Source organism: Actinopolyspora sp. BKK2, from assembly GCF_011291845.1.
Lineage (GTDB): Bacteria > Actinomycetota > Actinomycetes > Mycobacteriales > Pseudonocardiaceae > Actinopolyspora > Actinopolyspora saharensis.
In genome coordinates this window covers 57,497-113,839 of sequence record NZ_JAANTE010000008.1, presented here as the reverse complement: position 1 = coordinate 113,839, position 56,343 = coordinate 57,497, and the positions used below count along the sequence as shown (strand labels likewise).

General features: G+C 69.9%; 51 protein-coding genes and 2 riboswitches (1 of these 53 running past the window's edge). Of the genes, 24 read left to right on the top strand and 27 right to left on the bottom strand.

Translation table 11 applies throughout. The features are described 5' to 3' along the window. Positions 1-44 precede the first annotated feature (44 nt). Positions 45-1,712, bottom strand: coding sequence for a sodium:solute symporter family protein (locus tag G9Q41_RS16785; protein ID WP_092523728.1), 1,668 nt, complete (start codon positions 1,710-1,712; stop codon positions 45-47). A gap of 281 nt (positions 1,713-1,993) precedes the next feature. Between G9Q41_RS16785 and G9Q41_RS16780 the strand changes: the two genes are divergently transcribed. Next, complete coding sequence (locus G9Q41_RS16780; protein ID WP_092523730.1) at positions 1,994-2,401, top strand: VOC family protein; 408 nt, start codon at positions 1,994-1,996, stop codon at positions 2,399-2,401. A gap of 134 nt (positions 2,402-2,535) precedes the next feature. On the opposite strand, the gene G9Q41_RS16775 is transcribed toward G9Q41_RS16780, so the two are convergent. Beyond that, positions 2,536-3,885, bottom strand: a complete 1,350-nt coding sequence (locus G9Q41_RS16775) for a serine hydrolase domain-containing protein (RefSeq protein WP_092523732.1) — start codon at positions 3,883-3,885, stop codon at positions 2,536-2,538. A gap of 241 nt (positions 3,886-4,126) precedes the next feature. Next, positions 4,127-4,386, top strand: a riboswitch (cobalamin riboswitch). A 131-nt stretch (positions 4,387-4,517) separates the two neighbouring features. Here G9Q41_RS16775 and metE point away from each other — a divergent pair. Further along, positions 4,518-6,809: a 5-methyltetrahydropteroyltriglutamate--homocysteine S-methyltransferase gene (gene metE, locus G9Q41_RS16770; RefSeq protein ID WP_165633495.1), complete on the top strand. Its 2,292-nt coding sequence runs from the start codon at positions 4,518-4,520 to the stop codon at positions 6,807-6,809. Positions 6,810-6,904: 95 nt separating this feature from the next. After that, positions 6,905-7,879: a CPBP family intramembrane glutamic endopeptidase gene (locus G9Q41_RS16765; RefSeq protein ID WP_242687564.1), complete on the top strand. Its 975-nt coding sequence runs from the start codon at positions 6,905-6,907 to the stop codon at positions 7,877-7,879. 213 nt (positions 7,880-8,092) lie between these two features. Here G9Q41_RS16765 and G9Q41_RS16760 read toward each other — a convergent pair whose 3' ends face one another. Then, positions 8,093-10,165, bottom strand: a complete 2,073-nt coding sequence (locus tag G9Q41_RS16760) for a transglycosylase domain-containing protein (RefSeq protein WP_347567599.1) — start codon at positions 10,163-10,165, stop codon at positions 8,093-8,095. 427 nt (positions 10,166-10,592) lie between these two features. On the opposite strand from G9Q41_RS16760, the gene G9Q41_RS16755 reads away from it, so the two are divergent. Then, on the top strand, positions 10,593-10,976 hold the full coding sequence (locus tag G9Q41_RS16755; protein WP_165633497.1) for a hypothetical protein: 384 nt from the start codon (positions 10,593-10,595) through the stop codon (positions 10,974-10,976). Positions 10,977-11,295: 319 nt separating this feature from the next. On the opposite strand, the gene G9Q41_RS16750 is transcribed toward G9Q41_RS16755, so the two are convergent. The 3 genes from G9Q41_RS16750 to G9Q41_RS16740 all read right to left on the bottom strand — a co-directional run bounded on the left by G9Q41_RS16750 (position 11,296) and on the right by G9Q41_RS16740 (position 13,649). Next, positions 11,296-11,706: a hypothetical protein gene (locus G9Q41_RS16750; protein WP_165633498.1), complete on the bottom strand. Its 411-nt coding sequence runs from the start codon at positions 11,704-11,706 to the stop codon at positions 11,296-11,298. A gap of 63 nt (positions 11,707-11,769) precedes the next feature. Then, positions 11,770-12,942, bottom strand: a complete 1,173-nt coding sequence (locus G9Q41_RS16745; protein WP_165633499.1) for an MFS transporter — start codon at positions 12,940-12,942, stop codon at positions 11,770-11,772. Then, complete coding sequence (locus G9Q41_RS16740) at positions 12,939-13,649, bottom strand: GntR family transcriptional regulator (RefSeq protein WP_165633500.1); 711 nt, start codon at positions 13,647-13,649, stop codon at positions 12,939-12,941. The genes G9Q41_RS16745 and G9Q41_RS16740 overlap by 4 nt, the downstream gene beginning before the upstream one ends. Before the next feature lie 177 nt (positions 13,650-13,826). On the opposite strand from G9Q41_RS16740, the gene G9Q41_RS16735 reads away from it, so the two are divergent. The 4 genes from G9Q41_RS16735 to G9Q41_RS16720 all read left to right on the top strand — a co-directional run bounded on the left by G9Q41_RS16735 (position 13,827) and on the right by G9Q41_RS16720 (position 17,471). Next, a complete protein-coding gene (locus G9Q41_RS16735; protein ID WP_165633501.1) occupies positions 13,827-15,044 on the top strand; it encodes an NRAMP family divalent metal transporter in 1,218 nt (405 codons plus the stop codon). Positions 15,045-15,242: 198 nt separating this feature from the next. After that, positions 15,243-15,998 (top strand): 5-oxoprolinase subunit PxpA, encoded by a 756-nt coding sequence (locus G9Q41_RS16730; protein WP_165633502.1) that lies wholly within the window; start codon positions 15,243-15,245, stop codon positions 15,996-15,998. A gap of 4 nt (positions 15,999-16,002) precedes the next feature. Next, the gene (locus tag G9Q41_RS16725; protein ID WP_165633503.1) at positions 16,003-16,614 is read left to right on the top strand and encodes an allophanate hydrolase subunit 1; all 612 of its coding nucleotides are present in this window, start codon (positions 16,003-16,005) and stop codon (positions 16,612-16,614) included. Beyond that, the gene (locus G9Q41_RS16720) at positions 16,611-17,471 is read left to right on the top strand and encodes a biotin-dependent carboxyltransferase family protein (protein WP_207631356.1); all 861 of its coding nucleotides are present in this window, start codon (positions 16,611-16,613) and stop codon (positions 17,469-17,471) included. Before G9Q41_RS16725 ends, G9Q41_RS16720 begins: the two co-directional genes overlap by 4 nt. Before the next feature lie 166 nt (positions 17,472-17,637). Here G9Q41_RS16720 and G9Q41_RS16715 read toward each other — a convergent pair whose 3' ends face one another. Both G9Q41_RS16715 and G9Q41_RS16710 read right to left on the bottom strand, forming a co-directional pair. Further along, positions 17,638-18,564, bottom strand: coding sequence for a DUF6319 family protein (locus tag G9Q41_RS16715; RefSeq protein ID WP_165633505.1), 927 nt, complete (start codon positions 18,562-18,564; stop codon positions 17,638-17,640). A 181-nt stretch (positions 18,565-18,745) separates the two neighbouring features. Beyond that, complete coding sequence (locus G9Q41_RS16710) at positions 18,746-20,242, bottom strand: NAD(P)/FAD-dependent oxidoreductase (RefSeq protein ID WP_165633506.1); 1,497 nt, start codon at positions 20,240-20,242, stop codon at positions 18,746-18,748. A gap of 125 nt (positions 20,243-20,367) precedes the next feature. Here G9Q41_RS16710 and G9Q41_RS16705 point away from each other — a divergent pair, with 125 nt between their 5' ends. Together G9Q41_RS16705 and G9Q41_RS16700 are read left to right on the top strand one after the other, a co-directional pair. Further along, positions 20,368-20,982, top strand: coding sequence for a TetR/AcrR family transcriptional regulator (locus G9Q41_RS16705; protein WP_092527395.1), 615 nt, complete (start codon positions 20,368-20,370; stop codon positions 20,980-20,982). 148 nt (positions 20,983-21,130) lie between these two features. After that, on the top strand, positions 21,131-21,997 hold the full coding sequence (locus tag G9Q41_RS16700; RefSeq protein WP_165633507.1) for a hypothetical protein: 867 nt from the start codon (positions 21,131-21,133) through the stop codon (positions 21,995-21,997). Positions 21,998-22,327: 330 nt separating this feature from the next. On the opposite strand, the gene G9Q41_RS16695 is transcribed toward G9Q41_RS16700, so the two are convergent. From G9Q41_RS16695 to G9Q41_RS16650, 10 genes are all read right to left on the bottom strand, one after another. Next, positions 22,328-24,550 carry a 3-hydroxyacyl-CoA dehydrogenase NAD-binding domain-containing protein gene (locus tag G9Q41_RS16695; protein WP_165633508.1) on the bottom strand — a complete coding sequence of 741 codons (2,223 nt, stop codon included), beginning with the start codon at positions 24,548-24,550 and terminating at the stop codon, positions 22,328-22,330. 216 nt (positions 24,551-24,766) lie between these two features. Continuing rightward, complete coding sequence (locus tag G9Q41_RS16690) at positions 24,767-25,984, bottom strand: acetyl-CoA C-acetyltransferase (protein WP_165633509.1); 1,218 nt, start codon at positions 25,982-25,984, stop codon at positions 24,767-24,769. Between the two features lie 185 nt (positions 25,985-26,169). Continuing rightward, positions 26,170-27,783, bottom strand: coding sequence for an L-lactate permease (locus G9Q41_RS16685; RefSeq protein WP_092527398.1), 1,614 nt, complete (start codon positions 27,781-27,783; stop codon positions 26,170-26,172). A gap of 260 nt (positions 27,784-28,043) precedes the next feature. Further along, positions 28,044-29,420 carry a heterodisulfide reductase-related iron-sulfur binding cluster gene (locus G9Q41_RS16680; protein WP_175455077.1) on the bottom strand — a complete coding sequence of 459 codons (1,377 nt, stop codon included), beginning with the start codon at positions 29,418-29,420 and terminating at the stop codon, positions 28,044-28,046. After that, positions 29,420-30,706 carry an FAD-binding oxidoreductase gene (locus G9Q41_RS16675; RefSeq protein ID WP_092523760.1) on the bottom strand — a complete coding sequence of 429 codons (1,287 nt, stop codon included), beginning with the start codon at positions 30,704-30,706 and terminating at the stop codon, positions 29,420-29,422. Before G9Q41_RS16675 ends, G9Q41_RS16680 begins: the two co-directional genes overlap by 1 nt. Then, positions 30,706-32,208 carry an FAD-linked oxidase C-terminal domain-containing protein gene (locus G9Q41_RS16670; RefSeq protein ID WP_165633510.1) on the bottom strand — a complete coding sequence of 501 codons (1,503 nt, stop codon included), beginning with the start codon at positions 32,206-32,208 and terminating at the stop codon, positions 30,706-30,708. Before G9Q41_RS16670 ends, G9Q41_RS16675 begins: the two co-directional genes overlap by 1 nt. 392 nt (positions 32,209-32,600) lie before the next feature. After that, the gene (locus G9Q41_RS16665; protein WP_165633511.1) at positions 32,601-33,488 is read right to left on the bottom strand and encodes an oxygenase MpaB family protein; all 888 of its coding nucleotides are present in this window, start codon (positions 33,486-33,488) and stop codon (positions 32,601-32,603) included. After that, positions 33,485-34,636 (bottom strand): alkaline phosphatase family protein, encoded by a 1,152-nt coding sequence (locus G9Q41_RS16660; RefSeq protein WP_165633512.1) that lies wholly within the window; start codon positions 34,634-34,636, stop codon positions 33,485-33,487. Before G9Q41_RS16660 ends, G9Q41_RS16665 begins: the two co-directional genes overlap by 4 nt. Positions 34,637-34,743: 107 nt before the next feature. Beyond that, positions 34,744-35,892, bottom strand: a complete 1,149-nt coding sequence (locus tag G9Q41_RS16655) for an acyl-CoA dehydrogenase family protein (RefSeq protein WP_165633513.1) — start codon at positions 35,890-35,892, stop codon at positions 34,744-34,746. Positions 35,893-35,897: 5 nt separating this feature from the next. Beyond that, complete coding sequence (locus tag G9Q41_RS16650; RefSeq protein ID WP_165633514.1) at positions 35,898-37,094, bottom strand: CaiB/BaiF CoA-transferase family protein; 1,197 nt, start codon at positions 37,092-37,094, stop codon at positions 35,898-35,900. Between the two features lie 98 nt (positions 37,095-37,192). Between G9Q41_RS16650 and G9Q41_RS16645 the strand changes: the two genes are divergently transcribed. Further along, positions 37,193-37,918: a MerR family transcriptional regulator gene (locus G9Q41_RS16645; protein WP_165633515.1), complete on the top strand. Its 726-nt coding sequence runs from the start codon at positions 37,193-37,195 to the stop codon at positions 37,916-37,918. Between the two features lie 207 nt (positions 37,919-38,125). Further along, positions 38,126-38,587 carry an SSI family serine proteinase inhibitor gene (locus G9Q41_RS16640; protein ID WP_165633516.1) on the top strand — a complete coding sequence of 154 codons (462 nt, stop codon included), beginning with the start codon at positions 38,126-38,128 and terminating at the stop codon, positions 38,585-38,587. A gap of 135 nt (positions 38,588-38,722) precedes the next feature. Here G9Q41_RS16640 and G9Q41_RS16635 read toward each other — a convergent pair whose 3' ends face one another. Continuing rightward, complete coding sequence (locus G9Q41_RS16635) at positions 38,723-40,078, bottom strand: L-serine ammonia-lyase (protein WP_165633517.1); 1,356 nt, start codon at positions 40,076-40,078, stop codon at positions 38,723-38,725. 94 nt (positions 40,079-40,172) lie between these two features. Beyond that, positions 40,173-40,544 carry a glycine cleavage system protein GcvH gene (gene gcvH / locus G9Q41_RS16630; RefSeq protein ID WP_092523778.1) on the bottom strand — a complete coding sequence of 124 codons (372 nt, stop codon included), beginning with the start codon at positions 40,542-40,544 and terminating at the stop codon, positions 40,173-40,175. A gap of 229 nt (positions 40,545-40,773) precedes the next feature. Further along, positions 40,774-40,887, bottom strand: a riboswitch (glycine riboswitch). A 185-nt stretch (positions 40,888-41,072) separates the two neighbouring features. Here gcvH and G9Q41_RS16625 point away from each other — a divergent pair. The 5 genes from G9Q41_RS16625 (at position 41,073) to G9Q41_RS16605 (ending at position 47,568) form a co-directional block, all read left to right on the top strand. Continuing rightward, positions 41,073-42,653, top strand: a complete 1,581-nt coding sequence (locus tag G9Q41_RS16625; RefSeq protein WP_165633518.1) for a helix-turn-helix domain-containing protein — start codon at positions 41,073-41,075, stop codon at positions 42,651-42,653. A gap of 299 nt (positions 42,654-42,952) precedes the next feature. Continuing rightward, positions 42,953-44,068: an alanine dehydrogenase gene (gene ald / locus G9Q41_RS16620; RefSeq protein ID WP_165633519.1), complete on the top strand. Its 1,116-nt coding sequence runs from the start codon at positions 42,953-42,955 to the stop codon at positions 44,066-44,068. Between the two features lie 426 nt (positions 44,069-44,494). Continuing rightward, complete coding sequence (locus G9Q41_RS21600) at positions 44,495-45,343, top strand: hypothetical protein (protein WP_175455078.1); 849 nt, start codon at positions 44,495-44,497, stop codon at positions 45,341-45,343. Between the two features lie 207 nt (positions 45,344-45,550). Continuing rightward, complete coding sequence (locus G9Q41_RS16610) at positions 45,551-46,717, top strand: ATP-binding cassette domain-containing protein (protein ID WP_165633520.1); 1,167 nt, start codon at positions 45,551-45,553, stop codon at positions 46,715-46,717. Further along, the gene (locus G9Q41_RS16605) at positions 46,717-47,568 is read left to right on the top strand and encodes an ABC transporter permease (protein WP_165633521.1); all 852 of its coding nucleotides are present in this window, start codon (positions 46,717-46,719) and stop codon (positions 47,566-47,568) included. Before G9Q41_RS16610 ends, G9Q41_RS16605 begins: the two co-directional genes overlap by 1 nt. Positions 47,569-47,647: 79 nt before the next feature. Here G9Q41_RS16605 and G9Q41_RS16600 read toward each other — a convergent pair whose 3' ends face one another. Genes G9Q41_RS16600 through G9Q41_RS16590 form a run of 3 tightly spaced genes read right to left on the bottom strand, consistent with a single transcriptional unit; the run spans position 47,648 to position 48,350 of the window. After that, positions 47,648-47,824: a hypothetical protein gene (locus tag G9Q41_RS16600; protein ID WP_165633522.1), complete on the bottom strand. Its 177-nt coding sequence runs from the start codon at positions 47,822-47,824 to the stop codon at positions 47,648-47,650. Continuing rightward, positions 47,821-48,093: a zinc finger protein gene (locus G9Q41_RS16595; RefSeq protein WP_165633570.1), complete on the bottom strand. Its 273-nt coding sequence runs from the start codon at positions 48,091-48,093 to the stop codon at positions 47,821-47,823. Before G9Q41_RS16595 ends, G9Q41_RS16600 begins: the two co-directional genes overlap by 4 nt. Positions 48,094-48,098: 5 nt before the next feature. Beyond that, positions 48,099-48,350 (bottom strand): hypothetical protein, encoded by a 252-nt coding sequence (locus G9Q41_RS16590; protein WP_165633523.1) that lies wholly within the window; start codon positions 48,348-48,350, stop codon positions 48,099-48,101. A gap of 111 nt (positions 48,351-48,461) precedes the next feature. Here G9Q41_RS16590 and G9Q41_RS16585 point away from each other — a divergent pair, with 111 nt between their 5' ends. The 7 genes from G9Q41_RS16585 to G9Q41_RS16555 all read left to right on the top strand — a co-directional run bounded on the left by G9Q41_RS16585 (position 48,462) and on the right by G9Q41_RS16555 (position 53,812). Then, positions 48,462-49,319: a helix-turn-helix transcriptional regulator gene (locus G9Q41_RS16585; protein WP_165633524.1), complete on the top strand. Its 858-nt coding sequence runs from the start codon at positions 48,462-48,464 to the stop codon at positions 49,317-49,319. Next, positions 49,316-49,531, top strand: coding sequence for a DUF397 domain-containing protein (locus G9Q41_RS16580; RefSeq protein ID WP_165633525.1), 216 nt, complete (start codon positions 49,316-49,318; stop codon positions 49,529-49,531). The genes G9Q41_RS16585 and G9Q41_RS16580 overlap by 4 nt, the downstream gene beginning before the upstream one ends. Before the next feature lie 166 nt (positions 49,532-49,697). Further along, on the top strand, positions 49,698-50,093 hold the full coding sequence (locus G9Q41_RS16575; RefSeq protein WP_165633526.1) for a hypothetical protein: 396 nt from the start codon (positions 49,698-49,700) through the stop codon (positions 50,091-50,093). Then, positions 50,090-50,629 (top strand): DUF3558 family protein, encoded by a 540-nt coding sequence (locus G9Q41_RS16570; protein WP_165633527.1) that lies wholly within the window; start codon positions 50,090-50,092, stop codon positions 50,627-50,629. Before G9Q41_RS16575 ends, G9Q41_RS16570 begins: the two co-directional genes overlap by 4 nt. 118 nt (positions 50,630-50,747) lie before the next feature. Then, positions 50,748-51,275, top strand: a complete 528-nt coding sequence (locus G9Q41_RS16565) for a DUF3558 family protein (protein WP_165633528.1) — start codon at positions 50,748-50,750, stop codon at positions 51,273-51,275. A gap of 18 nt (positions 51,276-51,293) precedes the next feature. Next, complete coding sequence (locus G9Q41_RS16560) at positions 51,294-53,015, top strand: hypothetical protein (protein ID WP_165633529.1); 1,722 nt, start codon at positions 51,294-51,296, stop codon at positions 53,013-53,015. Beyond that, complete coding sequence (locus G9Q41_RS16555; protein ID WP_165633530.1) at positions 53,015-53,812, top strand: ESX secretion-associated protein EspG; 798 nt, start codon at positions 53,015-53,017, stop codon at positions 53,810-53,812. The genes G9Q41_RS16560 and G9Q41_RS16555 overlap by 1 nt, the downstream gene beginning before the upstream one ends. A 201-nt stretch (positions 53,813-54,013) precedes the next feature. On the opposite strand, the gene hxlB is transcribed toward G9Q41_RS16555, so the two are convergent. The 4 genes in view from hxlB to G9Q41_RS16535 are tightly spaced (at most 60 nt apart) and all read right to left on the bottom strand, a layout consistent with a single transcriptional unit that may run on beyond the window. Beyond that, positions 54,014-54,565, bottom strand: coding sequence for a 6-phospho-3-hexuloisomerase (hxlB, locus tag G9Q41_RS16550; RefSeq protein WP_165633531.1), 552 nt, complete (start codon positions 54,563-54,565; stop codon positions 54,014-54,016). Positions 54,566-54,625: 60 nt separating this feature from the next. Continuing rightward, positions 54,626-55,258, bottom strand: coding sequence for an orotidine 5'-phosphate decarboxylase / HUMPS family protein (locus G9Q41_RS16545; protein WP_165633532.1), 633 nt, complete (start codon positions 55,256-55,258; stop codon positions 54,626-54,628). A gap of 17 nt (positions 55,259-55,275) precedes the next feature. Next, positions 55,276-56,196 (bottom strand): sugar kinase, encoded by a 921-nt coding sequence (locus tag G9Q41_RS16540; RefSeq protein ID WP_347567600.1) that lies wholly within the window; start codon positions 56,194-56,196, stop codon positions 55,276-55,278. Between the two features lie 23 nt (positions 56,197-56,219). Beyond that, on the bottom strand, positions 56,220-56,343 hold the final stretch of the coding sequence (locus G9Q41_RS16535) for a fumarylacetoacetate hydrolase family protein (RefSeq protein ID WP_165633534.1). 665 nt of this gene lie beyond the right edge of the window; the window shows 124 of its 789 coding nt (coding positions 666-789); its start codon lies beyond the right edge, outside the window; its stop codon occupies positions 56,220-56,222.

The window sequence follows — 56,343 nt, the reverse complement described above, 5'->3', positions numbered from 1 at the left end:
GCCGGGTGAGCAGCACCCGGCCGCGCCGAACTCGCGACGAAACCTCACAGGGAGAACGGGATGTAGCACAACACCGCGAGCACGATCGCTCCCCAACCGAGCAGGGCCGGTTTGCGATACCAGGCGTCGTCGCCCTTCTGCAGTTCGCCCCGCGTGTTGGCATCGGCCTTCGTGTAGACCAGTCCGACCAGTTCCTCGGCCGGCTTCGGCCGGGTCGCCAGGGCGATGGGCACGCTCACCGCGACGTCGACCGCGAAGGCGATGATCGAGGAGGTCATGTTGACCGCCTGATCACTGCCCATCTCCACGATTCCCGCGCGGTAGAGGCTGTAGAAACCGACCGGAGCCAGCGTTCCGAGCAGCAGACCCCAGAAACCGGCCTGGGCGGTCATCCGCTTCCAGAACAGGGCGAGGATGAAGGTGGCGAACAGCGGGACGTTGAAGAAGGAGAACAACGTCTGCATGTAGTTCATGATGTTGCTGAACGAGGCCGCGATGAACGCCGTCCCGATCCCGATCAGCACGCCCACCGCGGTGACGACGCGGCCTATCATCAGATAGTGCGCGTCCGACATCGCCGGCTTGATGTAGGCCTGCCAGATGTCGGTGGTGAAAACCGTGTTGAAACTGGACACGTTGGCCGCCATCCCCGCCATGAAGGAGGCCATCAGCCCGGTCACGGCCAATCCGAGAACACCGTTCGGCAACAGCTCCGCCATGAGCAGCGGTATCGCTGAATTGTAGTCGTACCCACTTCCGGGCTGACCGATGTTCGGCTGCACGAGCAGCGCGATCACGCCGGGAAGCACCACGATCAGCGGGATGAACATCTTGGGGAAGGCCGCGATCAACGGGGTGCGCCGCGCGGCGGAGAGGTTCTTCGCCGAGAGGGACCGCTGGACCTCGGCGAAATTCGTCGTCCAGTAGCCGAACGAGATGGCGAAACCGAGTCCCAGGGTGATGGTCAGCCAGTTGGCCCCCAGGGGATTGTCCTGGCCGAATCCGGTGCCGCCCCAGGCGCTCAGGAACTGCGCCCCTTCCGAGGCGGTCACCTTGTCCAGCAGACCTCCGACACCGCCGACGCGGACCAGCCCGAGCACGGTGAGCGGCACCAGTGCCGCGACGATGACGAAGAACTGCAGCACCTCGTTGTAAATGGCCGAGGTGAGCCCTCCGATGACGATGTAGGCGAGCACGAAGAGCCCCGCCACCATGATCGAGAGCGGAATCGGCCAGCCGAGCAGGGCCTGCAGCACGATGGCCAGGGCGTAGAGGTTCACACCCGCTATGAGCACCGAGGCCACCGCGAAGAGTATCGCGCTCAGCAGGTGCGAGGAACGACTGAACCGCAGTAGCAGGAATTCGGGAACACTGCGCACCTTGGAGTTGTAGTAGAACGGCATCATCACCAGGCCGAGGAAGACCATGGCGGGGATGGCGCCGATCAGGTACCAGTGAATGGTGTAGGCACCGTACTGTGCCCCGTTCGCGGCCATTCCGAGTATCTCGGTCGCCCCCAGATTCGCCGAAACGAACGCGAGTCCGGTGACCCACGCGGGCAACGAGCGCCCGGACAGGAAAAAGTCCAGCGTGGAGTGCACGCTTCGTTTTGCGGCAAACGCGATCCCGATAACGACCGCGAAATAGATGACAAGAATGAGGCTGTCCATCCAGTTCAACGACAGCCGTAGCCCATCGGCCAGAGTGTGCATCGTCGTCCGATCCTGTCGCCGTCCGCGAGTTGGCTCTCCAATCGCATGTTCGGTATGCCGAACGTTGTTCGAACAACCTACGACACGATCGGGTGACGGTCAACACATGATCGGTGCTCGACTTCCCGAGTGACACCCCGTGTTCCGCTCGCCGGAAATCGGAGGTCACTCGGCATTCGAGAGGCAAAGCACGGGCGACACGGTCAACTACTCAACGAATTCACCACGTCCCGACCGACTCGTTCAACTCGGGGAGCCCCTCGACCGGCTAGTTTGCCGTCATGTCCATCGAATTCAGCGCCGTCGGCATGGTCGCCGACGACATGGCGCAAACGCTGGCCTTCTACCGGCGGCTCGGTTTGGACCTGCCCGCCTCCGCCGACGCGGAGGCCCACGTGGAGGCCGCCCTGCCCACGGGAGTTCGACTCATGTGGGACAGGGCGGACGCGGTGTGGACGACCGAGCCCGATCAGGAACCGTCCTCCGACAGGCACCGCATCGCCCTGGCCTTCGACTGCGGTTCGCCGGAGGGCGTCGACAGCACGTACGCGGAGCTCACCGCGGCGGGCCACCGGGGACACCACGCTCCCTGGGACGCACCGTGGGGACAGCGCTACTCGACCGTGCTCGACCCCGATGGCAACCACGTCGACCTGTTCGCCAACCTGCCGGACCGAACGGACGGCTGAAACTCACCCGGCGGTTCGACGGGGCGGACCGGACGAGCCCTGCCCGTCCGGTGAGACGTTCCCGACGGCCCCGCGTGGGGACGGCCGTGAACCGAGGGGCGGAGCGGTTCCGCCCCTCCGGCGGGATCAACCGGTCACTTCCACGGAAGCGTTCCGCCGGGGACGGGAGCGTTCGGATCGTACGGAGCCCTGGTGAACACGAAGGTGTTCAGATCGATGTGGGCGGGGGTCCCGTCCGCGGAACGGACGACGCGCAGCGGCTCCCCGCGGTGGTAACCGTCCAGGCCGATCCAGGTCTCCTCCCCCGCGTAGCGGAACCTCGAGGTCCTGCCCGGCCCCTTCCAGGCCGACAGCTGGAGCAGCCCGTCCGGCAGCACCCGCATCAGGTGCGGAATCGGTCCCCAGTACCACAGCCCGGTCAGCGCCAGCGTCTCCTCCGAGACCTCTGTGCTCGGATGCCACTCCGGTGGGATGCGCGGTTCGTGCTCGGCGAGCACGTCCAGCAGATCGGTGGCCAACGCCCCAACCCCGGAGGTGGTGTTGGCCAGGAAGACCACCCCGGTCGCCTCCTCCGGATCGGCCAGTACGTTCGCGAGGAACCCCGGCATCGACCCGCCGTGCCCGACAAGCCTGCGCCCCCGGTGGCGCGCCAGCTGCAGACCGAGTCCGAACCCCCGGCTCCACTCGGCACCGTCGTCCACGCTGGCCGGTTGGCGCATCTCGGCCAGCGTGTCGGGGTGCAGCACCTCACCGGTCTCGCCCATGAGGAAGCGCAGCCAGCGGACCATGTCATCCACAGTGGACCAAAGTTGTCCGGCGGGGGCCATCGCCGCCGCGTCCTCGGCCGGCTCCGGCTGAAGCACGTCGGCCCACGGGTGCACGGCCAGTCCTGGAGCGTAGGGCTCCACCGGCTCCATCGTCGTGCGCCGCATGCCGAGCGGATCGAGGATCTCCCCGCGAAGCGCGGTGGCGAAGTCCTCACCGCGCAGCCGCGCGACGAGCTCGCCCAACAGCCCGAACGCCGTGTTGGAGTAGTGCAGGACGTGCCTGGGTTCCTCGCGCAGCTGCGCATCGTCCACCGAGGCGACGAACCTCTCCGGGGTGTCGCCGGGAACGCGCTCCCACCACTGCCCCGCCGGTTCGGAGCTCAACCCGCTGTTGTGCGCCAGCAGCTGCCAGATCGGGCGATCGTCCACAACGGTTCCCGGGACGTGGTCGCCGAAGCGATCGGACAGCTCCAACCGCCCCTCGTCGCGCAGGCGCAGCACCAGCACGGCCACGAACGTCTTGGTGATGGAACCGATGCGGTACTGCGTGTTCGCCGTGGGCGGTTCGGTGCGCACCGATCCCCGGCCGTCCACCCAGAGGGTCTCACCGTCGCGGACCAGCCCGGCGATCAACGAGGGAACACGGTTCTGGGACTGCTCGACGGCCAGTCGCCGCAACAGGGCGCGTCGAGTCGTGGGCAGCAGTTCGCTCGGCATGAGGACATGCTTCCGCGCGGGAGCTCCCGTTCGCAAGTTCACCCGCGGCACCGACCCGTAAAGTGTGCCACTCGACTCCCCGAAGCGCGACGCCTTTCCGCTCCGCTCGGCGAAACTCGGACGGACCGCGCTGTGACCGAGAATACACCGGAAGCCGAAATCGCTGCCGAAACGCCTCGCCCGCCCCCTCCACCGGCCTGGACCGAACCACTGGGGACTTGCCAAACCGGGCCGAGCACGCAACCATGCGTGCATCGGTGGTTCACCGGCGGTGACGAGAACGTCCCGCCCGGTGAGGCAAGAGGGAACCCGGTGCGAATCCGGGACTGCCCCGCAGCGGTGAGTGGGAACGAACGCCGTCCCCACGCGGTCGACGAGGATCGCGTTCGGAGCACGGCACTGGACGGGAGAACCGCCCGGGAAGCCGACGGCGAGTAGGAGAACCGGCCGGGCCGGTAGTGCCCACGAGTCCGAAGACCTGCCATCGATGCGCACTCCGGTGCGCGAGTCCGGGGCCTCGCGGGAAGGCCGGCAGGACGGCGGGTCGTACGCTCCCACGCGACCACGACACCTGTGCCACTTTCCTCGAGGCCTCCGGCCAACCATGCCGTCGAGCTCGCGAGGAGAGAGCTTTGACCAGCCAAATCGGATCCACCGTACTCGGCTATCCCCGCATCGGGCCGCGCCGTGAGCTCAAACGGGCGCTGGAGAACTACTGGTCCGGTGAGACCGACCGGGCCCGGCTGCGCGAAACGGCCGGGCAGTTGCGCGCGCGAACCTGGCGGAGGCTGCACGAGGCCGGACTCGGATCCGTCCCGAGCAACACGTTCTCCTACTACGACCAGGTGCTGGACACCGCCGTGACGCTCGGGGCGGTTCCCGAGCGCTACCGCGATCTCGGTCGCGACCCGCTGGACACCTACTTCGCGATGGCCCGCGGAGCGGAGTCCACACCTCCGCTGGAGATGACGAAGTGGTTCGACACCAACTACCACTACCTCGTACCCGAGATCGGCCCGGACACCCGGTTCGGCCTCTCCGACCGCACCCCGGTCGAGCGGTTCCGGGAGGCCCGTGAACTGGGAATCACCACCCGGCCGGTGCTCATCGGGCCGTTGACGTTCCTGCTGCTGGCCAAGAGCACCGCGGAGGCCCCCGCCTCCTTCTCCCCCGCGGATCGGCTGGACGACCTGCTGCCGGTCTACGCCGAACTGCTGGAGGAGCTGCACCGGGCGGGCGCCGAATGGGTGCAGCTGGATGAGCCCGCCTTCGCCGCGGACCGCAGTTCGGCCGAACTGGACAGGCTGCGCACCGCCTACGCGCGGCTGGGCGGACTGTCCACCAGGCCGAAGCTGTTCGTGCCGACCTACTTCGGCGACCCCGGCGAGTCCCTCGGAGTGCTCGCCTCCGCTCCGATCGAGGCCGTCGGGGTGGACCTCGTCGCGGGTTCGACCACGCCCGACGTGCTTTCCGGCCTGACCGGACTGCGGAACAAGACGCTGGTCGCCGGGCTCGTCGACGGTCGCAACATCTGGCGCTGCGACCTCGACGAGGCCCTCTCCACCGCGGCCACCCTGCTCGGCGTCGCCGGTGAGGTCTCGATCGGGACCTCCTGCTCGCTGCTGCACGTCCCCCACGACGTCTCGGCCGAACGCGAGATCGACCCGCAGGTCAAGTCGTGGTTGGCCTTCGCCGAGCAGAAGGTCGAGGAGGTCGTGCTGCTCGACCGCGCGCTGCACGAGGGCCGTCACGTCGTTCGCGAGCAGCTCGACAGGGGGCGTGCCGCGGTCGAGGACCGCCGGGCCGCGGCCAGGTCGCGCGACGAGCGGGTGCGCTCGCGCACCTCGGAGCTGCGTCCCGAGCACGCGCGGCGTGGCGACCCCGCGAAGCGGCGTGCGGAGCAGCAGCGGGCGCTCGACCTGCCGCCGCTGCCGACCACCACGATCGGTTCCTTCCCGCAGACCTCCGAGGTGCGCGGGGCACGCGCGCGGTTCCACAACGGCCGGATCGACCGGGCCACCTACGAGTCCGCGATGACCGGCGAGATCCGCCGTGTGATCGACCTGCAGGAGGAGCTCGGGCTCGACGTGCTCGTGCACGGCGAACCCGAGCGCAACGACATGGTTCAGTACTTCGCCGAGCACTTGGAGGGCTTCGTCAGCACCGAGAACGGCTGGGTGCAGTCCTACGGTTCGCGGTGCGTGCGGCCGCCGATCCTGTTCGGCGACGTCTCGCGCCCCGAGCCGATCACCGTCGGGTGGACGGAGACGGCCCGCAGCATGACCGACAAACCGGTGAAGGGCATGCTCACCGGTCCTGTCACCATCCTCGCCTGGTCCTTCGTCCGGAACGACCAGCCGCTGGCCGAGACCGCGAACCAGGTGGCCATGGCCATCCGCGACGAGGTGGTCGACCTCGAGTCGGCTGGTGTCGGCGTGGTGCAGGTGGACGAACCCGCGCTGCGCGAGCTGCTGCCGTTGCGCTCCGAGCAGCACGCGCAGTACCTGGACTGGGCGGTGCGCTCCTTCCGGCTGGCCACCTCGGGGGTCAGCGACTCCACCCAGATCCACACCCACCTGTGCTACTCGGAGTTCGGTGAGGTCATCAACGCGATCGTGGACCTGGACGCGGACGTGACCAGCCTGGAGGCGGCGCGCTCCAGGATGGAGGTGCTGGACGACCTCAACTCGGTCGGTTTCGCCAACGGGGTGGGGCCGGGTGTCCACGACATCCACTCCCCGCGGGTCCCCGAGGTGGACGAGATCGAGAAGCTGCTGCACGCGGCGCTGGAGGCCGTCCCGGCCGAACGCCTCTGGGTCAACCCGGACTGCGGGCTCAAGACCCGCGGCTACGAGGAGGTGAAAGCGGCGCTGGGCAACGTGCGCACCGCTGCGCGGCGGGTGCGTGACTCGCTGAGCACCTGACTCCGCGCTCGACCGACCCCGTGCCCGCTCGGGCTCACGAGCGGGCACGGGGATCGAGCGGAGGGTTGTGCTGATCACGTCGTCGGGGAGTTGGCATGATTGAGCGGATGAACTCCGAGTACGACCGAGTGGACGTTCGCGGTGCGGTCGGCTTCGTTCTGATCGCCTACATCCCGGCGTGGTTGCTGACCCTGCCGCTGTGGCTTTCCGGCGAGGGGCTGAACTCGACCTGGTACCCGCCCCTGTTGATCGCCATGATGTTCATGCCCAGCGTCGCCGCCCTGGTGACGAGCAGGTGGATCAGCCCGAGCAGGCGCGTGCTGCGCGAGATCGGCATCACCCACCCGCGCGGAGTGCGCGGGTGGTGGAAGTACGGCCTGCTCGGTTGGTTCGGCGCGCCGCTGGCGATGATGCTGACGCTGGTCGTCGGATGGGCGTTGACCGTCTACGACGCGCGCTGGCTGGACTTCACGGACCTGCCGGGACAGCTGCAGTTCGCCCTGACCGAGCAGACCCCGGACTCCGCGATCACCAGCCTGCTGCTCCTGCTGGTGAACGTGTTCGTGTTCGGGTGGCTCAACGTCGTTCCCGCCGCAGGCGAGGAACTGGGGTGGCGCGGTTACCTGAACAGGGCGCTGCTTCCGCTGGGACAGCCGGGGGCGTTCCTGGTCACCGGAGTGCTGTGGGGACTGTGGCACGCCCCGCTGCTGCTGCTCGGCTACAACTACCCCGCCGTGCCCAGCGTGGCCGCCTTCCTGCTGATGACCGTCTTCTGCGTGCTGGTCGGCACGCTGCTGGGCTGGCTGCGGCTGGCCTCCGGCAGCGTCTGGCCCGCCGCGATCGCGCACGGCTTCCTCAACGCCGCGGCGCTGCTGCCCACGGTGTTCAACGCACCGGGCGAGCCGGTCTCCAACGTCTCGGTGGGGCTGCTCGGCTGGACCGGCTGGATCGTGCTGGGACTGCTGATCCTGCTGCTGATCGCGCTGCAGAAGCTCCCGGTGCGACTTCCCGCGCGCGAGGTGGACGAGCCGGGGATCAGCCGTGGCGTTCCCCGCTTCCACCACCGCTGATCGAAGCGTTCCGCTCGCCCTTGCCGCAGGTGCTCGCTGGGCGGAACCTTCTCGCGGGCTCTCGCTGCGGCGCGGCCCGACATCGTGTAGGTGGCTACCCGATGTCGGGCCTTCCTCGCGAGAGCACCACGGGAGAGCCCGCGACGGTGCCGACTGCCGGGGTGGCGAGCCGCGGCCGCGCGAGCTTGCTCGGGTGGCGCGTCGAGGGGACCGTCAGTCGCCGCGCACCTTCGGCAGCTGCTTGACCGGCTTGCCCTCGTGGATCTTCTTCATCGCGGGGTAGAAGGTCCGGGCCGGGATCGTCCCGCCGTAGAGGTTGCCCGCCAAGTCCCCGCACTGGTACGGCGGGGCGCTGCCGTTGACGCAGATCCCCTCCGGACTACCGCCGGTGGAGTAGGTCATCACGGCCCCGGCCATCTGCGGGGTGGCCCCGACCAGCACCGCCGAGCGGTAGTTCTGGGTGGTTCCCGTCTTGGCCATCAGCGGGCGGTTCCACCCCGCTTCCTTGGCGGCCGCGTGCGAGGTGCCTCCCGGCTTGTGGTCGTCGCCCAGTCCCTGCGCCAGCCCGTGCGCGGTGTGCGGTGAGACCACCTGCTCGCAGGACTGCCCCTTGAGCCCGACCGGGTCACCGTTGCGATCGGTCATCGAGGTCACCGGAGTGGGCGGACACCACTTTCCGTCGCTGGCGATGGTGGCCATCACGTTGGACAGCTCCAGCACGCTCACCGAGTCCACGCCCAGCGTGAACGAGCCCTTGTCGTGCTGCTTGATCGCCTCCGCGTGGGTCGGCTCGCCTTCCTCCAGCGAGTAGCCGTTCTCGTCCACCTCGGTCATGCTGCGGCGCAGCCCGAGCTTGGTCGCCATGTCCACGGCGTTGTCCAGCCCGACCTTTTCCAGCAGCATCACGAACCCGGTGTTGGGCGAGGTCGCCAGCGCCTCCTGCAGGGTTCTGGAACCCGGACTCACGCCCTCGGCGTTGTGCACCGTCCACGCCTTCCCACCGCCGAACGCGTGGGTGGTGTACTCGGCGGGCACGGGGATCTCGTCGTACGGGCTCATGCCCTGCTGGATGGCGGCGGCCGCGGTGAAGATCTTGAACACCGATCCCGCACCCCAGGGTTGAACCTTGCTGACGATGTCGTAGGCCGTCTGCCCCTCGCTGGCGTCGTTGCCGAAGTCCTTGTTGGCCACCAGCGCGCGAACCTCGTGCTTGTCCTGGCCGGGCTCGACGATCGCCATCGGATTTGCCGCCTCGTCGGAGCGCTTCGGAATCTGCGCCTCTGCCGCCTTCTTGGCCGCCTTGGTCGCCTTCGGGTCCAGCGTGCTGCGGATGGTGTAGCCGCCCTGGTCCAGTTCCTTGTCGCTGAATCCCGCGCGGTTCAGGTAGTCGCGCAGGTAGGTGCAGAAGAAGCCGTTGGTGGCACTGCCCCCGGCGCCGATGCAGCTGCTCGGCGGACGGCCGAGCGGATCCAGCACCCCGAGCGGTTTCTTCTTGGCCCGCTCGGCGTCCTCCTCGGTGATGCGGATCCCGTTGTCGGGGCTGGCCATCCGGTCGATCACCATGTTGCGCCGGTTCTTGGCGTCCTCGGGGTTCACGTTCGGGTTGAGCGCTCCCGGGGCGTTGACCAGCGCGGCCAGCAGCGCCGACTGCGAAACGGTCAGCTTGTCCGGCGTGGTGCCGAAGTAGGTCTGCGCGGCGGCTCCCACCCCGAAGGTCTGGTTGCCGAAGGGCACCACGTTGAGGTAGGAGGTCAGGATCTCCTCCTTGGACATGGTGCGTTCCAGTTCCACCGCGAGTCGCGCCTCGCGCAGCTTGCGCGCGACGGTGGTCTCCTTCGCGTCGTGCCGCTCCATCTTGCTGTCCGCGGCCACGTGCACCAGGTAGTTCTTCACGTACTGCTGGGTCAGGGTGGAGGCGCCCTCCTCCACCGAGCCGCTGCTGACGTTGGTGGCGAGCGCGCGCATGGTGCCCTGCCAGTCGACACCGTTGTGCTCCCAGAACCGCTTGTCCTCGATCGCGGTGATCGCGGACTTCATGGTCTTCGAGATCTTGCCCGGGGGAGTGGGAATCCGGTAGTCGTCGTAGAAGTAGGCGATCGGATCGCCGTTCCTGTCCAACACCTTGGTGGTCAACGGCATTCGCGCCTTTTGGAGCGATTTGGACATTCGCGACATGGCCGAGGTGGTCTCGTTCACCGCCGCCCCGGCGCCGAGAGCCGCGGGCAGCATGAGGCTGGCCACCAGCACCCCGGCGAGTACGCAAAGTCCGAACAGTTTCAACAGCACGCCACCGCGCCGCACGCCAGCCCCAATCACACTCGTGTACACGGAGCAGAGCATCGACATCGGGTTCCGGAACAAACCGCGCCCTCGAAACCGGCGAGGGCCGTGGAACCCACGAGGGATCGTGGCGCCGGGTCGCATCGGGCACCGTCCCGATTCCCCGTCGTCGCTCAGCCACTTTGATATCACATCCCCGCCCGCCACAACTCCGCTGTGCACCCGTTCACGAGCCCGTACGCCGGAGGAACCACCGGCGCGGTGACGCGGCGGTGACCGAAATCACCTCGCAGCGGCGTGGAGCGGGGACGCGGAAAGATCGATTCGCGGAACACGGTGGACGCACGCGCGGATACACTGAGCGAGTCAACACCGTCCGCAGCGGACCGGTTGGGCGGTCAACGACCGGTGCGCGCATCCAGTCGGAGGCAGCATGACCGACCCGTTCCTCGAATCCGTCGCAGCCGCGCTCGCCGGACAGGCGGCCGCGGCACTCGGCAGTGCCGGTTCGGCCGCGCTGACCAAGGTGCGCGAACTGCTGCGCGGAAAGTCCGAAGAGGACCCGGAAACCGCCGCGGCGTTGGAGGCGGCCGATGACCGCCCGGCCGATCACCCGAAGGTAGCCGCGCTGGCGCGCCGCCTGGACCGGCTGGAGTCCGATGACGGCGAGTTCTCCGCGAAGCTCCGCGCGGAGGGCGCCCCGATCCACCAGGAGCTGGCCGGCTCCGGAAACCACGCGGTCAACAACCAGTTCTCCGGAACGGCCAACAACGTCGTGCAGGGCAGCCAGTTCGGCAGGATCGAGTTCAACGGCTGACGCCCCGGACCCACTCCGGGGCGATCCTCGCACCGGTGTCCCCCGGATGCGTCGTTCGGAACAGTTGGTCCGCTGCGAAACCCACCGAGCGAACCGAGCCGACGCGAACCCTCAAACAAGAACTCCCGACCAGAGCGTCACCCCAACGCGAACGCTGTGAGCCCACGCAACCGGCACCGCCGCGGGTTCTCAGTCGAGTGCCCGGCGAGGACGGCCCCGACGTTGTGTAGGTCGCTACCCGATGTCGGGGCACCCGCAGCCGGGCGCCGACTGAGGTTCCGCCACGGAACCACCTACGCCAAGGGGTGGACGGAAAACTTCACTCACTGCGGGAGGCGTTGAGCTCTGCCAGATAACGGTTGTACTCGGCGAGCTGGGGGTCCTCCTCCTCGGTCACCGGAGGCGCCGGGGGTGGGACCGGAGAGCGCCGTGAGCGGGAGCGCTCCGACGTGGAGGAGTCGGTCTCCTCGGGGGCCGCCGATTCCCCGACGGGCTCGGCTTCCTCGTGCGGCTCGGTGCCGTTGAGCGCTCGAACCACCTGGTACCACAGGAACAGGGCGAATCCGCCGAACAGCGGCCACTGCAGGGCGTAGCCGAGGTTCTGGAAGCTGCCGCCCGCCTCGTGGGCGCGCTCCCACTGCCACCAGCCCAACCAGCCAGCGGCCACGACCGCGGCCAGGAAAACCAGGTGCAGCAGCACCCAGCGCGGCGAAACCAGCCTGCCCTTCACACCGCCATTGTAGGACCGGGACGGGATCCCGGCTCAGCCGCTCGGAAGCACCGGAGGTGGATCTCACCTCGCTGCTCGCCGCGGCCACCCCCCGCGAGCGGCGACGGCAGCGGGGAAGGCGAGGGCGACCAGCACGGCGCAGGTCACGAATCCCGCGGGATAACCGCTCGCGGCCACCACGGCCCCCAGCCCCACCGAGCCGACCCCGTTGCCCGCGTCGTAGGCGACGTTCCACGCGGTGCTGGCCGCTCCGGGGTCGGCGCGTTCGAACATCAGCACCAGCGCCGCGTTCTGCAGCCCGCCGAATCCCGCTCCCAGCGCCAGCGCACCGAGCACGGCGAGCCACCCGGCGCCAGCGCTGCCCAGCGCGAGCAGCGCCAGTCCGGCAGCGGCCAGCGACATCGCGGGCAGCGGTACGTGCCCGGAACCGAGGCGGTCCCCGAGGTGTCCCGCGACCCACCGGAACCCGACGGTCGCGATCCCGAAGGCGAGCAGCCCGGCCGATCCCGTCGTCGCTCCCGTGGCCAGCGGCAGGAAGGCCACGAGACCTCCCGCGGCCACCGAGACCGGGGCCATCGCCAGCCAGGGCGCGGCGAGCTCGCGCAGCGGGAAGCCGCCTGCCGCCTCGCCCGCCGACTCCGGCCTCCCCGACTGCTCGTCGACCCCGCCGATCCCCAGCGCGGCCACCGCGGTCACGACGGGCACCGCCGCCGCGATCCAGAACAGCGGGACGAAACCCAGCGTCTCGGCCAGCCAGACCCCGACCGGCAACATCAACGCGTGGGGAGTTCCCACTGCCAGTCCGTAGAGTCCCGCGGCACGCCCGCGGTGGTGCGCGGGCACCAGCTCGGCCACCAGCGCGCTGCCGGTCACGGTGAGCAGCCCGAAACCGATCCCGCGCAGCCCGGAGACGGCCAGCAGGCCGGGCAGTCGTGTGAACAGCCCGAACAGCGGCGCCCCCAGTCCCAGCAGCAGTGTTCCGCCCCCCAGCAGGACTCGCGGGTCACAGCTGCGCAGCAACCAGGGCATGAGCAGCTGGGTCAGCACCGTGACCAGCATGAAAACGCCGTTGGTCAGCCCGGCGCCCGTCTCGTTCTCCCCCGCGCGCACCGCCCACAGCGGAACCACCGGCAACAGCAGCACGTACCCGGTGAAAGCTCCCAGGGTGACGATCAGCAGCATCCCGAACGAGCGCCCGTAGCCCGTCCGGGCCGCGCCCGGCGCCGGGGTGCTCAACGGTGCGTCTCCCCCGGGAAGCGGCGGTATTCCGCGAGCAGCTGCGTTTCGGCCGCGTCCAGGTACTCCTCGAGCCTGTTCGCCGCATCGAAGCGGTGACCCGCCCCGACCAGCTCGGCGATCCGGCGGTTGTTCTCCAGGTAGGGCTCGTGGAACTCCCGCAGCTCCGGCATCGCGTGGAAGGCCAGTCGCAGCTCGGCCAGCAGCTGGCGCATGGTCTCGTCCACCCGCGGGCTTCCGGCCAGGGCGGCCACGGCCTGGTGGAAGCGCATGTTCGCCGTTCCCACCTCGTGCCACTCGCAGCGGCGTGCCGCTCGCTCCCCCGCGTCGACGGCGCGCCCGAGGTCGGCGACCCGTTCGGGGGCGGGTTCCTCCGAGGTCCGCAGCGCACCGGTCTCGAGCAGTCGCCGGACGCGGTACAGGTCGACGACCTCGTCGACGGACAGCACCCGCACGAACACTCCCCGGTGGAACTCGTGCACCAGCAGCCGTTCGTGCACCAGCAGCCGGAACGCCTCGCGCAGCGTGTTGCGGGACACCGCGAGCGCGCGGCCCGCGCTCTCCTCGGACAGCCGGGTCCCCGGGGCGAGTCCCCCCTCGAGAACGCGCTGGCGCAGCAGGTCCGCCACTCGCTCGGCGGTGCTCGTGCGATCGAGCAGCTCCCGGTCGGAGGCGAGCAGCTCCACCCAGTCCTCGGCGGTGCCCATCGTGCCCCCAAGCGGATGTGGTGGTTCTTCCCGGTGCACCCGCCGCGTGCGCTTCCTGGCGACATCGACGGGTCGGGGGGAGTTTACCGGAGCGATCTCTTGACATGCAGCAAAATTGTTCAACAATTCACTTGTTCATCTGTAATCACTTTCGGGCAACGCGAGGATGGGAGCGCCGTGACCGAGGAGACCACGAGCCCGCCGAGAGCGGCGGCCAAGCGGGGGACGCTGCTCGGCGCGGTGTTCCTGATGGCGACCAGCGCCATCGGTCCGGGGTTCATCACCCAGACGACCGAGTTCACCGTGCGGCTCGGAGCCGCCTTCGCCTTCGCGATAGTGCTGTCGATCCTGCTGGACATCGCGGTGCAGCTCAACGTGTGGCGGGTCATCGGCGTATCGGGGACGCGCGCGCAGGACCTGGGCAACCGGGTGCTTCCCGGGCTCGGTTCGGTCATGGCCGTGCTGGTCGTGTTCGGCGGGCTGGTGTTCAACGTGGGCAACCTCGCCGGGGCCTCCCTCGGACTGGACGCGCTGCTCGGACTGAACGTGAAGATCGGCGGCGCCGTCTCGGCGCTGATCGCGCTCGGTGTCTTCGCGAGCAGGCGCGCGGGGGTCGCCATGGACCGCCTCGTGCTGGTGCTCGGCGTGCTGATGATCGCGCTGACCGGATACGTGGCCGTTTCCTCCTCCCCGCCCGTCGGGGAGGCGCTGCGGCAGACGGTGCTGCCGCAGCGGATCGACTTCCTGTCGATCACCACGCTGCTCGGTGGCACGGTCGGTGGTTACATCACCTATGCCGGAGCGCACCGGCTGGTCGACGCCGGGATCAGCGGCCCCGAGCACGTCGGGGAGATAACGCGCAGCTCGGTCACCTCGCTGCTGGTCACGGGCGTGATGCGCATCGTGCTGTTCCTGGCGCTGCTCGGCGTGGTCGCCGGAGGGGCCACGCTCACGAGCGGCAACCCCACCGCGGAGGCCTTCGGGCACGCCGCCGGAGCCGTGGGCACGCGCCTGTTCGGGGTGATCCTCTGGTCCGCCGGGATCACCTCCGTGATCGGCGCCGCCTACACCTCGATATCGTTCCTGTCCACGCTGTCCCCCGCCCTGGAGTGGGGCCGCTCCTGGCTGGTGGCGGGATTCATCGCGCTGTCCACGGTGGTGTTCCTGGTGCTGGAGCAGGCACCGGCCACGCTGCTCGTGCTGGCCGGGGCTCTCAACGGGCTGATCCTGCCGGTCGGTTTCGGGGTACTGCTGTGGGTGGCGGCCCGACGCCGGGACCTGCTCGGCGGCCACCGGCACCCGCGCTGGTTGCTGACGATCGGCGTGCTCGCGTGGCTGCTGACGTTGTACCTCGGGCTCAGTTCCCTCAGAGGTATGGCGGCCCTCTGGAGTTGACGGCTCGCGGCGGAGCGGAGCTCCGCGCGGGTGGGCCGTTCCGGCACGTGAGCCGCTCGGACCGGACCCCGGCACCCGGCACCGAGCGAGGGCCCTCGCCGGAACGCCCGGGGAGCGCGGCCGGGGACCGCCCCGGAGAGCGAAGGACGAACTAGGACCCGGTCAGCCGGGCGGAATCCCGTTGAAAGGATCTCGGTCATGGATCTCAACGCCGACCTCGCCGAAAGCTTCGGCCGCTGGGAACTGGGCGACGACGAGGCGCTGCTGCGCATCGTCACGAGCGCGAACGTGGCGTGCGGGTTCCACGCCGGCGACCCGGGGGTGATCCGGCGGGCGTGCGCGTGGGCGGCCCGGGAGGGAGTCGCGATCGGTGCCCAGGTGGGCTACCGGGACCTGCTGGGGTTCGGGCGGCGCTTCGTCGACATGGCGCCCACCGAGCTCACCGACGAGGTCCTCTACCAGATCGGCGCCCTGGAGGCGCTCGCCGGAGCGGAGGGGGCCGAGGTCTCCTACGTGAAACCGCACGGCGCGCTCTACAACGCGATCGTGAGTCACCGCGAGCAGGCCTCCGCCGTGGTCGAGGCAGTGCACAGCTACGGCCGGGACCTCGCTGCACTGGGACTTCCCGGTTCGCTGTGGCTGCGGCTGGCCGAGGAGCGCGGACTGCGCACCTTCCGGGAGGCCTTCGCCGACCGCGCCTACACCCCCGAGGGCACGCTGGTGCCCCGCAGCGAGCCGAACGCGGTGCTGACCGACCCGGAGGCCATCGCCGCGCGCTGCCTGCGGCTGGCGCGTGCGGAACCGATCGAGGCCGTCGACGGCAGCGAGCTGGAGGTCGCGGCCGACTCGATCTGCCTGCACGGTGACACCCCGGAGGCCGTGACCATCGCGCGAGCGGTGCGGGATCGACTGGTCGCGGCAGGCACCACCCCCACGCCGATAGTCCGGAGGTGACCCCGTGCGCGTCCTCCCCCTCGCCGACGCGGGACTGCTGGTCGAACTGGACGACCTGGAAAGCGTGCACGCGCTCTACTCCGCGTTGTCCCGCTCCAGCCTCCCCGGGGTGACCGATCTCGTTCCCGCGGCGCGAACCCTGCTGCTGCAACTGGATCCGCGGCACGCCGATCCGGTCGAGCTCGAACGCGTGGTGCGCGAGACCCGCCCCGATCCGGGAGGGATTCCCGAGAAGGAGCTGGTGCGGGTTCCGGTCGTCTACGACGGGGCCGACCTGGGAGAGGTGGCCGAGTTGACCGGACTGAGCGAACGCGAGGTGGTCTCCGAGCACACCGGCACCGACTGGACGGTGGCCTTCGGGGGGTTCGCCCCCGGCTTCGGATACCTCGCCGGAGGCTCCCCCGGGCTCGAGGTCCCGCGGCGCTCGGAATCGCGCACCCGGGTTCCCCGGGGCGCGGTCGGCCTGGCGGGGAAGTTCAGCGGGATCTACCCGCGCTCCTCCCCCGGCGGATGGCAACTGATCGGACGCACCGAGCTGGAGATCTGGAACACGGACCGGCAGCCACCGGCCCTGCTCCGGCCCGGGGTCCGCGTGCGGTTCGAGGAGGCGCGTTGAGCGATCTGCGAGTGCTGTCCACCGGGCCGCTGGCGACCGTGCAGGACCTGGGGCGTGCCGGGGCCGGCGACATCGGGGTGGGAGTTTCCGGTGCGGCCGACCGGGGATCCCTGCGGCTGGCCAACCGGCTGGTCGGCAACCGGGAGGAGGCCGCGGCGATCGAGATCACTCTCGGCGGCCTGGCGCTGTGCGCTCGACGGGCGCTCACCGTGGCCGTGACCGGAGCCGACTGTCCGATCGCAGTGGACGGACGTGGGGGCGCGGTGAACACGGTGCTGCGCGTACCCGCCGGTGCGGAACTGACCACGGGAGCACCGGAACGCGGTTCGCGGGCTTACCTGGCCGTGCGGGGCGGTGTCGACGTGGAACCGGTGCTCGGTTCGCGCTCCACGGACACGCTGTCCGGTCTGGGGCCGGATCCGCTGCGCGCCGGGGACCTGCTGCCCGTGGGATCTCCCCCCGCGGACTTCCCCGTCGTGGACGCCGCCCCGGTTCCGGGACCACCAGCTGGGGATCTCGAGCTGACCGTGGTGCCGGGGCCGCGGGCCGACTGGTTCACGGAAGGAGCGCTGTCCACGCTGTTCAGCGGGACGTATCGGGTGACTCCGCGGAGCGACCGGGTGGGTATGCGGCTCGACGGCCCGCTGCTGGAGCGCGCCGGCGCCGGGGAGCTGCCCAGCGAGGGCATGGTCTCCGGAGCGCTGCAGGTCCCGCCTTCGGGCGAGCCGACGCTGTTCCTGGCCGACCACCCGGTGACCGGGGGCTATCCCGTCATCGCGGTGGTTCGTTCCGCCGACGTCGACAGGGCGGCCCAGGCTCGCCCCGGACAGCGCCTGCGCTTCCGCCCGGCTCGGTAGCTCGGTCGACCACGCTCACTCGAAACGTTTCGCGCGGAACGTTCCCCGAAGTCGGCACCGCCGATCCCTCAACAGGAGCTCCCACCCGAGAGATCCACACCAACGCGAGCGCTTACGAGCCTGAGCAGTCGGCACCGCCGCGAGCAAACCGAGCCGAGCACCCTCGTCAAGTGAGTTCGTTCAACTTGCGCTGGGCTTCCTCGAGCTCGCGCTGCAGCTGTTCGACCCGGGCCCGCTGGTGCTCGCGTTCCGCTTCGAGCAGGGGCTCCACTGCCGCGGCCACGTCCTCGTGCAGGGCCTTGGCGGCCTGTCCCACCGCCGAGGCGGGGATCTCGGTGGGGCGCAGCACCCGCTTCTTGCCGTTGCTCACCTCGACGGTCCACTGCCCGTTCGAGCCCGCGATCATGGTCACCGAGGCGCCCGTGGTGCGGCTGGCTCCGCTCCTGGCCGTGGTGCCGCTCCGGGAGGTGCTCGACCGCTTGGAGCCTGCCGTTTCCTTCCCGCCGGACTGCTCGGAGGAGGTGCTCGCGGTGCTTCCGCTCGAACCGCTCCCCCGTCCGCTCGCGGACCTGGTGGAACCGGCCGATTCGGTCGCGGTGCCGGTCGTCGAAGTCCCGCTCGTCGCGGTTCCCCTCGACGAGGAGTCCCCCGCCGAGGAACCGCCCGCGGAGTCGGTCTTCGTCGAGGTCGTGGCTGTCGTGGAGCCGCCGCCGGTGGACGCGGCCGACGTGGCACCGGAACCGGAGGCCCTCCGCGACGAGCTCTTCGTCGCGGACTGCTCGGCTCCCTTGCCCTGTCCGGCACCGCTCTGTCCGGCACCGCTCTGTCCGGAGCTCTTGTCCCTGCGCTTGCGCGCGGGCTTGTCCAGAGTCACCTCGGCCGCCGAGAACGAGAGCACGTCCTTGGAACCGGCGGGGCGCACCTGCAGGAACTCGCCCTCTGCCGGTTCGTCCATGGACACCACCTTGCCGGAGCGCTCGGCGTCCACGCCGACGGCCGAGGCGGTGAACCAGACGGTCGGCGTTTCCCCGTTATCCAGTTCCTCACGGAGACCGTGAATCTGTTCGGACGACAGTGCACGGGCCTCGGACATCGGCTTCCCCCGAGTGGACAACGGCATTCACCCGCGACGGCCGCCGGAACCTCCGAACGCCGGTGGTTCCCGGAGCACGACGGCTCACGGAATCCACTCCGCCGGGCGGCGGCCTGCGAGTTTGCCGGGATGGGCTCACACGAACTGACTGCGGAAGTTTATCGAACGTCCGTGCGAATGCTCAACGCGCCCCCGAGCGCTGAATCTCGTAGTCCCTGGGGTCGGCCTTGCGGGTCTGCCACCAGTAGTTCCAGGTGAAGCCCGGCCACAGGGTCCGGTTCACGCCGTTCTCGTCCAGGTACCAGCTCTGGCAGCCTCCCGCGGACCACACCGCCCCCTTGAGCCGCGACTGGATCCGCGAGTTGAACTCGTCCTGCGCCGACTGCCGCACGTCGGCCTGGGTGAACTCGCCGCGCAGCATGGGGCGGAGGATGCTGAGCACGTAGTTGATCTGGCACTCGATCATGAACACGACCGAGTTGTGCCCCAGCCCCGTGTTCGGCCCGAGCAGGAAGTACAGATTGGGGAAGCCGGATACGGTGATCCCCTTGTGCGCCTCCATGCCGTCCTTCCACGCGTCCTGCAGCTTGCGCCCGCCGCGGCCCACGATCGACAGGTGGTCGAACGCGTCGGTGACGTGGAAGCCGGTGCCGAAGATGATCGCGTCCACCGGGTGCTCGACCCCGTCGCCGTCGACCACCGAGTTCTCGCGAACCTCGGACACGCCGCTGGTGTTTAGGTCCACGTTGGACTGGTTGAGCGCCGGGTAGAAGTCGCTGGAGAGCAGGATGCGCTTGCACCCCATGGCGTAGTCGGGGGTGACGGCTTCCCGGACCCTCCTGTCGTGCACCTGCTTGCGGATGAACCGCTTGGCCAGCCACTGCGATATCCGCTGCAGGCGCGGTTCGCGCAGCACGGCGACCGAGCGGAACTCGAGGGTCATGTAGATGACGAAGCGCACCGCGCGCTGCAGCAGGGGCAGCCTGCGGAAGGCGCGCTGGACCCGCTCGGGCAGCGGGCGGTCTGGTTTGGGCTGGATCCACGGCGGGGTGCGCTGGAACAGGTTCAGCTTCGAGACCTTCTCGGCGACCTTGGGGACGAACTGGATGGCGCTGGCCCCGGTGCCCACCACAGCGACGCGCTTGCCCGTGAGGTCGTAGTCGTGGTTCCAGTCCGCGGAGTGGAAGCTCTCCCCCTGGAAGCGCTCCAGGCCGGGCAGCTCGGGGTAGTTCGGGATGTGCAGCGCACCGAGCCCGGAGACCAGGGCCCTGGCGACGTACTCGGTCCCGTCGGCCGTGGAAACGTGCCACTGGTGGCTGTCCTCGTCCCACTCCGCGCCGGTGAACTCGACGCCGTAGTGGATGTGCTCGTGAACCCCGTGCTTGTCGACGCAGCGCCGCAGGTACTCCTCGATCTCGCCCTGCTCGGCGAACATCCTCGACCACTCGGGGTTCTGCTCGAAGGAGAAGGAGTACATCAGCGAGGGGACGTCACAGGCACAGCCCGGGTACGTGTTGTCCCGCCAGGTCCCGCCGAGGTCGTCCGATTTCTCCAGCAGGACGAAGTCGTGGATGCCCTCCTTCTTCAGCCGGATCGCGGTGCCGAGCCCGGAGAAGCCGCTTCCGACGATGACGACGGAGGTGTCGTGTCGGCGCTGTTCCCGCTGTCGCTTACCCATCCCCCGATACCTCCCGAGTCGAGCGAAGTGATCTTACTAACCGGTAGGCTACTACGAGTAGGGTTACTTGCGGTAGGGTGATTTTCGTGGAGACCGCCCAGCAACCCAGTTCCGGTCGCAAGCGAATGTCCAGGGCCGAGCGGGAGCAGCAGATCCTGCGAACCGCCGAGGAGGTGTTCGCCACCCGCGGCTACCAGGCTGCGTCGATGGACGACATCGCGCAGCGGGTCGGGCTGTCCAAACCGATGCTCTACGAGTACTTCGGTTCCAAGGACGGGCTGCTGCTGGCCTGCCTGGAGCGGGCCAAGCGGGAGCTGCTGGAGTGCACCTCGGCCGCGGCCGCAGGCGCGAGCGACCCGGAGCAACTGCTGCACGACGGGCTGCTCGCCTTCTTCCGCTTCGGCGAGGAGCACGCGCGATCGTGGGCGCTGCTGCGCAACGAGTCGGCCGTTCCCGGGACGGGACTGGACACCGAGCTGGAGGCCGTCCGCAGACAGCAGGTCGACTTCACGGCGAACATGCTGCGCAGTTCGCTACCGGCGACCGAGGAGTCGCGCCTGGAGGCCTTCGCCGAAGCGATCATAGGTGCCTGCGAGCGGATGGCGCTGTGGCGGGAGAGCCGCCCGGAGGTCACCCCCGAGAAGGTCACCGAGCACCTGATGGCGTTGATCTGGCCGAGCCTCTCCGGGGAGCTGGGGCAGAAGAGCGAATCAACCTCGAACTCACACGATCAGGCGTAAGAGGTCAACAGCCGCTCAAGATCGTCTGCAGTGCTTCCGATGCGAGCGCGTAGGTCGATTGTCACGCCCGAACACGTCCCTCCGGTCGACGTGGTCTCGGCGTGTCGACGACCAAGCCCGTTACCTCGGATTTCAAGGAGTACTGATCTTGCGCCCCTGGACCACGCGCACGTTGAACGCTGTTGTGGTGGCCGCGGGGTTCGCCGCAGTCGGAGCGGGGACGGCTGCGGCCGACTCCCCGGAGGCCACGACGCCGGACCTCGCCAAGCCGGACCTCTCGCAGGTGCCCGACGAGATCGGGTTCACCGCCCCGGTGGACACCTGCCAGAAGCCCGATGTCCCCGGTGAGCAGAAGGTTCCCTGCGCGGACACCACGCTGCACGCGAACGCGCCGAACCTCGTCAAGGAGGTCGGCAAGGAGATAACCAGGGCGAGCCACGGCCTGGCCAACGAGGTGCGTGACGAGGAGCCCGCGCTGGAGTCCGGCGAGGCGAGCAGGCTGCTCGGCCAGGTCGGGGCCACCACGAAGAAGGTCGACGAGCTGAGCAAGACCCGCCCCGAGGTCGGGGTCAACGTGCGGCCCGAGGACACCGGCGTCCTGAAGAGCAAGAGCGGCGAGGGCGAGCTGCTCAACGCCGAGGTCGGCCCGCGCGGTTCGAACCACGAGGGCATGTCCGCGGCCGACACGGCCGTGGACGCCACTGTCGCTCAGGGTTACGAGGCCAAGCCGCTGACCAACCCGGTGGGCACCGTCACCCGGGCGGTGAGCGATTCCCCGCTGACCAGCTCGCAGAAACCGGTGGAACTGCCCGAGGTCGGGCACGTGGTTCCGGCCGCGAAGCAGTCCCCCGCTGTGCGCAAGCTGGACGACAACCCCTCCGGGGCCGTGCGTGACGCGGTCACCGGCCTGGTCAAGAACCCCTCCGAGACCCTCTCCGCGGGAGAGGGGACCAGCCTCGGCGGGCGCACGCTGCCCGTGGGCGACGTGCTGCGCTCCGCGGGAGCGCTGAACTGAAGCACCCCGAGCGAAACGCCCGGGCGCGGACGAAGCAGTCCGCGCCCGGGCTTGCTCGTCCGACCGGGTCGCCCGGTGCGGAGCCGCCCTCCGGCACCACCGCCGAATTCCGGGAATTCCGGTCCGGAACTCCCGACCAAGAGCTCCGCTCCAACCCAGGTGCTTACGAGCCTGAGCAGTCGGCACCGCCGCGGGTCCTCTCGGGGTGCTCTCGCGAGGAAGGCCCGACGTTGTGTAGGTGGCTACCCGATGTCGGGCCTGGCCGCAGCGAGAGCCCGCGAGAGGTTCCGCCACGCAACCACCCAAGCAACCGGCACCGCCGACCATCCGTCAGGCAGCAGTGGCCGAAACAACTTCCCCATCGGGCTCACCCACGTCGAACACCTCCCCGGTGTCGGCCTTGGCGACCAGCGAGGCCGGGGGGTCGAACCTGCTGCCGTAGCGCTCGGCGAGTTCCCGACAGCGCCGCACGAAACCGCGCAGCCCGCCCGGGTACCCGTTCATGTACTGCACGACTCCTCCGGTGGCCGGCGGAAAGCCGATTCCGAAGATCGAGCCGATGTTGGCGTCCGGCACTGAGGTGAGCACGCCCTCGTCCAGGCAGCGCACGGTCTCCAGCGCCTGAACGAACAGCATGCGTTCCTTCAGGTCGGTGAAGGCGATCTCGGCGGGGTCCGTGCTGCCCGCGCCGAAGTGCTCGGCGAGCCCGTCCCACAGGCCGAGGCGCTCGCCGTCCCCGGAGTACTCGTAGAAGCCTGCTCCGGAGGAGCGCCCCCTGCGGTCGAACTCGTCGACCATCCTGTCCAGCACCGAGTCGGCCGGGTGCCCGGTCCACGTGCCGCCCGCGGCTTCGACCGCCCGCTTCGACTCGTCCCTGATCTTGCGCGGCAGCGTCAGGGTGAGCTCGTCGAAGAGCTGCAGCACCGGTGCGGGGAAGCCCGCCTGGGCGGAGGCCTGCTCGATCGAGGCGGCGGACACTCCCTCCCCCAGCATCGCGACGCCCTCGTTCAGGAAGGTTCCGATCACCCGGCTGGTGAAGAACCCCCTGCTGTCCTGGACCACTATCGGGGTCTTGTTGATCTGCCGGACGACGTCGAAGGCCTTGGCCAGGGCCGCGTCCCCGGTCCGCTCACCTCGGATGATCTCGACCAGCGGCATCTTGTCCACCGGGGAGAAGAAGTGCAGGCCGATGAAGTCCTCCCGCCTGCTCACCCCCTCGGCGAGGTGGGTGATCGGCAGCGTGGAGGTGTTGGACGCGATCAGCGCGTCGGCGGAGACCCACTGCTCCGCCTCGGCGTAAACCCGGTGCTTGACCTCGGGGTCCTCGAAGACCGCCTCGATCACCAGGTCGCACCCGGCCAGCTGGTCACCGCTTCCGGTCGGGGTGATCCTGTCGAGCACCTCGTCGCGCTCCCGCTCGGTGATCCGCCCCTTGCCGAGGTCCTTCTCGAGCACTCCGGCCGAGTACTCCTTGCCCTTGGCTGCCGAGTCGGCGGACACGTCCTTGAGCACGACCTCCATGCCCGCCTTGGCGCAGACGTGGGCGATGCCCGCGCCCATCATGCCGCCGCCCAGCACGGCGACCTTGCGCGCCGACCACTCGGGCTGCTGCTCCGGCCTGCTCCCGCCGGAGTTGACGTGGTCGAGGTCGAAGAAGAAGGCCTTGCTCATGTTCTTGGAGGTCTGCCCGCAGAGCAGCTCCACGAAGTAGCGTCCCTCGATGGTGAGCGCGGTGTCCACGTCCACCTGGGCGCCTTCCACCGCGGCGCAGAGGATGTTCCTCGGGGCTGGCAGGTCCGCTCCCTTGAGCTGTTTGCGCAGGTTGGCCGGGAAGGCGGGCAGGTTCGCGGCGAACTTCGGGTCGGCGGGGGTTCCGCCGGGGATCTTGAAGCCCTTCCGGTCCCAGGGCTGGTTCGCCTCCGGGTTCTGCCGGACCCACTCCTTGGCGCGCCGCATCAGCGTGTCGGTGTCCTCGACGAGCTCGTCGATCAGACCGAGGTCGCGGGCCTTGCCCGGGCGCAACCGCTGCCCCTGGGTCAGCACCCCGAGCAGGGCGTCGGCTATGCCGAGCATGCGCACGGTGCGGACGACCCCACCGGCTCCCGGCAGCAGTCCGAGGCTCACCTCGGGGAAGCCGAAGCGGACCTTCGGGGCGTCCAGCGCTATCCGGTGGTGGCAGCCGAGCGCGATCTCCAGGCCACCACCGAGCGCGGTGCCGTTGAGCGCGGCGACGACGGGGATACCGAGGGTTTCCAGCCTGCGCAGCTGTTGTTTGGCCGTGTTGCTCGTCTCGACTGTTCTGTCCACGTTCTCCGGACGGGCCTTGATCAGCTCGCGCAGGTCCCCGCCCGCGAAGAAGGTGCTCTTCGCCGAGGTGATCACGACGCCGGAGATGCGGTCGCGTTCCTCCTCCAGGCGCTGCACCGTCGTCTCCATCGAGCGCAGGTAGCGCTCGTTCATGGTGTTGGCCTGCTGTTCGGGATCGTCGAGGGTGAGCACGACTATGCCGTCGGCCTCGGGCTCGTCCCAGCGAATGGTGCTCTGTTCGCTCATCGGTCCGTCCTTCGAAGACTCGGGGTTGACTGGTTCGCGCCGAGCGCGGCCTCGACCCCGCACCTGGGTGCTGGGGATCGGTGCGCGATTCGGGCGGGGTGCTGGTGCTCGTCGTGGAGCGGCGTTGACCGCGAGGTCACCGCTGGGGGACTGCTCGGTGCTGCTTCCCGCGCAGCGGGGCCTCTCGGTGACGACCGCGCCGGACGAGCGCAGGGCTCACTCGGTGACGCGCTCGACGATCGTGGCTATTCCCATGCCGCCCCCGATGCACAGGGTGGCCAGCCCGTAGCGCTGGCCGCGGCGTTCGAGCTCGTCGACCAGCGTGCCGAGGATCATCGCCCCGGTGGCGCCGAGCGGGTGTCCCATCGCGATCGCCCCGCCGTTGACGTTGACCTTCTCGTGCGGGACTCCGAAGTCCTTCATGAACTTCAGCGGCACCGCGGCGAAGGCCTCGTTGATCTCGACGAGGTCGATGTCTCCGATGTCCATTTCGGCCTTGCCCAGCGCCTTGCGCACGGCAGGCCCCGGACCGGTCAGCATGATTGTCGGATCGCCCCCGCTCAGCGCGGCGGAGACGACCCGCGCCCGCGGGCGCATTCCGCTCCGCTCGCCGAACTTCCTGCCCCCGACCAGCGTGAGCGCCGCTCCGTCGACGATGCCCGAGGAGTTGCCCGGGGTGTGCACGTGGTTGATCCGCTCCACCCAGTGGTACTTCTGCAGCGCGACCGCGTCGAAGCCGCCCATGTCGCCGATCCCGGCGAAGGAGGGTTCCAGCCCGGCGAGCCCTTCGGTGGTCGTGCTCGGGCGCACGTGCTCGTCGCGGTCCAGCACCGTCATCCCGTTGCGGTCGGTGACCGGCACGACCGATTCGGAGAAGCGGCCGTCGGCCCAGGCCTTGGCGGCGCGGGTCTGGGACTCCGCGGCGAAGGCGTCCACCGTCTCCCTGTCGAAGCCTTCGAGGGTCGCGATCAGGTCGGCCCCGATCCCCTGCGGGACGAAGGAGGTGTCGAGGTTGGTCTCGGGGTCCATGGCCCAGGCTCCGCCGTCGGTGCCCAGCGGGATGCGGGACATGGACTCCACTCCGCCCGCCAGCACGGCGTCCTCCCAGCCGGAGCGCACCTTCTGGGCGGCTGTGTTCACAGCTTCCAGACCGGAGGCGCAGAAGCGGTTGAGCTGGACACCGCTCACCGTTTCCGGCAGTCCCGCGGCGAGCGCGGCCGATTTGGCCAGGTCACCGCCCTGATCACCCACCGGGGTGACGACTCCGAGCACCAGATCGTCGAGCACCTCCGGGTCCAGGTTCGGGTGGCGCCGACGCAGCTCCTCCACGAGCCCGACCACGAGACTGATGGGTTTCGTCCCGTACAGCGCACCGGTTTTCTTGCCGCGACCGCGCGGTGTGCGGATCGCATCGTAGACAAACGCCTCGGACATGTGCGGGGTGCCTCCTCGTTGCGGCGGTCCTCCATGAAGAGTGTGACACCAACACTGTCACAGTCAATGGAGAGCGCTCGTGCGGGTGTCGCCCGCGGCCACCTCCCGCACGAGGGCCGGGGCGCGGGCCGCCGGAGTTTCCGCCGTGCAGCGCCCGCACCAACCGAACCGCCGCACCCGAACGCCTACGGGAGCATCCAGCTCAGCACCGGGGTGGACTGCAGGTAGACCAGCAGGCACATCGCGACCAGGAAGCCGAGGCTCCACGGCAGCACCCTGCGGAAGATGTCGCCCTCCCCGCCGGTCATCCCCACCGCTCCCGCGGCGATGGCCAGGTTCTGCGGCGAGATCATCTTGCCGAGCACCCCTCCTGATCCGTTGGCGGCCGCGGCGAGCACCGGATCGATCCCCGCCTTGTTGGCCGCCGTCACCTGCAGGGCGCCGAACAGCGAGTTGGAGGAGGTGTCCGAACCGGTCACCGCGACGCCCAACCACCCGAGCACCGGCGAGATCAGCGCGAACAGCCCGCCGGCCGCAGCCATCCAGTTGCCCAGCGTGGCCGTCTGCCCCGAAGTGTTCATGACGTAGGCGATGGCCAGCACCGACATCACCGTCACGATCGGCCACTTGAGCTGCGCGTAGGTGGCCACGTACCGGGTGGCTGCCGCGCGGGGGCCGATCCCCAGCACCGGGATCGTGAGCGCTCCCGCGATCAGCAGCAGCGAGCCCGCCCCGGAGAGCCAGGCGAAGTCGTACTCGACGAGCGCGAGGGGCTGCCCCGAGGGGTCGAGCACCTCCAGCCCCGGCCAGCGGAAGGAGACGGTCACCGCGTCCATGGCCTCGGCGATCGGGCGAATCTGGGCGAGCACGAAAACCGCGATTATGATCAGGTACGGCGCGTAGGCCCGCAGCACGGTGCCTCCCCGGTCGGCCGTGCGGGCCGCCGCCCCGGGGGCCTCGGCCATCTCGTGCTCGTTCGTGACGAGCTCGGGTGACCACCAGCGCAGCAGCAGCACGGTCGCCCCCGCCGAGACCAGGGCCGCGATTATGTCGGTCAGCGGCACCGAGACGAAGTTCGCGGACAGGAACTGCGCGAGCGCGAAGGTCCCGCCGCAGACCAGGGTGGCGGGCAGGGTCTGGCGCACTCCGCGCCACCCGTCGATGATCCCGACCAGCACCACCGGCACGACCACCGCCAGCAGCGGGGTCTGCCTTCCCGTCACCGCACCGAGTTCGGACAGCGGCAGTCCCGTCACGCTGGACAGCGTCACGATCGGCGCCGCGAGAGCGCCGTAGGCCACCGGCGCGGTGTTGGCGACCAGCGCGACCACCGCCGCCGTCAGCGCCCGGAAGCCCAGCGAGAGCAGCATGACCGTGGTGATCGCCACCGGGGTCCCGAAACCGGCCAACGCCTCAAGCAGGGCCCCGAAGCAGAAGGCGATGATCACGGCCTGGATCCGCCTGTCCGCGCTGACCCTGGCGAAGGACCGCTGCAGCACTTCGAAATCACCGGTGACCACGGTCATGTTGTAGATCCAGATGGCGTTTATGACGATCCACAGGATCGGGAAGAAACCGAAGGCCGCACCGAGCGAGACGGACATCAGCGCCTGCCCCGGCGGCATCCCGTACACGCCGACCGAGACGGCCAGCGCCACCGCCAGGGCGATCAACGAGGCCTTCCACGCCGTCACGCGGAAGATTCCCAGCAGCGCGAACAGGACTACCAGCGGTAAGGCCGCGACCAGTGCGCTCCAGCCGAGCGATCCGAGAAGCGGATCGAGGGTTTGCTGGTACACGAATCCCTCCAAGGATCCGGGAAAGAATTCCGGTCGGAGAATCTGCGGAAAGTGTTTCTCGGACAACTGCTCGGCGGAGTTCCCCGCGGCCCGTCCAGCGCTCCCACCGGGACCGAATTCGTGCGGGAATCCGCACGACACCGGACATTCCGCGCGAGAGCGCCACCGGAGAAACCGCGGCGGTTCCGCCGGTCAGCGTGGTGATTTCGGCGCCGGAAGCGCCGGGAAAACATCGATCCGACCGAGAGACAAGATCTCGGTCAGCGGTTCAGCAGGGATTCCGCTCTTTCCCCGCGCACGGCGGCGTCGAGAATCTGAACGGTGTGGGCGACGGGGAGATCCGCCCCCTGCTCGCGCAGCGCGGTGCGAATCTGCATCGAGCACCCCGGGTTGGCCGTCACGAGCAGATCCGCCCCGGTGTCGCGCACGTTCCGCGCCTTCATGTCACCCAGCTCGGCGGCGGCCTTCGGCTGCAGCAGGTTGTAGACCCCGGCGGAGCCGCAGCAGATCTCCCCGCGGTTGATCTCGCGCAGTTCCAGCCCGGGAACCCCGCGCAACAGCTCGCGGGGCTGCGACCGTATCCCCTGGCCGTGGCTCAGGTGGCAGGCGTCGTGGTAGGCGACCGTCAGGTTCAGCGGGTTCAACCGCGCGGACGGTCCGAGCTCGACCAGCAGCTCCGCGACGTCGCGCACCCTGGCCGACAGTCGCTCGGCGGCAGCGGCGTACCTCGGTTCGTCGGCCAGCAGTCGCGGGTACTCCTTCAGCGTGGATCCGCACCCGGCTGAATTGATCACCACGTAGTCGACCCCGGTGGAGTCGAAGGCCTCCACCGTCCTCTTGGCGAACTCCACGGCCTCCTCCTCGCGGCCGGAGTGCTCGCTGAGCGCTCCGCAGCAGCCCTGCTTGGCCGGGATCACCACCTCGCAGCCCTCGGCGGCCAGGACTCGCGCGGTGGCGTTGTTGACGTCGGGGAAGAAGGCGTGCTGCACGCAGCCGGTGAGCATGCCGACCACGGCTCTGCGCCTGCCCCTGGCGGGCACGCGGGTGGGCAGCCGGGAGGCGCGCCGGACGGGTGGGGTCAACGACTCCATGGTCCGCAGGTGGGCGGGCAGCTTGGCGAACAGCCCGGACCGGCGCAGCAGCGCGTCGAGCCGGAGTCGCTGGTACAGCGCCAGCGGCAACCGCAGCGCGCTCAGCCTCCGCTTGTAGGGGAACAGCCCGAAGATCAACCTGCGCAGCCAGCGCTGACCCGGTTCACGGCGGTGATTGCGCTCGACCTGCGCCCTGGTGCGGTTGATCAGCGACCCGTACTGCACCCCGGACGGGCAGGCCGTCACGCAGGCCATGCAGCCCAGGCAGTTGTCGAAGTGCTCGATCATGCTCCCCGAGAGGGGCTCACCGTCCAGGCCGGACTCCATCAGGTGGATGCGCCCGCGCGGCGAGTCCATCTCCTCGCCCCAGAGCTCGTACGTGGGGCAGGAGGGCAGGCAGAATCCGCAGTGGACGCAGTCGTCGATCAGCTCCCGCTGCGGCGGGTTGAACGCGTCGAAGGCTCCGTTCGGGTTCGCCGCGGCCTCCGTGGGGGCAACCGGTTGTCGTTGCTCGCCGGATCCCGGTTCGGGTGTTCGGTCGGTCATCACAGCCCTCCAACGAACCGTCCCGGTGCGAGACGGTGCTCGGGGTCGAACTGATCCTTGGTGCGGCGCATCAACGTGAGCGCTCCGGGCTGAACCGGTCCCCACACGTCGACGAGCCGTTTCACGCCTTCCGGGGCCCAGGACACGGTCGTGTGGCCGTCGAGCGCCGTCGTGCGGGAGCGGATCCCCTCGACGAGCGCGGCCACGGACTCGTCGGACGAGCCGTCGGCAACCCCCGCGTCGAGCACTGCGAGTCCGGCCGAGCCCCGCAGCGGGAGTGCCACGCCGGTTTCCTCCTCGACCCGACCGGCACCTTCGAGCAGCTCCGCGAGATCGGCCGGTCTGCTCGCCATCCGGATTCCCGTGCTCGCCCCCGGCTCCCCCGGGGGTCGTCCCCACCACTCGGGGGCGGTCCCGCTCACCTCGCACGTGCGCCCGAGCTCCTCACCCAGCGAACGCGCCAGCTCCGCGGCCCGCTCCCGGGTGACCCCGGAGCGCCCCTCCAGCTCGGCGCACACGGTGATCGGGCCCTGCCCCGCGGGACGGTCCAGTTCGACGGCGGTGGGCATCGCCCTGGACACGCGGAGCAGCCGAGCGGCCTCGGCCGCGGCCCTCGGGTCGGGAAGGGTGACCGCGACCCAGCGGCGCTCTTCGGCCAGTGGGTGCAGCCGGAATATCGCCTCGGTGACGACACCGAGCGTCCCGTAGGACCCGGTGAACAGTTTGCCCAGGTCGTAGCCTGCCACGTTCTTGACGACCTTTCCGCCCGAGCTCGCCACCGTCCCGTCGGCGCAGACCACGGTGATCCCGATGATCAGGTCGCGCACCCCGCCGTGCAGGTAGCGGCACGGCCCGGCGGAGCGGGTGGCGATCATCCCTCCGATGGTCGCCGTCGGGTGCGGGTCCTCGAGGGACAGCTGCTGTCCCGCCCCGGAGACGGTGCGCTGCACCTCCCGCAGCGGTGTTCCCGCCTTGGCGCGCACCACGAGGTCCCCGGCGGCGTGCTCGACGACCTCGTCGGCCGCGGAGAGGTCGAGCAGCAGGTCCGCGCGTTCGGGCGACTCACCGCGGTCGAGCTTGCTGCCGCCTCCCCTGGGGACCACGCTCATCCCGTGCTCGGCGGCGACGCGCAGCGCGGCCGCGGCCCGTTCGGTCCCGTCCGCGTGCACCACCCATCTCGGCCGGCTCGTGCCGACCCGGTCGGTCTCGGCGGCCTCGGTGACCCACTCGTGCCCGAGAGCCTCGCGCAGGGCTCTCAGGGCCGTTTCCTCGGTGACTGCACTCATCAGAACTGATCGGCCAATCCCGCTTCGGTCAGTGGGTGCACCCCGCGCCGCCGCCCCGGGGCCTCGCCGCACAGCCGCGGCGTGGGGAATACCTTGCCCGGGTTGCACAACCCGGCGGGGTCGAAGGCGCAGCGCACGCACTGCATGACGTCCAGGTCCCTCGCGGTGAACATCCGGCCCATGTAGCGGACCTTGTCGGCCCCGACACCGTGCTCACCCGTGATCGACCCGCCCTGCTCCACGCACAGCTCCAGGATCGCCCCGGAGACCTCCTCGGCGCGCTCGGTGGCGCCGGGTTCCGAGCCGTCGAACAGCACCAGCGGGTGCAGGTTCCCGTCGCCGGCGTGGAAGACGTTGGCGACCCGCACCCCCGACTCAGCGGACAGCTCCGCGATGCTCCGCAGCACCTCGGGCAGCGCGGTGCGGGGGATCACGCCGTCCTGGACGATGTAGTCGCGGCTGATGCGGCCGACCGCGGCGAAGGCCGACTTGCGTCCCTTCCAGATCAGCGCGCGTTCGGTCTCGTCGGCGGCGGTTCTGATCTCGAAAGCACCGTGCTCCGCGCAGTGCTGCCAGACCTCGGTGAACGTCCGCTCCACCTCGGGAGCCGGCCCGTCCAGCTCGACGACGAGGACGGCTCCGGCGCCTTCCGGGTACCCGCACTGCACGGCCTGCTCGGCCGCGGTGATGGACAGGGCGTCCATCATCTCGACGGCGGCCGGGGTGACTCCGGCGGCTATGATCGCCGAGACGGCGGCGCCCGCCTCGTCCGTGGAGGGGAACCCGGCGAGCAGGGTGCGCACGCTCTCCGGGGAGCGGAGCAGCCGCACGGTGATCGAGGTGACCACGCCGAGGGTTCCCTCGCTGCCGATGAACGCGCCGAGCAGGTCGTAGCCGGGTGCCTCGTGGGCCGCTCCGCCCAGTTCGACGAGCTCACCGTCGGCGGTGACCACCTCCGCGGCCAGCACGTGGTTGGTGGTGAACCCGTACTTCAGGCAGTGCGCCCCTCCGGAGTTCTCGGCCACGTTGCCTCCCACCGAGCAGACCTGCTGGCTGGAGGGGTCCGGGGCGAAGTAGTAGCCGTGGGGCGCGGCGGCCTTCGTGACGTCGAGGTTGATCACCCCCGGTTCCACGACGGCGCGTTCGTTGGCGATGTCCAGTTCCAGGATCCGGCGCATCTTCGAGGTCACGATGAGCACGCCGTCGGCCCGGGGAAGTGCCCCGGCGGACAGGCCGGTTCCCGAGCCGCGTGCGACGAAGGGAACTCCGTGCTCGGAGCAGGCCGCCACCGCGGAGCGGACCTGTTCGGCGTTCTCCGGCAGCACCACGGCCGCGGGCACCGTGCGGTAGCTGGCCAGCCCGTCGCACTCGTAGGTCCGCACGCGCTGCCGATCCGTGATCAGTGCTTGCTCGGGGAGCAGTTTTCGCAGCAGTTCGACACATCCGTCGAGGTCGGCGCTCGCGCCCTCCCGCGTGGGCGGCGCCGGTTCGGTGGACTCCATGGTCCGACTCCTCACCTCGCCTTCACCGCTGAACGAGCCCGGCGATGTAACGTGGATCATAGGTTGAATACAACTTGGATACAAGAGATCACCGAATTCGTTCGCGCGGCGACCGCGCCTCGAGCGCGATCACGCCGGACCGCGAGCACCGCTGAGCTGCGGTTGAACCTCGCGAAAGCCCCCGGAACGCGCTGAAGCGCCCTCGACGGACGGGCGGGGCGAGCCGCCGAGAGCGGGCAGCCGGCCTGCCGCGAGATCGCGCTGGGCGATGTCCGAGACTTCGGATCCGCGCCCCTCGGAAGGACGATACCGCGCCGCGAGTTCCTCCGACTCCGCGTCGCAGGGGCGAGCCGGGGAGGAACCGGGACGGGAACCGCCGCGGGCTCCGCGGGTCACCCGCTGTTGAGCACTCCCAGCTCGTCCAGGTGATAGCCGTTCGGGTAGCTGCGCTTCTTGCCGCGCCCGAGCTTGCTGTACCGCCGCGCGGGCAGCAACCGCTCGATCCCGCCGCGCAACCGGAGAGCGGTGGAAACGGCCCGCGTCTCCCAGTTCCGCGGCTGCGGGAACCCGAACGCCCTGCGCATCTCCGGCTCCAACCCGGCGATGACCCCGCGGGAGACCACACCGCGCAACGGACGCGGGAACCACCCGCACACCAGGTCCAGGTTGTCCTGCCCGACCACCCGGTTGCTCTCGGCGAACACGAAGTGCTCGGCCTCGTACTCCCGGTTGAACCGCTCGAACTCCGCGTAGCCGGGGATCGAGTGGATCCCCATCCGGGCGCCGACCCGCCGGTAGTGGTGGTAGGCGGCGGTGCGCTCGTGCTCGCTCAACCTCCGCCAACCGTAGGCGTCGATCCAGCGGATCGGCTCGTAGATGAAAGTGGACAGCACGTAGAGCATGTCGTCGTTGCTGATGTCGTAGCGCCCGTGCATCCGGTTGATCTTGCGCAGCGCCTCCTTGCCCCGCTGCGAGTCGTAACCGTGCCTGCCGATCTCCTCCATCAGCACCGAGGTGTCGTCGTAGCGCTTCTGGGTCCTGTGGGCGAACTCCCCGGTGCGCTGCAGCAGCTCCGAGATGCTCGGCACGCAGAAGGTCCGGAACAGCGCCAGCTCCAACGCCCGCGTGTAGTCCCAGGGGAACTCCATGCCCGCCGATATCCGGTAGATCAGCGTGTGCTCCCGCTCCGGGTCCAGGCTGCGGATCAGCCGCAGCCGAGCGTATCTGCCCAGCGGGTCGAACCGCGGTTCCACGACGTCGGGTTCGGACAACGCGCTCACCCCTGCGCCAACAACATGGGGATGTACTGCTCCTCCGCCGTCAGCGAACCGTGCTGCCCCCGCAGGGCGGACTCCTTCGGTTCGGCGATCGAACGGATTATCCCGTTGCGCCGCGCGAGCGCGATGACGTCGCCCATCCGCTCCCGCGCCGCGTCGCTCAACGTGCTGCCGAACCAACCGGCCTCGACGGCCTCCGCTGCGCTGACCACGAGCGCGTCCGGGCCCAGCCGCTCCCGCCACGCTGCGAGCACGTCCTCGGCGGCTCCCGGCTCGGTGTAGAGATGCCTGGCGCGGGCCTCCCCGCCGACCAGCCGCACCCCTTCCAGCAGGTCCGGATCGGCGTCGATGTCGGTGGACAGCTCCGGGTCGGCCCGGACCATGCCGTGATCGGCGACGACGAGCAGCGCGGTCCCGCCGGGCAGGCCTTCGACGATCGAACGCACCAGGGTGTCCACCTGGCGCAGCTGCATCCTCCAGGGCAGCGAACCGGGGCCGTGCACGTGCCCCAGCATGTCCAGCTGCCCGTGGTAGCCGTAGCACAGCACCGGGGACTTCCGCCCGAGCGACTCGCGCATCTCGGCGGCCAGGTCCCCCACCGCGCGGATTCCCCGGAACGTGCCGCCACGCAGCGCCGCCCTGGTCAGCCCGGTGCCCTCGAACTCGGCGGGCACGACCAGCCGTGTGTCCACACCGGAGGCACCGGCGCGCTCCAGCACCGGGGCGTTCGGCTGGGCCTGCTCCGGGGGCCACTCCTGCAGCATGCTCTGCCCGTTGCCGGAGGCGTCCTTCTTGGACCAGGACAGCGGGCGGAACAGCCCACCGCCGGGTTCGGCGAAGGAGTAGCCCACCACACCGTGCCGCCCGGAGCAGGTTCCCGTACCCAGCGAGCTGATGCTCGTGGCCGTGGTGGTGGGAAACCCCGCGGCGCCGGGCCTTCCCGTGTCCAGCGAGCTCAGCAGGGGCGCGTCCGCGGCGTGCTCGCGCAGCGACCGCCAGCCGAGACCGTCCACCAGCAGCACCGCCGCGCTCGAGCACTCGGGAAGGCCTACCGTGTCCGTGAAGCCCGCGACTCCCATCGCCCCCAGCGCCGAGGGGAGCACCTCGGACAAGCGCCACTCGGCATCATCGGGGGCGACGATCCAGTCCATCTCGCGAACCTCCTGACGAGTGCTGCTCCGCCAACTCGGTTGTCCTGGTGGTCACGTCGGCACCGGCGGAGCCGAAGCAGACCACCTCGGCAGTCGGCGACCTCTCCCTAGAAGCCTAGCTGCCTGCCGATGATCTCCTTCATTATCTCCGTGGTACCGCCGTAGATGGTCTGTACCCGCGTGTCCAGGAAGGCCTTCGCGATCGGGTACTCGAGCATGTACCCGTATCCTCCGTGCAACTGCAGGCACCTGTCCACCACGCGCTTGTTCATCTCGGTCAGCCACCACTTGGCCATGGCCGCGTGCTCGATGCTCAGTTCACCGCGGACGTGCTCGGTGACGCAGCGGTCGACGAAAACCTGCCCGATCTCGACCTCGGTGGCGATCTCGGCGAGCTCGAACCTGGTGTTCTGGAACTTGCCGATCGGCCTGCCGAAGGCGGTGCGCTCCTTGCAGTACTCCTTGGTCAGCTCCAGCGCCTTGGCGGCCCCGGCCGCGGAGGCCACGGCGATGGACAGGCGCTCCTGCGGCAGGTTCTGCATCAGGTAGACGAAGCCCTGCCCCTCCTCACCGAGCAGGTTCCGCGCGGGAACGCGGACGTCGTTGAAGAACAGCTCGGCGGTGTCCTGCGACTTCTGCCCGATCTTCTCCAGGTTGCGCCCGCGCTCGAAACCGGGTGCGTCGCTTTCGACGACCAGGAGGCTGATGCCCTCGTGCCCGGAGGACGGGTCCGGGTCGGTCCGGGCCACCACGATGACCAGGTCGGCGTTGATCCCGTTGCTGATGAACGTCTTCTGCCCGTTGATCACGTACTCGTCGCCGTCGCGCACGGCGGTGGTCCGGATCCCCTGCAGATCGCTGCCCGCCTCCGGCTCGGTCATCGCGATGGCCGTGACGGTCTCGCCGGTGCAGAAGCCCGGCAACCAGCGCTGCTTCTGCTCCTCGGTGGCCAGTTTCGTCAGGTACGGGACGTTGATGTCGTTGTGCACCGGCGCCCCGAAGCCGGTCATCCCGGCCGCGATCAGCTCCTCGTCCAGCACCACGTTGAACCGGAAGTCCTCGACGCCGCCCCCGCCGAAGCGCTCCTCGATCGCGGTGCCGAGCAGCCCCTGCGCGCCGGCCTTGCGCCAGGCGTCCCTGCTGACCACGCCCGCTTCTTCCCACTCCTGCAGGTGCGGAACCAGCTCCTTGGCTATGAAGGTCCGGCAGGTCTGCCGGAAGGCCTCGTGGTCCTCGTCGAACATTTCCCTGCGCATCTGTCTCACACGTCCTCTCGCCGGACAAGCTCGCCGTACAGGGCACCGGATCGCAGCAGGTCGTCGCGCTCGGCGACGTGCCACTCGCCGAGCACCTCGGCGGTGTGCGCTCCCGCGTCCGGCACCGGCCCGGGTTCGGGGCCGGGGGTTCCGGAGAACCGCGGAGCGGCGGCGGGCTGCACCACCCCGTCGTTCTCCACCAGCGTCCGCCGCGCGCGCACGTGCGGGTGCTCGGGTGCTTCGGCCATCGACAGGACCGGGGTGACGCACGCGTCGGAGCCGTCGAAGACCTCGGTCCAGTGCTGCTTCGTTCCGCCTGCGAAGGCCTCGGCGAGTCGGCGGCGGATCTCGGGCCAGTTGGACGGGTCGTCCCGGTCGGGGAGCTCTCCCGACAGCCCGAGGCCTTCGAGCAGCTCCGCGTAGAACCGCGGCTCCAGGGCTCCGACGGCCACGTGCTCCCCGTCGGAGGTGGCGTAGACGTCGTAGAAGGGGGCCCCGCCGTCCAGCAGGTTGGTTCCGCGCTCGGTGCTCCAGCCGCCGCTGGCGAACATGCCGTAGAGCATGGTGCTCAGGTGCGCCGCACCGTCCACTATGGAGGCGTCAACCACCTGTCCCCCGCCACCGGCGCGTGTCCGCAGCAGCGCGGCCAGCACTCCCACCGCCAGGTACATCGCCCCGCCGCCGAAGTCGCCCAGCAGGTTGACCGGGAACCGCGGCGGCCCGCCCGCCTCCCCGGTCGCGTGCAGGGCTCCGCTGAGCGCGAGGTAGTCCACGTCGTGACCCGCCGTGTCCGCCAGCGGCCCGTCCTGCCCCCAGCCGGTCATCCGGCCGTAGATCAGCGCGGGGTTGCGCTCGAAGCACTCCTCGGGGCCGACTCCCAGCCGTTCCGCGACCCCCGGGCGGAACCCCTCCAGCAGGACGTCGGCCCGTTCGGCCAGCGCGCGCACCGCCTCCGGGCCGCGCTCGTGCTTGAGATCGACGAGCACCGAGCGCTTGCCCCTGTTGAGCAGGTCCTGCTTGCCGCCCGGGTTCGTCGGACGCTCCACCCGGACGACGTCGGCCCCCAGGTCGGCCAGCAGCATGGCGCAGAACGGGGCGGGCCCCATCCCCGCGAGCTCGACGACCCGCACCCCGGCGAGGGGCCCGCCCCCCTCGGTCCGCTCGCCCGGCTCCGCCGGGGATCCGTCCTCCGAGCGCTGCACCGCGACGCCCTCCTCCGCTCGCCGTGACCGACCTCATTTTTGACGCCAGTAGTGTTACATTCCTGGTGTCACATTGGTCAAGTAGTACCCTGCGGGCCATGCTCCGAACAGCAGACGACGAAGAACTCACGATCGACGAGCTGGCCTCCCGGTCGGGAGTGACCGTGCGGACGGTTCGCTTCTACGCGTCACGCGGTCTGCTCCCCCCGCCGCGCCTGCGCGGCCGGGTGGGGCTGTACGGAGCGGATCACCTCGCGCGGCTGGATCTCATCCGCGAGCTGCAGAACCTCGGCTTCACGCTGAGCGCGATAGAGCGGCACCTCGAGCGCATCCCGGAGGACGCACCTCCCGAGGAGCTGGCGCTGCAACGGGCGCTGCTGGCTCCGTGGACCAGTGACCAGGCGGAGCGGATCGACCGCAGCGAGCTGGACCGCCGAGCCGGGCGCGCGCTGGACGACCGGGAGATCGAGCAGCTGGTCACGCTCGGCGTCCTCGAACGCGACACCGCGGAGGAGGACGGGCAGTTCCTCCTGACCAACACCTCCATGCTGGACGTCGGCCTGCGGATAACGGAGCTGGAACTGCCCTCGGACATGCTGCTGCGGGCCAAGGACATCGTCGAGCAGCACACCGCCCGGATGGCCGGCGAGCTCCGCGAGCTCTTCGCGGCCAACGTGCTGCGCCCGTACGTGGAGCGGGGACGTCCGGAGGCCGAGCGCGAACGGGTGCGCGCCACGGCCGACCAGCTGCGCCCACTGACCATCCAGGTGCTGGTCAACGGCTTCCAGCGCGCGGTCAACGATGTAATCCGCAACCACGCGTGATCAATCCTCACTCGCAAGGGTGAGCCAATTCGGAGCGAGCGGCCAACGGCTTCCCGTTGCACAGCATGCGAACTCGCTGCGTAGCAATCCCACCAAAGAGGGAAACTCGATGTAGTGATCTTGTGGCTCGATTGCAGCGTTCGAGTCCCTCTTCCCGATAACCATGTTGGGCATCAAACCGCCGATCTCGTACGGAGGAAACCCGACATGGGCGTCTCTCGGTTCATCACCCGGTCCCTGCTGGCGGCCGGAACCGTCGCGGCCACCGCACTGGTCCCGCTCGTTCCGCAGGCGTCCGCGGCCGAACCGGCCGCTCAGGCCGAACGAGCCACCACCGGACCCGAGCAGGCGGACCGGGAGATCAGCGCGCTCGAGCTGCGCGTGACCCCGGGAACCCGCACGGCGGAGTCGAGGACGGCCCTGCTGCACTGCGACCCCGCGGGAGGCACGCACCCCGAAGCCGCCGCGGCCTGCGAACAGCTCGACGCTGTGCAGGGCAGACTCGGTTCCCTGCGCGCGGGCAAGGAGAAACCGATGTGCCCGCTGGTGTACCGGCCCGTGACCGTCAAGGCCACCGGAACCTGGAAGAACTCCCCCGTGCAGTACAGCCAGAAGTACTCCAACTCCTGTGAGATGAAGGCCTACACCGGAGCGGTGTTCAACTTCTGAGGGAAACCGCGACACGGCCCGGTATTCACGGGGTGGTCGCCCGGCGGTGCCGGGGACGAGGGCTCCCGCTCCTGCCGGGAGGAGCGGGAGACCCCGCACCGCACGTCGGGCATCGGCGCGGCGGCCGCTCCCGCGTCAGCACTCGATGACGTTGACGGCCAGACCGCCCCGCGCCGTCTCCTTGTACTTGTCCTTCATGTCGTCGCCGGTGTCGCGCATCGTCTTGATGACCTTGTCCAGCGAGACGAAGTGACTGCCGTCCCCGCGCAGCGCCATCCGCGCGGCCGTGATGGCCTTGACCGAGGCGACGGCGTTGCGCTCGATGCACGGGATCTGCACCAGACCGCCGATCGGATCGCAGGTGAGCCCGAGGTTGTGCTCCATCGCGATCTCGGCGGCGTTCTCCACCTGCTCCGGAGTTCCACCCAGCACCTCGGCCAGCCCGGCCGCCGCCATCGAGCACGCCGAGCCGACCTCGCCCTGGCAGCCCACCTCGGCGCCGGAGATGGAGGCGTTCTCCTTGAACAGCACCCCCACGGCCCCGGCCGCCAGCAGGAAGCGAACCACCCCGGAACCGTCCGCCCCGGGCAGGAACCGCATGTAGTAGTGCAGCACTGCGGGGACGATGCCCGCCGCACCGTTGGTGGGGGCCGTCACCACTCGACCACCGGCGGCGTTCTCCTCGTTGACGGCGAGCGCGTACACCGTCACCCACTCCATCGGGTCGTCGGAGTCGGCGAGCTTGGCGCGGAGCTCGGCGGCGCGGCGCTCGACGCGCAGTCCGCCGGGCAGGCTGCCCGTGCTGTTGCACCCGTTGTGCACGCACTCGCGCATGACGTGCCAGATGTCGAGCAGCTCCTCCGAGACCCGCCGCTCGTCGCGCCAGGAGAGCTCGTTGGCCAGCATGAGCCCGCTGACCGTCCTGCCCGTCTCGGCGCACCGCCGCAGGAGCTCGGCCCCGGTGCGGAACGGGTGGGCGACTTCGGTGGTGTCCTGCTTGACCCTGTCCGCGCCCGCGGCCTGCTCGTCGAGGACGAAACCACCGCCGACCGAGTAGTACACCGCCGTGCACAGCTCGGTCCCGTCGGAGTCCGCGGCGCTGAAACGCATCCCGTTGGGATGCACGGGCAGCGACTGCCCGCGATGCATCACGAGGTCGCTGTCGGAATCGAATCGAATCTCGTGGGAACCGTCCAGCAGCAACCGGCCGGTCGAGCGGATCTCGTCCACCCGTCCGGAGACGGCGGTCGGGTCGACCACTTCCGGGTGATGCCCCTCCAGACCGAGCAGTACCGCCTTGGGACTGCCGTGCCCGTGCCCGGTCGCGCCGAGCGAGCCGAACAGCTCGGCCCGCACGTGCGCGACGCCGGGCAGCAGGCCCTCGGCGCGCAGCCGCGCGGCGAAGCGCGCGGCAGCGCGCATCGGACCGACGGTGTGCGAACTGGACGGACCGATCCCCACCGAGAAAAGATCGAAGACACTGATCGCCATTGATCGTCTCTTCTTCACGCGTCGAGTCGGTGTTCAGGTGTGGCGAGCCCCTGCGGAACCGCGGGGCTCGCCGCGACGGTCGTGAACCGGGCCGTCACTCACCGGTGAGCTCGGCGTACTGCGCCGAGTCCAGCAGCTTGCCGTACTCGGTGACCCGCATCTCCAGCAGCCAGCCCTCGCCGAAGGGGTCGGCGTTGACCTGGGCCGGGTCGTCGATCACGGCTTCGTTGACCGCCGTGACCTCGCCGGTGGCCGGCGCGTAGAGGTCGCTGACCGACTTGGTCGATTCCAGCTCACCGCAGGCTTCGCCGAACGTGATCTGCTTGCCGACCTCGGGCAGGTCCACGTAGACGATGTCACCGAGCGCGTTGGCGGCATACGGCGTGACGCCGACGCGCACGACGTCGTCGCGCTCGGCGAGCCACTCGTGCTCCTCTGTGTACTTGAGGTCCGTGGGCAGGCTCATGGGGAGGCTCCATCACTGTCGTTTGGACACGGTCTCCGGCAGCCCGGAGGACTGCCGTGGCGCGATCACGGTCGCGCCCGGTGCCCATCCTCTCCGAGGATCACCGGGAATACCGCGTCCGCGTACCTGGCGGCCTCCCCCTCTGTTGCGGAACCTGAGAGCTTCACCGCGCCGTCGCGGTTTGCACCGTGGGTGCGCCGACCGGCTGGGCGGCGCTTTCCAGAGCTGCCTCGATCGGACGGTACGGCTGCCTGAGAGTTTGCGGGGAGTCTTGCTCCTTCGGCGCCCGGGCGCGGCGATCGCGAGGACCGCTCACCTGCCGGGACTCTCCCGCCCGATGTCGTGGGCCGGTATGCGATTGTCGCTGTGGTCGGCAACGATAACCCGGCGGATGACGGTGTCCAACCCCAACCCCGAATACCGGGACGCGCCACACCGCGCGGTGTGAGCCGATCCACTCCCCGGCGGGGCTCTCCGCCGAATCCGCGCGGCGGATCCCGCCGCGGGCACGACTGCGAGGAGCCGGTGATGGTCGACGTCCAGGGGCTGGTCGAGCGAGCGGGCCCCGCGCTGCTGCGTCCGGTGTCGACTCCGGAGAGCACCGGCGGGGTCGGGGACGTGGTGATAGCCGAGCCGAGCGAGAGCAGCGTGGCGGGCACCTCCGACGTGGTGCTCGGCGTGGGGCTCACGCACGAGCGGCAGGCCGTTGAGCTGCTGCGGGATTGCGGGGAGCGCGACGCGGCCGCCGTGCTGCTCAAACCCCCGCTGTCCACCGCCAGCGAGGTGGCCGCCGAGGCGCGGCGGCAGGGGGTGGCCCTGATCGAGGTGCGGGAGGGCGCGGCCTGGGCGCAGCTGGTCTGGCTGCTGCGCGCGGCCCTCGCCGACGCCGAGAGCGCGGCGGACTCCTCGGACAGGGGCGGTTCGGCCAGTTTGGGGGACCTGTTCCGCCTGTCCGATGCCGTGGCCGAGGTGATCGACGCCCCCGTGACCATCGAGGACGCGCACTCGCAGGTGCTGGCCTACTCGGCGCGACAGGAGCTGACCGACCCCGCCCGCGTCTCCACGATCATGGGGCGCAGGCAGCCCGAGGACGTGCTGGCCAAGTTCAGGGCCAGGGGGACGTTCCGCCAGCTGACCAGGGGAAGTTCCGCGATCTACGTCCCCGAGCAGCCCGACGGGACGCTGCCCAGGCTGGTCGTGCCCATCCGCATGGGCGGGGAGCTGCTCGGGTCCATGTGGGCCGTGGTTCCCGGGGAGGTCTCCGAGCAGCGGACCTCGGCCTTCGCCGACACCGCTGCGCTGGTCGCGTTGCAGCTGCTGCGCAGGAGGCTGCTCACCGATTCCGAGCGGCAGCGCTCCGCGCGGTTGGTTCGCCTCGTGCTGGAGGGGGGCGAGGGGTGGCGCGCCGCGGCGAACGAGCTGGCGGTGCGGGCCGAGCCGCACCGGGTGGTGGCCATCGACGTGCGCGCCGGTGACGGCACGGACGAGGGGCACCGGCTCGCCATGTGGGAGTGGATCACCAGGGGGATCGGGCACCGGCCGCTGGTGACCGAGTCGGGCGGGGTGCTGTACGCGGTGGTTCCGGACCGGGCGGGGGCCGGTGGGTGGCCCGCGCTCCGGGATGCGCTGTTGACCCACATCCGCGAGCTGGACTCCGACACGCCGCGTCCGCTGGTGGCGGCGGGCACCTCGGTCCCGGTGGCCGAGCTGCCGACCTCCCGCCTCCGGGCCGACGAGGTGCTGGCCCTGCTCCGGGGCGGCACCGTGGACCGGGAGGTGGCGGTCCACGAGGACCTCTGGCACCTGCTCGTGCTCACCAGGATGGCCGGGGCGGCCGGTGACGCCGGGGTGGGAGCCCTCGGCCCGCTGCACGTGCTGCGCGAGCACGACCGCAACCGGGGAACCGAGTACCTGGACACGCTGTACGCCTGGCTGCGCCATCCCGGTGATCCTCGTGCCGCGGGCGCGGAGCTGCGGGTCCATCCGAACACCTTCCGCTACCGGATGAAGCGGATCTCCCTGCTCGTGGAGGTGGACCTGGAGGACGTGGAGGTCCGGTCGGCGCTGCTGGTGCAGCTGTTGAGCGAACGCTGGAACCCGCACGGGTGAGCGTCGAAGTTCCCCGTCGGGTCTGCGTGGCGGTAGCGGTTCCGGAGTGGCGGTTTCGCGGGCGGGCTACGGGCCCGTTTGTGCCGACAGCACAACCGGATCCGAGCAATCTCATGGGGTGAGAATGATGCGGTCGGGCCGCTGACGAAGCATCGTGGTGCGCACAAACTCCGATCCTGCCGCGCGACTCCGCCGTCCCGGACCACGCGCCGGGATGCGGGCTGGCGAGCCCTCCGGCACCACCGCCGGTTCGGTGATCACCCAAGCAGGTTCGAAAAGACACGCAGGAAGGAAGCACAGTGCAGATCGCCGTACCCCGGGAAATCAAGAACCACGAGTACCGCGTCGCGCTCACCCCGGCGGGAGTGCACGAGTTCGTCAGCCGGGGTCACGAGGTGTTCGTGGAAACTCAGGCCGGCGCGGGCTCGTCCATCTCCGACGAGGAGTTCCTCTCCGCGGGTGCGAAGGTGCTCTCCGACGCGGACGAGGTCTGGGCCGAGGGCGACCTGGTGCTCAAGGTCAAGGAGCCGATCGCCGAGGAGTACCCCCGCCTGCGGCGGGACCAGGTGCTGTTCACCTACCTGCACCTGGCCGCCTCCGCCGAGCTCACCAACGCGCTGCTCGAGTCGGGAGTGACCGGCATCGCCTACGAGACGGTGCAGACCTCCGACGGGACGCTGCCGCTGCTGGCTCCCATGAGCGAGGTCGCGGGCAGGTTGGCTCCCCAGGTCGGGACCTACTCGTTGATGCGTCCGAGCGGGGGGCGCGGCATGCTGCCCGGCGGGGTCCCCGGTGTCCACCCCGCGCGCGTGGTCGTCATCGGCGGCGGGGTCGCGGGGCTCAACTCGGCGCGGGTGGCGCTCGGCATGGGCGCCGACGTCGAGCTGCTGGACACGAACGTGGACAAGCTCCGCGAGATCGACAGGGACTTCGGCGGCCGCATCCGCACGGTCACCTCCAACCGCTACAGCGTGGAGCAGGCGGTGCGCACCGCGGACCTGGTCATCGGCGCGGTGCTGATCCCGGGCGCCAAGGCCCCCAAGCTCATCTCCAACGAACTGGTGGGGCAGATGAAGTCGGGCAGCGTGCTGGTCGACATCGCGATCGACCAGGGCGGTTGCTTCGCCGACTCGCGTCCCACCACGCACGACGCGCCGACCTACCGGGTGCACGACTCGGTCTTCTACTGCGTGGCCAACATGCCGGGGGCGGTTCCGAACACCTCGACGCACGCGCTGACCAACGTGACCCTGCCCTACGCGCTGCGGATCGCCGACCAGGGCTGGCGTGCGGCGTGCAGGCAGGACGAGGCCCTCGCCGGCGGCTTGAACACGCACGACGGGAAGCTGGTGAACGAGCCGGTCGCCGCCGCGCACGGGCTGGCCCACGACGAGGTGGACAGCGTGCTCGGCTGACCGGGCGGCGGGGAGTCCTCCGCCACGCAACCACCCGAGCAACCGGCACCGCCGAACTCTCCCCGCCAAAAAGCCCCTCGCCCGGCGGGCGAGGGGCTTTTTGGGGCGGCCTGCTCAACCAGCCTGGGGGTCACCGGGAGCTGGCCGCCGCCTCCAGTGTAGGACATGACGTCCCGGTTACCGAAGAGCTAATGGCACGTGTTCTCCAAATTTTCGGTGTGATCCGCTACTCACACCACCCGCCTCACTCCTAAGAGTGAAAAAACGGGAGAAATCTGAAGTCTTTACATATTAGTGCCGATGGGGGGTCGAAGTGCTTCGAATCGCCGTTCCCCGCCGGCGGAACACCCCGAGCACTCGTCCGTCCACGCGGGCAGCGGCGCTTCCGCACCAGACAGCCGAACCCGTCCCCCCGAAGGACTCCCCATGCGGCTCGATTCCACGCGGACGAACCAACCGCACCGCACGGCCACGTTCCACGGACAACTTCCCGAGATGCTGTCCGAGCCCCCGCAGAGCGCTGCCGGGCACCCAGCTGAGGACCGGAGCGCCGTCCCGGAGGTCCCCTCCGGGCAGCACTCCACCTCGCGCCAGGACACCACCGGGCTGGACCAGCTCGAGGAGCTCGCCCACCACGGCGAGTCCGACGAGCTGCTGGCGCTGGCCAGGCCGGAACTGCACCGGCTGACCGAAGGCCTGCGCGCGCTGCTGGACGAGCACCGCCCGGACGGGCAGGGCAAGTGCCGGACGTGCCCGGGAGGGCTGCGGGCGCGCCGGTGGCCGTGCGGGGTCTGGCGCACCGCCTACTCCGAACTCGTCGGGGAGGATCCCGACCAGCTCGGCGAAAGCGCGCGCAGGTCCCCCGAGCTGGCGGGCAGGCGGTCGCCGCGCGGCTCCTCCCGCGGAGAACCGGCCGTGGAGAGCTCCCGACCGAGCATTCCGGTGGTCAGCGAGCCCATCGTCTCCGACGGCGCCCGCGATCCGGGCCACTGGGACACCGGCGAGCTGGCAGCGCTCACCGCGGACGCCGCGCGGGCCGAGACCACCGGCGCGGCGGACACGTCGAACTCGTTCGCCGCGAGCACGTTCGAGGCAACGTCCTCCGGACGCACGACTCCCCGGGACGCGGCCCCCGGCGGCACCGCGGCCGGCGCCGCCGACACCGCGGCAGCGGAGCCGAGCTCCGTGCCACCGCTGGGCGGCCACTTGGAAACGGACCACACCCGCATCCACCGCGCCGGAGTGGCCGATCACACACCGAGCCGCCGTCGCTAGTCCACCGCTGCCGGGCAACGGCGGCGAGACACCGGTTCCACGGAACGCGTCCGCGGAGCGGAACTCCTCCGGCTCAGCCGGAAAACGCCGCATCCGTCCGCTGGGCGAGCCACATGAGGCAGGATGTGGTTGGCGTCCGGCTCGGCGGCCGATCCCCGACCGCAACGGCCGTCAGACGCCCACGTATTCCGTGATCTGGAGGGACGAGTGCACGACGGCAGCGGCCGCATACTGGTTCAGGGGCTGAACAAGAGCTTCGGACCGATCAACGCGGTCCAGAACCTCAACTTCTCGGTCGAGCCCGGTTCGGTGACCGGCTTCCTCGGGCCGAACGGATCGGGCAAGACCACCACACTGCGGATGATCCTGGGGCTGGTCAGCCCCACGGCCGGAGGGGCCTTCATCAACGGGCAGCCGTTCTCCCGGCTGCCCAACCCGGCGACGATCGTCGGAGCCGTGCTGGATTCGCAGGGCTTCCACCCCGGTCAGACCGCGCGTACCCATCTGCGCTGCTACACGGCCGCGCTGAACCTGCCGGACCAGCAGGCCGACCAGGTGCTGGAGCTGGTCGGCCTCAGCAGCGCGGCCACCCGCAAGACCGGCGGTTTCTCCCTGGGCATGCGCCAGCGGCTGGCGCTGGCGACCGCGCTGCTCGGCAATCCGCAGATCCTGATCCTGGACGAGCCGGCCAACGGGCTGGACCCGGAGGGCATCGCCTGGCTGCGCGGCTTCCTGAAGTCCTTCGCCTCCACGGGGCGCACGGTGCTGGTTTCCAGCCACCTGCTGCGCGAGATGGAGCACACCGTGGACAACGTCGTGATCGTCAGCCGCGGCCAGTGCGTCTACAACGGCGACCTGGAACAGCTCCGCGCCGCCCAGCAGTCGCGCGTGCTCGTGCGCACGGCGGATCCAGCCACCCTGGTCGAGACGCTGCGCCAGTCCGGAATCCACGCCGAGTACCTTCCGGACGGCTCGCTCGCGGTGCCGGGGACGGACTCGAAGACGGTCGCCGACCTGGCGCTGGGCGCGGGCGTGGCCGTGCACGGGATGCAGGAGGAGAACCTCGATCTCGAGCAGATCTTCTTCCAGCTGACCACCGGCCAGTACACCGGAAGCGCGCCGCAGGGACCGCCGCAGCCGGGCGGGCCGCAACCTGGAGGGCCGCAGCCGCCGCAGGGCGCCGCTCAGTGGGGACCGGGCGCACCGCAACAGCCACCCCAGCAGCCATCGCAGCAGCCACCCCAGCAACCGCCGGGTACGCCGCCTCCGGGAACACCGCCCCCGCCCGACCAGGGACAGGGCTACCAGCAGGTGCATCCGCAGCAGGACCAGAACAACCAGGGCGGCAACGGCGGTTACGGAGGCAACGCCTGATGAACGGCTTGATCAAGGCGGAGTTCCGCAAGATTTTCACCACCAACCTGTGGTGGGCGCTGCTGATCCCGGTGGTGGTGCTGAGCTTCCTCGCGGGATGGGGCGGAACGGAATTCGGGCAGATGAACCTCATCCGCCAGGCGACCGGTGGGCGGGACCTGCCGACCGGGCTGCTGACCATGTCGCTGTCGACGAACTACGTGACCGTGTTCGCCGCGCTGCTCGGTGCGCTGGCGATGGCGGGCGAGTACCGGAACAAGACGGCGACCACGACCTTCCTGACCGCCAACCCCAGGGGCGCGGTCCTCGGCGCGAAGCTGATCGCCTACACCAACATCGCCCTGATCTACGGGATCGCCAACACCGCCTTCGCCTCGCTCGGCGGGCTGCTCGGTGCGGGCAGCGACGGATTCGGCGAGTTCGCGCAGTGGCTCATGGTCGGCGGCACCGGGCTGCTGTCGATGGTGCTGTGGACGCTGCTCGGGGTCGGTTTCGGAGCCATGGTCACCAACTCCGTGGTGGCGGTGCTGGTGCTGCTCGGCTACGTGCTCGTGTTCGAGGGCATGATCTCCGCCGGGATGTCCAACTCCACGCTGGGCTGGGTGAGCAACTACCTCCCCGGTGCCGCGTCCAACGGGATCGTCAGCAACCTCTCCGTTCCGATGTTCATCTCCGATGTGGCCGGCGAGCGCGAGCCGATGGTCTCGGAAACCGCCTACAGGCTGCTGCACTCCGTCTTCGGCGGGAGCTACGACTTCCCGTGGTGGGCGAGCCTGCTGATCTTCGCGGGCTACGCGGCCGTGTTCGTCGCCGGTGGTTGGCTGGTCTCCAACAAGCGCGACGTCACCTGAACCGACGGTTTTCGCCGAGGGCACCGCGCTCTTCGGTTCCGCGACCACGCGGCCGGAGGGCGCGGTGCCCACCCAGGGCTCAGCGGCGTCGAGCCGCGCGGGCTCGTCTTCCAGAGGGGGCGCTCCCGGAGCGCCGCCCGTTCCTCGGCCGCAGCGGCAGCAGCGGCAGCAGCGCGCTGCCGATGGCCAGCGCGGTCACGGTGCCGAGCACCACCAGCAGCCCCGGAGGTTGGTGCAGCAACACCTCCGGGCTCATCCGCCGACCTCCGGGCCGAACCGCTCGCGCAGTTGTCTGCCCACCTCCTCCCGGCGATGCTCCCTGTCCCGCCCGCGGGCGACCGCCTCGCTCATGCAGACCTCGCAGGTGGGCAGCAGCCAGTCCACCTCGTCGGGTTCGATCAGCGTGACCCACAGCCCGCACAGGGCCTCGCGCCGCTGGTCGGGACGAGGACGCCGCTCCGGGGTGAACGCGTGCCGGAACCCCTCGACCGGGTTCCACCACACCACCGGGCCCTCCCAGGACATACCGATCACTTCTCGTCTCCTCTCCACACCTCTCGATTCGCGGTCAGCAGCACGCGCAGCACGCACACCGCGCACGGCTCCCCGGGCGCATCGGCGCCGGAGCACCTGCGGGGTTCGGAGACCCACTCGACCTCCGTGCGCCCGAAGTGCCGCCCGCACGGGGTGATCACGTAGCTCCTGCCGACCGCCACGTCCACCGCGTGCACCAGCCGTTCCGCTGTCCCGCCCTCCCGCTCCCGGAACCACAGCCAGGACATGTCCACCTCCTCGTCGCCGAGTTACAAGTAGCATTTCAACTCGCAATGCGAGTTACAATTACACTTTGGAGTGATGAGACGACGTTCGAGATGCAGGCAGGATCTAGTGCCATGAACACACCAAGTCCCGCCGTGTGCCGTCTTCTGCTGGGACGCGAGCTACGGGAGCTCCGCGAAGCGGCCGGTTTCGATCGCGAAGGGCTCGCCAAGTCGACGAAGTGGCAACCGAGCAAGATCAGCAGGATCGAGCAGGGGCAAGCAACAGTGCAACGAGCGGAGCTCGAACGGCTGCTCGAACTGTTCCGCACCTCCCCGGAGGAGGGCGAACGCGTGCGCACGCTGGCGACCCAGGCGCGCAAGCGAGGCAGTTTCGGCAAGGTACCGGACTGGTCACGCCAGTACATGGGACTGGAGTCCGACGCGGATGCGCTGAAGATCTGGGACGGCGAGCTGGTCCCCGGACTCCTGCAGACCGAGGAGTACGCACGAGCGATCGTGTCGACCTCGGTCGTGGTCCCTCCCGCGGACGTCGACCAGTCCGTGCGAGCGCGCATGCATCGCCAAGCACTGCTCACGCGCCAGGATCCGCCCGAAGTCGGCGTGATCCTGGGCGAGGCAGCGCTACACCGGGAGGTAGGAGGAGCAGCGGTGCTGCGCCGTCAGCTTCAGCACCTCCGAAAGTTGGCCGAGTTCCCCAACATCACGCTCCAGATACTCCCGTTCAGTTCCGGTGAACACGCCGCCATGGGGACCTCGTTCACCGTCCTGCGCCTGGATCTGGAAGGGCGGGAGTTCACCTATGCCTACCTGGAGGACCTGACCAAAGCGGACACTCTGGACGGTGGACACCACATCGAGGTGTACCAGCTCGTCATCGAGCAGCTCCGCATCGCGGCTTTGGGGCCTCGTGAAACTATGCATACACTCGATCGTGCGATCACTAATCTGCGCGACAAGGACTCAGGATGACCAGCAGTCAGACACCGGCTTCTTGGCGAAAGAGCACCCGCAGCAGCGGCGGTGCGAACAACTGCGTCGAAGTCGGGTTCGCCTCCGCCGTCGTGGCGGTGCGGGACACCAAGGATCGGGAGCGCGGGATGCTCACCGTCTCTCCCGCGGCGTGGGCGAACTTCGTGGACGGCCTCAAGAATGCCGCGCCGACTCCTCGTCACGATCGGTGAGGATTTCCCGGGAAAGTGAAGTGGCGCACCACTCCTCCATTCGTACCAACCCGCGAGGGCGGATAGTTATATTCGCGTTATCAACTGATCGTTGACCGCTTTTGCGCGCGATCAGTAGAATTTTCGTGGTTGAGCGTGTACGCGAACGTTGGGGGAACACCTCACCATGCCCGAAAAGCAGGACCTCACCGGAAACCTGTCGGCCACCAACGACGCCATGCGCGGCATCGTCACCGCCGCCGACAAGGGCGAGTTCACCATCACGCCCGAGGCGGGCGACGAGCTCATCCAGATCTTCCAGGAGCTGGAGGACTGGCTTCAGGGCAGGCTAAGCAGAATGCGTGCAGTAAAGCGCGACACCCCGCTGGGGGAGAGCCCCGCAGGTCAGGCGATCTCGGAGTTCAACAAGGAGGTCGCATCCGGCGACGACAAGTCCCTCGAACACCTGCTCACCTCCATGCGCAGGCAGACTCCCGAGGTGGTCGAGGCCATCCGCAAGGGGATCGCCGCCTACCAGGAGCTCGACGAGCGGAACAAGCAGAACTTGGACGGCATCCAGTGATCAACCTTCCCACCGCAGCACCACTCCGCGCCGCCACCGTCACGGCAGCTGCGGCCTGCGCCCTCCTGCTGGCCTCCTGCTCCTCCGGAGCGGGGCAACCGCAGTCCCAGGGCGCCGAGGAGACGAGCACCACGACGAGCAGTACGCCACTGGCAGGCATGGAGCCCTGCTCCACCCTGACCGAGCAGCAGAAGAAGCAACTCGACATCACAGAACCGGGAGAGATACTCGAGATAGAAGAACAGACGTGCACATGGATGTCCGGAGGAAATGACTTCGACATCTCTGTCTACAAGGATAAGCCACTGGAAGAAATAAATTTCTCAGACGTAGACGAAAAGGAACAAACAGAGGTATCCGGACGGGAGGCTCTCCTGGCGAAAGAATCGGGAGCGTGTTCGCTGGCCTTCGCGGTGACCGAGAACTCCTCGATCTCGGTGAACAGCACCGCCGACACGCCCGGGGACACGGCGACCGCCTGCGAGCTGGTGCAGAAGGCGGCACCGATGGTCGAGCAGAACATCCCGGAAAGCTGATCCGACGAGCCCACCGAGCCGAACGACGCCGCGCGGGCCACCGAGGCGCGCAGCGGGATCGCCCCGCACCGGAAGAAACAGCCGAAGCCGGCAACGCGGATCTGGAGAGAAGCACGCAATGCACGTTCCCGCGAGAATGCGCCGCGGCGTGGTCGCAGCGCTCGGGCTCGTCACCGCCATGACGGTGTCCTCCGCCTGCTCAGCGGCATCCTCCGAGGAAGCGCCACCGCCACCGCCGAAGACAAGTGCCGGCGATCCGGTGCTCAGCGGCCTGTCCCCCTGCGACGCGCTGAAGCCGCAGCAGGAGCGCTCCCTCGGCGCCGCGAGCGGAGGCACCTCGGAGGACGTCGACGACCCGTCGACGTGCAGCTGGCAACTCGCCGACGGGAGCACCAGCGTATCGCTCCACCCGCGAAAGTCCCTGCGGCAAATAGATTTCCCGGAGGCGTACCAGCGGCCTCACGCCATCAACGACAGCGGAGGCAGGCTCGTCATATCCAAGAACAGCGACACCTGCACAGTCGCCATATCGGTCAACCCCTCGGAATCGATTTCCGTCGACGCCGAGGGCTCCGGGGGAACCAATTCCTGCGACCTCGCCAACGAGGTCGCCCCGCTGGTAGAGAGAAACATTCCGGAAAGCTGAGGAACCGAGGGGGTCTTCGTGTCCGAGGGGGATCAGAACTACAGCAGCCACGAGTACGTGGCCGACCGCGAGCAAGAGGTGTACCAGCAGCAGCTCGAGTCCAAAGGATCCGGCGGACTCCTCGGCGGCGTCTTCGACAAGACCTTCGCCCGGATGGAAGCCGAGACCAAGGCCGAGAAGTACGCCCAGCAGCAGGCCAAAACGCTCTCCCAGGAGCAGGTGGTGCGCGGCCGCCCCTCGGAACTGGGATGCACCCTCTACCAGTCCTACCCGCACAAGGAGCTCGAGCGGTTCGTCAAGGACAAGTTCAATCCCTCCGATGTGCACGACATGGGCCGCTACTACAACGACGTCGGAAACGGTCTGGTCGACTTCTCCGAGCGCATCCACAAGGCGGCTGCCAAGACGGAGCAGACCTGGACCGGCAACGCCGGGGACGCGATGCGCGCGCACGTGCGGACGATCTCCGACCACATGGGTCACTCCGGGCAAGGAGCCCAGCTGACGGCCAACCAGCTCGGCATGCAGGCCGAGTCCGGTGAACAGGCCCGCAACTCCATGCCCGAGGACCCCGAGTTCGACATGAAGTCCGAACTGGCCGGGCTGATGAGCAACCCGAACCCGTTCACCATCGTGCAGCGCGCCAACGAGGTCAAGCAGAAGGCCGAGCAGGCGGAGCAGTCCCACCAGGAAGCCGCTCAGGTGATGAGCAGGATGGAGCAGAGCTTCGGGCAGGCCGCCGAGAACACCCCGCTGTTCACCCCGCCCCCGGAAACCCCCGGCGGCGGCGACAACGGTTCCGGCGAGGGAACGGGCGGAACCGGAACGGGCGGTACCGGCTCGGGCAGCGGCGGCACCGGCACCGGCACCGGCACCGGCACCGGCACCGGAGGGACAGCCTCCATCGGAACCGGGACGGCCCCTGCCGGGACCTACTCCACGGGCACCTACTCCTCCGGAAGCGGAACGGTCACCGGAGCCGGGACGGCCGCGGCGGGCTCGGGCGCGGTGAACACGCCCGGCTACACCGGCCAGGGTCAGCCTGCGCCCTCGGGAACCAGCACCGCGTGGAACTCCGGCGGCAGCACCGGAAACTCCGGCCTGGCACCCGGCGTGGTGCGCGGGCCCGACGGAACCCTCTACCGCAAGGACCCCCAGACCGGGCAGTGGATGCGCCAGAACTCCGCCAACGGCCGCTGGGCGCCCGTTCCTCCCGGGCAGCAGATCCCCGGCGTCGGCCGCGCCGGTGGGGGCAGCGCCGGTGGCGGGCGCGCGGGCGGCGTCGCCAGTGGTGGCGGTGGCGGCTACGGAGGTGCTGGCGGGCGTGCTGGTGGTGGCCTCGGCGCTGGTGGCTACGGCAGTGGTGGCTACGCGGGCGCTGGTGGCGCGGGCGGCTACTCCGGCGGACGCGCCGGAGGCTACTCCGGTGGTTTCGGCCCCGGGGCAGGATCCGGATCCGGGTCCGGCGGGAACGCGCTCGGCGCGGGCGGACGCGCCGGTGTCGGGGGCACGCCCTCCAGCCCCTCCGCCGGTGCCGCGGGCGGCACCGCGGCCCAGGGACGCGGCGCTGGTCGCGCCCCCGTGGGAGCGGGGCTCGGCAACAACCAGGGCGGTGACGACGAGGAGGAGCACGAGCGCAAGTACGTCCTCGACTCCGACGAGATCGGCGACGAGCTCGGCCTTCCCGCGGTCGCACCCCCGGTCATCGGTGCCAGGCCCGACGAGGAGGGCGGACGCTGATGCCGCGAGCGTTCAGTCTGTCCACCCTGGCCGCCGACGTTCTCGGCGAGCACCTCGGGATCAACCTGCGGCGGTTCCCGTTCGAGCTGGAGCACCACGGCGCCACCGTCGACGAGCGCTCCGAGCTGCGCACCCAGGCGTGGAACGAGCTGTCCCGACGTGGCCTGGTCGACCACGACGAGCTCGACCAGGACGTCGAGGCGGCCCTGCTCCTGCTGCACACGCCCCGGATCGAGATCGCGACGACCTATCTGGAGGCGACCACCGAGCAGGTCCACCGGGCGCGCACGGTGGCGAGCGGGCGCACCGGGGTCCGCGCCACCCAGCTGCCCGAGCACCTGCGGGTCGAATTCATCGACCCGCGGGGGATCGCCAGGCTGTGCACCGACCCGCTGCCCGAGGAGAAGGCGGGCACCTTGGAGGCGGCCACCATCAACGCCTCCGAAGGAGCGGTGCACGACGACCGGAGCGACGAGGACGCCGCGGGCGCGTCGTGGCTGTCCCGGGCCGAGAACACCGCCACCGTCCGCCGCGGCGGGCCGCAGCTGCGGGCTGCCCAGCGGATTCTGGGTCAACCCACCCACAGGATCGGCTACTTCTTCGTCACCGGACGCGGACACGACGGAGGAGCCGCGCGCATGCCCGCCATCGGCTGGCGCGACACCGAGACCGGCCGCTACAGCGTCACCACCCGGCGCAACAACGACGGCGCCGAGTGGAACACCTTCGCCGGGGCCGACAAGCCGCGCCTGAACACCTACCTCACCGAGCAGCTCAACGCGCTGCAGAGCGAGTGACGGGTCGGCGGAGCGATCCGGACCGTCCACAGGGGCTTTCTGATGGGGAAAACTCCCAGTTTTAGGCGAAATTGGGACCCCTTCCCCACCGCCCCCGGCGCGGACGCCCCCGACCGCGCCCGCGCCGGGGGCGTCCACCGGGGCCACCAGTTCACCTGGAGGCCACCCGCTCACCAGTGTCCACTGTGTACGGTTTCGCGGTCACTCGGTCTTGACGTGCGCGCCGCGCGCCGCGGCGTTGTCGATGCCGGCTTCCGCCGCCAGCCGCAGGCACACCGCGTCCAGCGCCAGGTGCACGGCCTGATCGAACAGGCTGGACAGCGGCTGCGCCGTCGCGGCCTCGCCCGCGGCGCGGTTCTTGGTCGCCGCCGGAACCAGCAGCACCGCGTCGGCAGCAGCGGCCAGCTCGGAGTCCGCATCCGTGGTCACCGCGACCACCCGGCCGCCGGCGCGGCGCGCCTCCCCCGCGGCCCGCACCGTCCCGCTCGTGTTCCCCGAACCGGAGACCCCGACGAGCACGTCCCCCTCGGCGAAGGCCGGGGCGGTGGCCTCGCCGACCACGTGCACCGCGTAGCCCAGGTGCACGAGCCGCATCGCGAAGGCGCTGGCCATGAAGCCGGAGCGTCCCGCACCGGCCACGAACACCCGCGCGGCCGCGCCCAGCTCCCGGCAGCAGCCCGCCACGGCCTCCTCGGTGATCCGCGGGCAGACGGTGTCCAGCTCCGAACGGATCAGTTCGATCTCGGAATTCACTTCCTCGCTCCCCTCACAGGACTTCTCGGAAAAGAGTTGGTTCTCCCCGGAGACTCGGCCTCAGGACGCCCCTCGGCCCGCGACCTCGCGCATCCGGCTCGCCCGCTCCACCGGATCGGCGGCCTTGGTGATCGCCGAGCCCACGATCGCCCGGCTCGCCGCGCCGGAACGACTCAGCGAGGCGACCACCTCCTCGGTCATGCCTCCCGCGACCGCCACCCGGCGCCCGCGCACCCAGTCACCGAGCAGGTCCACGACCGACCCGCCGGTTCCCTGCGCGTCCTTGCCGAGGTGCGCGCCGAGCAGCACCCACTCCGGCAGCATCCCGAGCAGGCGCTCCCGCCGCCGCTCGGACACCCCGAGCAGGTCCACCAGCAGCTCCAGCCCGAGCTCCGCGGCCACCTCGACCCCGCGGCGCACCGTCTCCTCCGGGGCCTGCCCCAGGACGGTGACCGCCCGCGCCCCGCCGTCGGCGGCCAGCGCGAACTCGGTCCTCAGGTCGTCGGCGGTCTTGAGGTCGGCCAGCACCGGCGTGCCCCCGCCCGCGGCCACCACTTCGGACACCGCGCGCGTCCCGTAGCGCTTGACCAGCGAGGTCCCCACCTCGATCCGGTCGGCGCGGCCCGCCACTCGTTCCGTCAGCCGGACGGCCTCGTCCAGCTCCATCCGGTCCAGCGCTATCTGCAGTTCCATTCCGCTCTTCTCGTTCCTCACGCGCCGACCGGCTGCTCCAGCAGCCGCCTGGTCGGCAGCCCGTCCATGTCACCCCGACTGGTGGTCGCCCGCGCGCCGACCTCGCAGGCCCTGCGCAGCGCGTCCTCCGCGGAAAGACCGTCCAGCCTTGCGCTGATCCAGCCCGCCGCGAAACCGTCACCCGCGCCGACCGTGTCCACCACTTCGACCGGGTGGGCGGGCAGCGAGTGGCTGCCCTGGGGGGTGTGCAGCTCCGCCCCGCGGCCGCCGAGCTTGATCACCACCTCGGACACCCCGCGGCAGAGGTAGAAGTCGGCGACGGCGGCCGGGTCCGCTGCCCCCGTCAGCACTTCCCCCTCGTCCAGGCCGGGCAGCACCCAGTCGGCCCGCTCGGCCAGCTCGTTGATCACCTCGACCATCTCGCCCCGGTCGGACCACAGCGCGGGCCGCAGGTTCGGGTCGAAGGAGACCGTGGCCCCGACCGCGCGGGCGCGGTCGACGGCCTTGCGGGCGCAGTCCAGCGTGCTCGCAGACAGCGCGGCGAACACCCCGGTCAGGTGCAGGTGGCGCGCACCGCCGACCAGCTCCGCGCAGGACTCCGACCAGGCGAAGCGGGACCCGGCGGATGCGCGCCGGAAGTACACGACCGTCGGGTCTCCCTCGGCCACCCGGTTCTTGAGCTGGAACCCGGTTCCCGCTGCCGGGTCGACGGTCAGCCCCGCCGCGTCGACCCCCTCGGCCTCCAGCGTCCTGCGGGCGTGCGTGCCCAGCGGGTCGGCCCCGACGGCGCCGAGGAAGCCGACCCGGTGGCCGAGCCTGGCCAGCCCGACCGAGACGTTGAGCTCCGCTCCGGCCAGGCGCCTGCGGAAGTGCTCGGCGTGCTCCAGCGAGTTCTCCTCGGCGACGAACATCGCCATGATCTCGCCTGGGGTCACCACGTCGTGACCGTGCCGGGCTCGGTTCAATGCTCTCCTCCCCCTGTCCGGTTGCGTTCGACTCGGGTGTGCGCGGCGCGGCTCGTCACCCCGACGGTCAGCTCGCCGATCCCGGAGATCAGCGCCGTGACCGTGTCACCCGCCGCGACG

Excerpts from the sequence above, each read along its gene's own strand:
- G9Q41_RS16590 (WP_165633523.1), bottom strand. The coding sequence starts at position 48,350 with ATGTCCTGGCTGTGGTTCCGGGAGCGGGAGGGCGGGACAGCGGAACGG.
- G9Q41_RS16595 (WP_165633570.1), bottom strand. The coding sequence starts at position 48,093 with ATGTCCTGGGAGGGCCCGGTGGTGTGGTGGAACCCGGTCGAGGGGTTC.
- G9Q41_RS16785 (WP_092523728.1), bottom strand. The coding sequence starts at position 1,712 with ATGCACACTCTGGCCGATGGGCTACGGCTGTCGTTGAACTGGATGGAC.
- G9Q41_RS16585 (WP_165633524.1), top strand. The coding sequence starts at position 48,462 with ATGAACACACCAAGTCCCGCCGTGTGCCGTCTTCTGCTGGGACGCGAG.
- G9Q41_RS16655 (WP_165633513.1), bottom strand. The coding sequence starts at position 35,892 with ATGCGCAGGGAAATGTTCGACGAGGACCACGAGGCCTTCCGGCAGACC.
- G9Q41_RS16695 (WP_165633508.1), bottom strand. The coding sequence starts at position 24,550 with ATGAGCGAACAGAGCACCATTCGCTGGGACGAGCCCGAGGCCGACGGC.
- G9Q41_RS16710 (WP_165633506.1), bottom strand. The coding sequence starts at position 20,242 with ATGGGTAAGCGACAGCGGGAACAGCGCCGACACGACACCTCCGTCGTC.
- G9Q41_RS16640 (WP_165633516.1), top strand. The coding sequence starts at position 38,126 with ATGGGCGTCTCTCGGTTCATCACCCGGTCCCTGCTGGCGGCCGGAACC.
- gcvH (WP_092523778.1), bottom strand. The coding sequence starts at position 40,544 with ATGAGCCTGCCCACGGACCTCAAGTACACAGAGGAGCACGAGTGGCTC.
- G9Q41_RS16765 (WP_242687564.1), top strand. The coding sequence starts at position 6,905 with ATGATTGAGCGGATGAACTCCGAGTACGACCGAGTGGACGTTCGCGGT.
- G9Q41_RS16600 (WP_165633522.1), bottom strand. The coding sequence starts at position 47,824 with ATGAGCCCGGAGGTGTTGCTGCACCAACCTCCGGGGCTGCTGGTGGTG.
- G9Q41_RS16645 (WP_165633515.1), top strand. The coding sequence starts at position 37,193 with ATGCTCCGAACAGCAGACGACGAAGAACTCACGATCGACGAGCTGGCC.
- G9Q41_RS16775 (WP_092523732.1), bottom strand. The coding sequence starts at position 3,885 with ATGCCGAGCGAACTGCTGCCCACGACTCGACGCGCCCTGTTGCGGCGA.
- G9Q41_RS16660 (WP_165633512.1), bottom strand. The coding sequence starts at position 34,636 with ATGGACTGGATCGTCGCCCCCGATGATGCCGAGTGGCGCTTGTCCGAG.
- G9Q41_RS16740 (WP_165633500.1), bottom strand. The coding sequence starts at position 13,649 with ATGGGCACCGCCGAGGACTGGGTGGAGCTGCTCGCCTCCGACCGGGAG.
- G9Q41_RS16730 (WP_165633502.1), top strand. The coding sequence starts at position 15,243 with ATGGATCTCAACGCCGACCTCGCCGAAAGCTTCGGCCGCTGGGAACTG.
- G9Q41_RS16755 (WP_165633497.1), top strand. The coding sequence starts at position 10,593 with ATGACCGACCCGTTCCTCGAATCCGTCGCAGCCGCGCTCGCCGGACAG.
- G9Q41_RS16675 (WP_092523760.1), bottom strand. The coding sequence starts at position 30,706 with ATGAGTGCAGTCACCGAGGAAACGGCCCTGAGAGCCCTGCGCGAGGCT.
- G9Q41_RS16635 (WP_165633517.1), bottom strand. The coding sequence starts at position 40,078 with ATGGCGATCAGTGTCTTCGATCTTTTCTCGGTGGGGATCGGTCCGTCC.
- G9Q41_RS16680 (WP_175455077.1), bottom strand. The coding sequence starts at position 29,420 with ATGACCGACCGAACACCCGAACCGGGATCCGGCGAGCAACGACAACCG.
- G9Q41_RS16690 (WP_165633509.1), bottom strand. The coding sequence starts at position 25,984 with ATGTCCGAGGCGTTTGTCTACGATGCGATCCGCACACCGCGCGGTCGC.
- G9Q41_RS16580 (WP_165633525.1), top strand. The coding sequence starts at position 49,316 with ATGACCAGCAGTCAGACACCGGCTTCTTGGCGAAAGAGCACCCGCAGC.
- G9Q41_RS21600 (WP_175455078.1), top strand. The coding sequence starts at position 44,495 with ATGCGGCTCGATTCCACGCGGACGAACCAACCGCACCGCACGGCCACG.
- G9Q41_RS16545 (WP_165633532.1), bottom strand. The coding sequence starts at position 55,258 with ATGGAACTGCAGATAGCGCTGGACCGGATGGAGCTGGACGAGGCCGTC.
- G9Q41_RS16625 (WP_165633518.1), top strand. The coding sequence starts at position 41,073 with ATGGTCGACGTCCAGGGGCTGGTCGAGCGAGCGGGCCCCGCGCTGCTG.
- G9Q41_RS16575 (WP_165633526.1), top strand. The coding sequence starts at position 49,698 with ATGCCCGAAAAGCAGGACCTCACCGGAAACCTGTCGGCCACCAACGAC.
- G9Q41_RS16715 (WP_165633505.1), bottom strand. The coding sequence starts at position 18,564 with ATGTCCGAGGCCCGTGCACTGTCGTCCGAACAGATTCACGGTCTCCGT.
- G9Q41_RS16705 (WP_092527395.1), top strand. The coding sequence starts at position 20,368 with ATGTCCAGGGCCGAGCGGGAGCAGCAGATCCTGCGAACCGCCGAGGAG.
- G9Q41_RS16555 (WP_165633530.1), top strand. The coding sequence starts at position 53,015 with ATGCCGCGAGCGTTCAGTCTGTCCACCCTGGCCGCCGACGTTCTCGGC.
- G9Q41_RS16780 (WP_092523730.1), top strand. The coding sequence starts at position 1,994 with ATGTCCATCGAATTCAGCGCCGTCGGCATGGTCGCCGACGACATGGCG.
- G9Q41_RS16565 (WP_165633528.1), top strand. The coding sequence starts at position 50,748 with ATGCACGTTCCCGCGAGAATGCGCCGCGGCGTGGTCGCAGCGCTCGGG.
- G9Q41_RS16605 (WP_165633521.1), top strand. The coding sequence starts at position 46,717 with ATGAACGGCTTGATCAAGGCGGAGTTCCGCAAGATTTTCACCACCAAC.
- G9Q41_RS16670 (WP_165633510.1), bottom strand. The coding sequence starts at position 32,208 with ATGGAGTCCACCGAACCGGCGCCGCCCACGCGGGAGGGCGCGAGCGCC.